General features: G+C 51.2%; 57 protein-coding genes and 1 tRNA gene (1 of these 58 running past the window's edge). 32 read left to right on the top strand and 26 right to left on the bottom strand.

Annotation, left to right across the window (positions count from 1 at the left end; genetic code table 11):
• A protein-coding gene (queG, locus tag HOM51_15755; protein ID MBT5035969.1) for a tRNA epoxyqueuosine(34) reductase QueG crosses the window boundary here: on the bottom strand, window positions 1-507 show its 5' portion. It extends 546 nt beyond the left edge of the window; 507 of the gene's 1,053 nt are visible here — the first part of the coding sequence; the start codon lies at window positions 505-507; its stop codon lies beyond the left edge, outside the window.
• Between the two features lie 87 nt (window positions 508-594).
• On the opposite strand from queG, the gene queC reads away from it, so the two are divergent.
• The 4 genes from queC (at window position 595) to HOM51_15735 (ending at window position 4,513) form a co-directional block, all read left to right on the top strand.
• Window positions 595-1,284: a 7-cyano-7-deazaguanine synthase QueC gene (queC, locus tag HOM51_15750; protein MBT5035968.1), complete on the top strand. Its 690-nt coding sequence runs from the start codon at window positions 595-597 to the stop codon at window positions 1,282-1,284.
• Window positions 1,281-1,913 (top strand): 7-carboxy-7-deazaguanine synthase, encoded by a 633-nt coding sequence (queE, locus tag HOM51_15745; protein ID MBT5035967.1) that lies wholly within the window; start codon window positions 1,281-1,283, stop codon window positions 1,911-1,913. The genes queC and queE overlap by 4 nt, the downstream gene beginning before the upstream one ends.
• Window positions 1,914-1,943: 30 nt before the next feature.
• Complete coding sequence (queD, locus tag HOM51_15740) at window positions 1,944-2,303, top strand: 6-carboxytetrahydropterin synthase QueD (GenBank protein MBT5035966.1); 360 nt, start codon at window positions 1,944-1,946, stop codon at window positions 2,301-2,303.
• A 374-nt stretch (window positions 2,304-2,677) separates the two neighbouring features.
• On the top strand, window positions 2,678-4,513 hold the full coding sequence (locus tag HOM51_15735) for a PAS domain S-box protein (protein ID MBT5035965.1): 1,836 nt from the start codon (window positions 2,678-2,680) through the stop codon (window positions 4,511-4,513).
• A gap of 101 nt (window positions 4,514-4,614) precedes the next feature.
• Here HOM51_15735 and queF read toward each other — a convergent pair whose 3' ends face one another.
• The 4 genes from queF to HOM51_15715 form a co-directional block, all read right to left on the bottom strand.
• Window positions 4,615-5,076, bottom strand: coding sequence for an NADPH-dependent 7-cyano-7-deazaguanine reductase QueF (queF, locus tag HOM51_15730; protein ID MBT5035964.1), 462 nt, complete (start codon window positions 5,074-5,076; stop codon window positions 4,615-4,617).
• A complete protein-coding gene (gene tgt / locus HOM51_15725) occupies window positions 5,076-6,203 on the bottom strand; it encodes a tRNA guanosine(34) transglycosylase Tgt (protein MBT5035963.1) in 1,128 nt (375 codons plus the stop codon). Before tgt ends, queF begins: the two co-directional genes overlap by 1 nt.
• Window positions 6,200-7,228, bottom strand: a complete 1,029-nt coding sequence (gene queA / locus HOM51_15720; GenBank protein MBT5035962.1) for a tRNA preQ1(34) S-adenosylmethionine ribosyltransferase-isomerase QueA — start codon at window positions 7,226-7,228, stop codon at window positions 6,200-6,202. Before queA ends, tgt begins: the two co-directional genes overlap by 4 nt.
• Before the next feature lie 73 nt (window positions 7,229-7,301).
• Window positions 7,302-8,762 (bottom strand): sulfatase-like hydrolase/transferase, encoded by a 1,461-nt coding sequence (locus HOM51_15715; protein ID MBT5035961.1) that lies wholly within the window; start codon window positions 8,760-8,762, stop codon window positions 7,302-7,304.
• Window positions 8,763-8,874: 112 nt separating this feature from the next.
• On the opposite strand from HOM51_15715, the gene HOM51_15710 reads away from it, so the two are divergent.
• The 4 genes from HOM51_15710 to HOM51_15695 are packed head-to-tail and all read left to right on the top strand — an operon-like array spanning window position 8,875 to window position 12,624.
• Complete coding sequence (locus HOM51_15710) at window positions 8,875-9,768, top strand: oxaloacetate decarboxylase (GenBank protein ID MBT5035960.1); 894 nt, start codon at window positions 8,875-8,877, stop codon at window positions 9,766-9,768.
• Between the two features lie 5 nt (window positions 9,769-9,773).
• Window positions 9,774-11,183, top strand: a complete 1,410-nt coding sequence (leuC, locus tag HOM51_15705) for a 3-isopropylmalate dehydratase large subunit (GenBank protein ID MBT5035959.1) — start codon at window positions 9,774-9,776, stop codon at window positions 11,181-11,183.
• A gap of 3 nt (window positions 11,184-11,186) precedes the next feature.
• Window positions 11,187-11,810 carry a 3-isopropylmalate dehydratase small subunit gene (gene leuD, locus HOM51_15700; protein MBT5035958.1) on the top strand — a complete coding sequence of 208 codons (624 nt, stop codon included), beginning with the start codon at window positions 11,187-11,189 and terminating at the stop codon, window positions 11,808-11,810.
• 25 nt (window positions 11,811-11,835) lie between these two features.
• A complete protein-coding gene (locus HOM51_15695; protein MBT5035957.1) occupies window positions 11,836-12,624 on the top strand; it encodes an SDR family oxidoreductase in 789 nt (262 codons plus the stop codon).
• Here the strand turns inward: HOM51_15695 and HOM51_15690 are convergent.
• Window positions 12,621-12,938, bottom strand: coding sequence for a hypothetical protein (locus tag HOM51_15690; protein MBT5035956.1), 318 nt, complete (start codon window positions 12,936-12,938; stop codon window positions 12,621-12,623). The genes HOM51_15695 and HOM51_15690 overlap by 4 nt on opposite strands.
• 158 nt (window positions 12,939-13,096) lie before the next feature.
• Between HOM51_15690 and HOM51_15685 the strand changes: the two genes are divergently transcribed.
• The 4 genes from HOM51_15685 to HOM51_15670 all read left to right on the top strand — a co-directional run bounded on the left by HOM51_15685 (window position 13,097) and on the right by HOM51_15670 (window position 18,992).
• Window positions 13,097-14,770 carry an adenylate/guanylate cyclase domain-containing protein gene (locus tag HOM51_15685; protein ID MBT5035955.1) on the top strand — a complete coding sequence of 558 codons (1,674 nt, stop codon included), beginning with the start codon at window positions 13,097-13,099 and terminating at the stop codon, window positions 14,768-14,770.
• Window positions 14,771-14,841: 71 nt separating this feature from the next.
• On the top strand, window positions 14,842-15,726 hold the full coding sequence (locus tag HOM51_15680; GenBank protein ID MBT5035954.1) for a TauD/TfdA family dioxygenase: 885 nt from the start codon (window positions 14,842-14,844) through the stop codon (window positions 15,724-15,726).
• On the top strand, window positions 15,726-16,652 hold the full coding sequence (locus HOM51_15675) for an MBL fold metallo-hydrolase (protein ID MBT5035953.1): 927 nt from the start codon (window positions 15,726-15,728) through the stop codon (window positions 16,650-16,652). The genes HOM51_15680 and HOM51_15675 overlap by 1 nt, the downstream gene beginning before the upstream one ends.
• A 342-nt stretch (window positions 16,653-16,994) precedes the next feature.
• Complete coding sequence (locus HOM51_15670) at window positions 16,995-18,992, top strand: hypothetical protein (protein MBT5035952.1); 1,998 nt, start codon at window positions 16,995-16,997, stop codon at window positions 18,990-18,992.
• 8 nt (window positions 18,993-19,000) lie between these two features.
• Here the strand turns inward: HOM51_15670 and HOM51_15665 are convergent, their stop codons facing one another.
• Genes HOM51_15665 through HOM51_15640 form a run of 6 tightly spaced genes read right to left on the bottom strand, consistent with a single transcriptional unit; the run spans window position 19,001 to window position 25,640 of the window.
• The gene (locus HOM51_15665; protein ID MBT5035951.1) at window positions 19,001-20,032 is read right to left on the bottom strand and encodes a M23 family metallopeptidase; all 1,032 of its coding nucleotides are present in this window, start codon (window positions 20,030-20,032) and stop codon (window positions 19,001-19,003) included.
• Window positions 20,033-20,078: 46 nt separating this feature from the next.
• Complete coding sequence (locus tag HOM51_15660) at window positions 20,079-20,906, bottom strand: ATP-binding cassette domain-containing protein (protein ID MBT5035950.1); 828 nt, start codon at window positions 20,904-20,906, stop codon at window positions 20,079-20,081.
• Window positions 20,866-21,654 (bottom strand): hypothetical protein, encoded by a 789-nt coding sequence (locus HOM51_15655; protein ID MBT5035949.1) that lies wholly within the window; start codon window positions 21,652-21,654, stop codon window positions 20,866-20,868. Before HOM51_15655 ends, HOM51_15660 begins: the two co-directional genes overlap by 41 nt.
• Window positions 21,651-22,724, bottom strand: coding sequence for an ornithine cyclodeaminase family protein (locus HOM51_15650; protein MBT5035948.1), 1,074 nt, complete (start codon window positions 22,722-22,724; stop codon window positions 21,651-21,653). Before HOM51_15650 ends, HOM51_15655 begins: the two co-directional genes overlap by 4 nt.
• Entirely contained in the window at window positions 22,721-24,220 is a 1,500-nt protein-coding gene (tcuA, locus tag HOM51_15645) for an FAD-dependent tricarballylate dehydrogenase TcuA (protein MBT5035947.1), read from the bottom strand. The genes HOM51_15650 and tcuA overlap by 4 nt, the downstream gene beginning before the upstream one ends.
• Window positions 24,221-24,242: 22 nt before the next feature.
• Entirely contained in the window at window positions 24,243-25,640 is a 1,398-nt protein-coding gene (locus tag HOM51_15640) for an MmgE/PrpD family protein (protein MBT5035946.1), read from the bottom strand.
• Between the two features lie 95 nt (window positions 25,641-25,735).
• Here HOM51_15640 and HOM51_15635 point away from each other — a divergent pair, with 95 nt between their 5' ends.
• Window positions 25,736-27,139 (top strand): MmgE/PrpD family protein, encoded by a 1,404-nt coding sequence (locus HOM51_15635; protein MBT5035945.1) that lies wholly within the window; start codon window positions 25,736-25,738, stop codon window positions 27,137-27,139.
• Window positions 27,140-27,353: 214 nt separating this feature from the next.
• A complete protein-coding gene (locus tag HOM51_15630) occupies window positions 27,354-29,177 on the top strand; it encodes a phosphoenolpyruvate carboxykinase (GTP) (protein MBT5035944.1) in 1,824 nt (607 codons plus the stop codon).
• 208 nt (window positions 29,178-29,385) lie between these two features.
• Here HOM51_15630 and argE read toward each other — a convergent pair whose 3' ends face one another.
• The 5 genes from argE to HOM51_15605 form a co-directional block, all read right to left on the bottom strand.
• Entirely contained in the window at window positions 29,386-30,555 is a 1,170-nt protein-coding gene (gene argE / locus HOM51_15625; protein MBT5035943.1) for an acetylornithine deacetylase, read from the bottom strand.
• 4 nt (window positions 30,556-30,559) lie between these two features.
• Window positions 30,560-32,005 (bottom strand): TrkH family potassium uptake protein, encoded by a 1,446-nt coding sequence (locus tag HOM51_15620; protein MBT5035942.1) that lies wholly within the window; start codon window positions 32,003-32,005, stop codon window positions 30,560-30,562.
• A gap of 124 nt (window positions 32,006-32,129) precedes the next feature.
• Window positions 32,130-32,768, bottom strand: a complete 639-nt coding sequence (gene folE / locus HOM51_15615) for a GTP cyclohydrolase I FolE (protein ID MBT5035941.1) — start codon at window positions 32,766-32,768, stop codon at window positions 32,130-32,132.
• Window positions 32,769-32,780: 12 nt separating this feature from the next.
• Window positions 32,781-33,203: a Co2+/Mg2+ efflux protein ApaG gene (apaG, locus tag HOM51_15610; GenBank protein MBT5035940.1), complete on the bottom strand. Its 423-nt coding sequence runs from the start codon at window positions 33,201-33,203 to the stop codon at window positions 32,781-32,783.
• 91 nt (window positions 33,204-33,294) lie between these two features.
• Window positions 33,295-34,254, bottom strand: coding sequence for a radical SAM protein (locus tag HOM51_15605; protein MBT5035939.1), 960 nt, complete (start codon window positions 34,252-34,254; stop codon window positions 33,295-33,297).
• 472 nt (window positions 34,255-34,726) lie between these two features.
• Between HOM51_15605 and HOM51_15600 the strand changes: the two genes are divergently transcribed.
• From HOM51_15600 to HOM51_15590, 3 genes are all read left to right on the top strand, one after another.
• Entirely contained in the window at window positions 34,727-35,062 is a 336-nt protein-coding gene (locus tag HOM51_15600) for a hypothetical protein (protein MBT5035938.1), read from the top strand.
• Window positions 35,063-35,097: 35 nt separating this feature from the next.
• A complete protein-coding gene (locus HOM51_15595) occupies window positions 35,098-36,072 on the top strand; it encodes a hypothetical protein (protein ID MBT5035937.1) in 975 nt (324 codons plus the stop codon).
• 34 nt (window positions 36,073-36,106) lie between these two features.
• Window positions 36,107-36,180, top strand: a tRNA-Gly gene (locus HOM51_15590).
• Window positions 36,181-36,205: 25 nt separating this feature from the next.
• Here HOM51_15590 and HOM51_15585 read toward each other — a convergent pair.
• Complete coding sequence (locus HOM51_15585; protein MBT5035936.1) at window positions 36,206-39,520, bottom strand: PAS domain S-box protein; 3,315 nt, start codon at window positions 39,518-39,520, stop codon at window positions 36,206-36,208.
• A gap of 124 nt (window positions 39,521-39,644) precedes the next feature.
• Between HOM51_15585 and HOM51_15580 the strand changes: the two genes are divergently transcribed.
• A complete protein-coding gene (locus HOM51_15580) occupies window positions 39,645-40,109 on the top strand; it encodes a VOC family protein (GenBank protein ID MBT5035935.1) in 465 nt (154 codons plus the stop codon).
• A gap of 27 nt (window positions 40,110-40,136) precedes the next feature.
• Here the strand turns inward: HOM51_15580 and arfB are convergent, their stop codons facing one another.
• Together arfB and HOM51_15570 are read right to left on the bottom strand one after the other, a co-directional pair.
• Window positions 40,137-40,559, bottom strand: coding sequence for an aminoacyl-tRNA hydrolase (arfB, locus tag HOM51_15575; GenBank protein MBT5035934.1), 423 nt, complete (start codon window positions 40,557-40,559; stop codon window positions 40,137-40,139).
• A 7-nt stretch (window positions 40,560-40,566) separates the two neighbouring features.
• Window positions 40,567-41,673 carry an S-(hydroxymethyl)glutathione dehydrogenase/class III alcohol dehydrogenase gene (locus HOM51_15570; GenBank protein MBT5035933.1) on the bottom strand — a complete coding sequence of 369 codons (1,107 nt, stop codon included), beginning with the start codon at window positions 41,671-41,673 and terminating at the stop codon, window positions 40,567-40,569.
• 123 nt (window positions 41,674-41,796) lie between these two features.
• Between HOM51_15570 and HOM51_15565 the strand changes: the two genes are divergently transcribed.
• The gene (locus HOM51_15565; GenBank protein ID MBT5035932.1) at window positions 41,797-43,029 is read left to right on the top strand and encodes a CoA transferase; all 1,233 of its coding nucleotides are present in this window, start codon (window positions 41,797-41,799) and stop codon (window positions 43,027-43,029) included.
• Window positions 43,030-43,038: 9 nt separating this feature from the next.
• A complete protein-coding gene (locus HOM51_15560; protein MBT5035931.1) occupies window positions 43,039-43,905 on the top strand; it encodes an NAD(P)-dependent oxidoreductase in 867 nt (288 codons plus the stop codon).
• Window positions 43,906-43,911: 6 nt separating this feature from the next.
• Here HOM51_15560 and HOM51_15555 read toward each other — a convergent pair whose 3' ends face one another.
• Window positions 43,912-44,703, bottom strand: coding sequence for an N-acyl homoserine lactonase family protein (locus HOM51_15555; GenBank protein MBT5035930.1), 792 nt, complete (start codon window positions 44,701-44,703; stop codon window positions 43,912-43,914).
• A 6-nt stretch (window positions 44,704-44,709) separates the two neighbouring features.
• The gene (locus HOM51_15550) at window positions 44,710-45,537 is read right to left on the bottom strand and encodes an aldo/keto reductase (protein ID MBT5035929.1); all 828 of its coding nucleotides are present in this window, start codon (window positions 45,535-45,537) and stop codon (window positions 44,710-44,712) included.
• Between the two features lie 628 nt (window positions 45,538-46,165).
• Between HOM51_15550 and HOM51_15545 the strand changes: the two genes are divergently transcribed.
• On the top strand, window positions 46,166-46,429 hold the full coding sequence (locus tag HOM51_15545) for a hypothetical protein (protein MBT5035928.1): 264 nt from the start codon (window positions 46,166-46,168) through the stop codon (window positions 46,427-46,429).
• Window positions 46,430-46,521: 92 nt separating this feature from the next.
• A complete protein-coding gene (locus HOM51_15540) occupies window positions 46,522-47,145 on the top strand; it encodes a flavin reductase family protein (GenBank protein MBT5035927.1) in 624 nt (207 codons plus the stop codon).
• Window positions 47,146-47,147: 2 nt separating this feature from the next.
• Here HOM51_15540 and HOM51_15535 read toward each other — a convergent pair whose 3' ends face one another.
• The gene (locus HOM51_15535; protein MBT5035926.1) at window positions 47,148-47,618 is read right to left on the bottom strand and encodes a hypothetical protein; all 471 of its coding nucleotides are present in this window, start codon (window positions 47,616-47,618) and stop codon (window positions 47,148-47,150) included.
• Window positions 47,619-47,873: 255 nt separating this feature from the next.
• Here HOM51_15535 and HOM51_15530 point away from each other — a divergent pair, with 255 nt between their 5' ends.
• The 5 genes from HOM51_15530 to HOM51_15510 all read left to right on the top strand — a co-directional run bounded on the left by HOM51_15530 (window position 47,874) and on the right by HOM51_15510 (window position 51,354).
• Window positions 47,874-48,434 carry a thioredoxin fold domain-containing protein gene (locus HOM51_15530; GenBank protein MBT5035925.1) on the top strand — a complete coding sequence of 187 codons (561 nt, stop codon included), beginning with the start codon at window positions 47,874-47,876 and terminating at the stop codon, window positions 48,432-48,434.
• A 39-nt stretch (window positions 48,435-48,473) separates the two neighbouring features.
• Complete coding sequence (locus tag HOM51_15525; protein MBT5035924.1) at window positions 48,474-49,046, top strand: hypothetical protein; 573 nt, start codon at window positions 48,474-48,476, stop codon at window positions 49,044-49,046.
• Window positions 49,047-49,150: 104 nt separating this feature from the next.
• Entirely contained in the window at window positions 49,151-49,654 is a 504-nt protein-coding gene (locus HOM51_15520) for a flavin reductase family protein (GenBank protein MBT5035923.1), read from the top strand.
• Window positions 49,655-49,666: 12 nt separating this feature from the next.
• Window positions 49,667-50,911, top strand: a complete 1,245-nt coding sequence (locus HOM51_15515) for a DUF521 domain-containing protein (GenBank protein ID MBT5035922.1) — start codon at window positions 49,667-49,669, stop codon at window positions 50,909-50,911.
• Window positions 50,911-51,354, top strand: a complete 444-nt coding sequence (locus HOM51_15510) for a DUF126 domain-containing protein (protein ID MBT5035921.1) — start codon at window positions 50,911-50,913, stop codon at window positions 51,352-51,354. The genes HOM51_15515 and HOM51_15510 overlap by 1 nt, the downstream gene beginning before the upstream one ends.
• 64 nt (window positions 51,355-51,418) lie before the next feature.
• On the opposite strand, the gene HOM51_15505 is transcribed toward HOM51_15510, so the two are convergent.
• The gene (locus HOM51_15505) at window positions 51,419-51,793 is read right to left on the bottom strand and encodes a hypothetical protein (GenBank protein MBT5035920.1); all 375 of its coding nucleotides are present in this window, start codon (window positions 51,791-51,793) and stop codon (window positions 51,419-51,421) included.
• 73 nt (window positions 51,794-51,866) lie between these two features.
• On the opposite strand from HOM51_15505, the gene HOM51_15500 reads away from it, so the two are divergent.
• The 4 genes from HOM51_15500 to HOM51_15485 all read left to right on the top strand — a co-directional run bounded on the left by HOM51_15500 (window position 51,867) and on the right by HOM51_15485 (window position 55,096).
• Window positions 51,867-52,274, top strand: coding sequence for a redoxin domain-containing protein (locus HOM51_15500; protein ID MBT5035919.1), 408 nt, complete (start codon window positions 51,867-51,869; stop codon window positions 52,272-52,274).
• Between the two features lie 493 nt (window positions 52,275-52,767).
• A complete protein-coding gene (locus tag HOM51_15495; GenBank protein MBT5035918.1) occupies window positions 52,768-53,256 on the top strand; it encodes a hypothetical protein in 489 nt (162 codons plus the stop codon).
• Window positions 53,249-53,977, top strand: coding sequence for a hypothetical protein (locus HOM51_15490; GenBank protein ID MBT5035917.1), 729 nt, complete (start codon window positions 53,249-53,251; stop codon window positions 53,975-53,977). Before HOM51_15495 ends, HOM51_15490 begins: the two co-directional genes overlap by 8 nt.
• A gap of 159 nt (window positions 53,978-54,136) precedes the next feature.
• Window positions 54,137-55,096: an RNA-directed DNA polymerase gene (locus tag HOM51_15485; protein ID MBT5035916.1), complete on the top strand. Its 960-nt coding sequence runs from the start codon at window positions 54,137-54,139 to the stop codon at window positions 55,094-55,096.
• A 191-nt stretch (window positions 55,097-55,287) separates the two neighbouring features.
• Here the strand turns inward: HOM51_15485 and HOM51_15480 are convergent, their stop codons facing one another.
• Both HOM51_15480 and HOM51_15475 read right to left on the bottom strand, forming a co-directional pair.
• On the bottom strand, window positions 55,288-56,307 hold the full coding sequence (locus HOM51_15480; GenBank protein ID MBT5035915.1) for a hypothetical protein: 1,020 nt from the start codon (window positions 56,305-56,307) through the stop codon (window positions 55,288-55,290).
• Window positions 56,297-56,560 carry a hypothetical protein gene (locus HOM51_15475; protein ID MBT5035914.1) on the bottom strand — a complete coding sequence of 88 codons (264 nt, stop codon included), beginning with the start codon at window positions 56,558-56,560 and terminating at the stop codon, window positions 56,297-56,299. The genes HOM51_15480 and HOM51_15475 overlap by 11 nt, the downstream gene beginning before the upstream one ends.
• 286 nt (window positions 56,561-56,846) lie before the next feature.
• Between HOM51_15475 and HOM51_15470 the strand changes: the two genes are divergently transcribed.
• Window positions 56,847-57,170 (top strand): helix-turn-helix transcriptional regulator, encoded by a 324-nt coding sequence (locus HOM51_15470; GenBank protein MBT5035913.1) that lies wholly within the window; start codon window positions 56,847-56,849, stop codon window positions 57,168-57,170.
• The last annotated feature ends 66 nt before the right edge of the window (window positions 57,171-57,236 follow it).

Below are 57,236 nucleotides of genomic sequence, written 5' to 3'. Positions count from 1 at the left end.
CGTAAACATCTCTCCTAAAAACAGCCAAGAGCCAAATTCACGGGAAACCAGATTGGTATGCTTGCCCTGCCAGCCGACTCCCGCACGCCCGGCAATGGGCTTTTCCATCACAGGTGCCGTATCGACAAAGACTTTAATGCCACAGTCCCAGCGTTCGCCCGCCCAGCGACCCAGCCGCTTGAGACGTTTTTTGAGGATGTCGTGATAATCCTTACCTCGGGCATAGACGCTGATATTGCCTCTATCAGACGGCAGGGGGGCGAGGTTTCTGGGACCATAATTCATGCCGACCACGATAATGGTTTTGACATCATCCATCAGGGCGGCGGGGTCGGAGCGTCGTTCCGCCGTATCGGCCATCCAGCCCATGTCGCCGTGCAGGCCTTCCGCAACATAATGATCAAGCGCGCGCTTTTCTTCCGGCACCGACACAGCGGGGGCGAACCCGACCACGTCGAAGCCTAAATTTAGGGCGTATTCGCGAATTTCCTGTTTTATAGTTTCCACTGATTTTCCAGCCTCTTCTCGCCAGCACCGATCATATATGTTATTTAGCCGCGCAAAATTGAAATATGTGATTTTGGAAATATAGAAATGCCAAAGGCAGTAGTTCTTCTAAGCGGCGGATTGGATTCATCAACGGTTCTGGCCCTCGTGCAACAACAAGGTTATGAGGTATATGCGCTTTCGTTTAGCTATGGTCAGCGCCACAATGTTGAGATTGAGGCGGCAAAGCACATTGCGACATCAGCCAACGTTGCCGAACATGCGATTGTTGATATTGATCTTCGGGGATTTGGCGGGTCCGCGCTGACCGACGATATCGACGTTCCAAAAGATCGTTCGGATGACGAAATGAATGAGGGAATTCCGATCACCTACGTTCCTGCCCGCAACACTATTTTTCTTTCATTCGCTTTGGCCAAGGCTGAAGTTTTGGGCTCATTCGATATCTTCGTCGGAGTTAATGCATTGGATTATAGTGGGTACCCTGATTGTAGACCTGAGTACGTGGCTGCGTTTGAGGCGATGGCGAACCTCGCCACCAAGGCCAGTGTCGAAGGCGAAGGAACAGTTAAAATTCACGCGCCGTTGATTGATCAGACGAAGGCACAGATCATCACCAAGGGTTTGGAACTGGGCGTCAATTATGGCCTCACGATAAGTTGTTACGATCCCGATACAACTGGCGCTGCCTGCGGTGGATGTGATTCGTGCCAACTCAGAAAGAAGGGATTTTTGGAGGCGGGGGTGCCTGATCCAACCCGCTATCAATTTTCATGACCTATGCGGTAAAAGAAATTTTTTATACGTTGCAAGGTGAAGGCATCAACGCCGGCCGCCCCGCCGTCTTTTGCCGATTTGCCGGTTGTAACTTGTGGTCGGGCTTGGAAAAAGACCGAGCCGACGCCGAATGTACCTTCTGCGATACGGACTTTGTCGGTACGGATGGCGATGGCGGTGGAAAGTTTGAAACGGCGACAGCGCTGGCGGATGCGGTCACGGCGCAATGGCCAGAGGGGGTAGCGCACCCATTTATCGTCTGCACCGGCGGTGAGCCGATGCTACAAATAGACGAGGACTTAATCGGAGCACTTCACACCAAAGGATTTGAGATCGCCGTTGAAACCAATGGCACCATCAATCCGCCGGACGGCCTCGATTGGATCTGTGTCAGTCCCAAAGCGGGAACATCCCTGGCGCTCACCTCAGGCCATGAATTAAAGCTGGTCTATCCCCAATCCGGCACTGACCCAGCAGACTTTGAAGATCTAAAATTCCAGCATTTTCTCTTGCAGCCGATGGATGGACCCGATAGAGAGCGCAACACAGGCCTCGCCTTGGAGTATTGTCTCGCGCATCCCCCGTGGCGATTGAGCCTGCAAACCCATAAATTCCTAGGAATTCGATGAGGGATTCGTTGAGGGGATTGGTTGAGCAGTATGGAAATTTTTAAAGAATTTACGTTCGAGGCGGCCCACCGTTTGCCGAACCTGCCTGCTGAGCATAAATGCTCGCGCCTGCACGGCCATTCGTTCCGAATTGTTATTCATGTGTCCGGGGATTTGGATGTCGACAAAGGCTGGGTCATGGATTTCGCCGATGTCAAAGCCGCGTTTGCGCCGATCCTCGATCAACTCGACCACCATTACTTAAATGACATCGACGGCCTGGATAATCCAACCAGCGAAGTCATCGCAAAATGGGTCTGGGAACGGCTTCACCCTTACCTGCCACAACTCAGCAAGATCGAATTGCACGAGACATGTACGGCAGGGTGTATTTATCGCGGTGAGGATTAACGACTAGAGCGAACCGTGCCCATCCGGTGAATGCAAATACTCCCTACATTTAGGATTCACGCACACATGCATTTTACGGCAGAAATTAGCCGCTAGCGAACATTTGTCATATCCATCTCAGCATCTTTTTTTCCATTGCCTGAGTCTCACCAACCAATACATCAATATCGTGCCGGGTGTACCAATCGAGTGGCGTGATTGACCACATTTTCCTCCAAAACTTGCTGTTTATCCGTATTTACGAAAATTTTATTGCATATATGTGGATGATCCATACATGACACCTAAGGGAATTACCCAATTCATCCGAAGATATTTTGTCGCGGAAGTTTGATGACAAAGTAATTCTGTCTCTTGGGAAGAGTGATAGGTCTATGTCGGATATCTTGCTCGAATCTGTGCGTGCGGTCGTCTTGTTAGGAATTGTGGTATTCCTGTGGAATGCCGCGCGAAACCGGTTTGCACAGTTCCGGGAGGGCTGGAACTACATCGTCTTTGGGTTTGTACTTTTATTGTTCGGAAGTGTTCTTGATATCAGCGATAATTTCGAGAGTCTCAACCGGTTTATCATTGTTGGCGACACCGAAACCGAAGCGATTTTAGAAAAGTTTGTTGGTTTTTTGGGAGGGTTTATCTTTCTTGCCGTTGGTTTGTTTAAATGGGTGCCGGGAGTTCAAGGATTGTCTGACCTTGTGGATATCCGCACCGCTCGCCTTGAAGAAGAAATTGAACAGCGAGAACAAGCCGAATTAGCCCGTTTGGAAAGTGAGGAAAAAGTTAAGCAGGAACGAAATTGGCTTAATGACGTCGTAAACAGCTTTAAAGATGGCTTCGCCCTTTTTGATGCCGATGACAAGTTGATAATCTTCAATGATCAGTATCAATCGGCAATTGACCAACAAAGCGACGGTCTAAAGATAGGCATGTCTTTTGAGGACGTCGCTAGAACCCGTGCAATCCATTTTGAGTCGAATGAGAAATCTGAAGCCTATGAGGAATGGGTTAAAACTCGCGTTGAGCGTCATTTTAATCCCACAGGTCCGTTTGAGCTAAACTTCGACAACGGACAATTTTTTCAAATTCACGAGTTCAGAACTAAGCATGGCGGCATTGCAATTCTTCGTATTGATATTACGGACCAGAAAAAATCCGAACAAAAATTGCTCCGAAGCGAGAAACGCTTTCACAGGCTCATCGATACGTTAAATTATGGCGTTCTCGTCCATCGCAAGCGTGTACCACTTTATGCCAATTCTACTCTGGCGAATATGTATGGATATAATTCGGCGGATGAAATTTTAGCATTGCCATCAACCAAGCTTCTAACCCATCCGGATTTTGAAGAAAATACTCATGACATTCGTTTAGGCAACACACAACAGATTGCAGATAAGGAAACCATGGGCGTGAAAATGAATGGTGCCGTCTTCTGGGAGGATAGGCGCTCGTTCGTAATAAATTGGGATGGTGAAGATGCAATTTGTTCAATTCGTTCCGACATTAGCGAACGCAAGAAAGTAGATAGTATGAAAAGCGAATTCATCTCGACAGTTAGCCATGAACTTCGCACCCCCCTGACATCGATCAAAGGATCGCTGGGACTTATAACCGATGGCATTCTTGGAGCAATGCCGGATACGGCAACTAGCATGATAGAAATCGCCTATAGAAATACCGACCGTCTCATCAATCTGGTCAACGATATTTTAGATATGGAAAAAATTGAATCTGGCAGCATGGAGTTCGAGTTTAAAAAGCTTAGCCTCACGGAACTTGTGGCGGATGCGGTCGAGACCAATAAGGGATATGCAGACGAACATGGTGTGACGTTTGTCCTTGCAGACCGTGGTCCCAAGATAACCGTAGAGGGCGATGCCAACCGACTGGTTCAGGTAATTGCAAATCTGCTGTCCAACGCAGCTAAGTTCTCCCCTAAGGGGGAAAATGTTGAAATATCCGTTACCCGTCAGGAGCAAGTCGCGAGAGTATCTGTCTCAGATCATGGACCAGGAATACCGGAACAATATAGAGAACAAATTTTCGGAAGATTTACTCAGGTAGATTCCTCGGACAGCCGAGAGAAAGGTGGTACGGGATTGGGATTAAATATCTCCAAATCGATCATCGAGAAACATGAAGGCGCAATAAATTTCGAATCTAATACTGATGTCGGGAGCACCTTTTTCTTCACACTACCCATTTCTGAGTGATTGCTTTGGATCAACAGCAGCCGATTGAGCGGCGTCGGCATACCGTGTCGTTTACAATTATGTAGTGGGTGACTGTCTTAACCGGAGAGGCAAGGCGCTAACTACCCTCGGCCCTTATAGGGTTCCACCCCCTGATCCGGAATCCAAACACCCTCTGGTGCGTTGCCGGTTTGATAAAACACATCGATGGGAATACCGCCGCGCGGGTACCAGTAGCCGCCGATGCGGAGCCATTTGGGCTTTGCCGCCGCGATGATCTTTTGGCCAATGGAGACTGTGCAGTCCTCGTGAAATCCGCCATGGTTTCTAAATGATCCCAGATAGAGTTTTAGCGACTTGCTTTCGATGAGTGAGTCGCTCGGCACATAATCAATCAACAGATGCGCGAAGTCTGGCTGGCCGGTGACCGGGCACAAAGAAGTAAATTCCGGACAGGTAAAGCGCACCATGTAATCGGTGCTGGCTTGCGAGTTTGGAACTGTTTCTAGGATCGCTGCGTCCGGGTCGGTTGGGAGGTCCGCCTTGTTGCCCAACTGGCTTAGGTCATTTTTATCATTCGCCATCAAATTTCCTCAATATCGCCTTGGGCCTGGTCTGCGGTAAATTTTTCCTGAAAAGCTTGGAAAGCGCCACCTTCGATGGCTTGGCGCATGTCCCGCATCAGGTCCTGATAATAGTGCAGGTTGTGCCAAGTCAAAAGCTGCGATCCCAAAATTTCTTTGGCTTGAACCAGATGATTAAGATAGGCGCGGCCGTATCCGGTGCACGTGGGACAGGTACAATCTTGATCCAAGGGACGAGAGTCATCCTTGTGACGCGCGTTGCGAATATTAATTGTTCCCCGGCGCGTAAACGCTTGGCCGGTGCGACCGGACCGGGTCGGCAGCACGCAATCAAACATATCAACGCCCCGGGCCACGGCCCCCACCAAATCATCCGGTTTGCCCACCCCCATAAGATAGCGCGGCTTGTCGGTGGGTAATAAAGGCGCGGTAGAGTCCAATATTCGGAACATTAATTCCTGCCCTTCACCGACCGCTAGCCCGCCAATCGCGTAGCCATCAAAGCCGATGTCCAGCAGCGCTGAAGCCGAGGTTTGGCGGAGGTCTTCGTAGACACCGCCCTGCACAATACCAAATAACCCAAATCCATTACGTTGTTGAAACGACTCTTTGGAGCGCTTGGCCCAACGCATCGACAACTCCATAGACTCCAAGGTTTCTTGCTCTGTCGCCGGATACGGCGTGCATTCATCAAACGCCATGGTGATGTCCGCGCCTAGCATCCGCTGGATATCCATGGATGATTCTGGCGTCAGTTCATGGCGTGACCCATCTATGTGAGACTGGAACTCAACGCCGTGTTCGCTGATCTTCCGCAATTGAGAGAGCGACATGACCTGAAAGCCGCCGGAATCTGTCAAAATGGGTCCCGCCCAGTTCATGAATTTGTGTAACCCGCCGAGCCGTTCAATTCGTTCCGCACCCGGACGCAACATTAAATGATAGGTGTTGCCGAGGATGATTTGTGCGCCTGTCTCCGCCACCGCCTCAGGTGTCATGGCTTTGACCGTAGCTGCCGTTCCGACCGGCATGAAGGCCGGGGTTTCGATGGCGCCTCGCCCAGTGGTCAAGGTTCCGCGCCGGGCTTTGCCATCGCTTGCCTTTAGATCGAAGCCGAAGTCACTCATGACCGATCCAATAGGCAACAATCGCCATACGAATAAAACCGATATCCGCTTGTCATGGCATGGTCATAAGCACGTTTCATTTGGTCCATTCCCGCAAAGGCTGCGACCAACATAAACAATGTTGATCTGGGCAGGTGAAAATTGGTCAGCATCATATCAGGTACTTTAAACCGATACCCCGGCGTGATGAAAATATCTGTATCGCCGGTGAAGGGCTGCACGACTCCGCGATCATCCGCCGCCGTTTCCAGCAATCGTAGCGCCGTCGAGCCAACCGCAATTATCCTTCCACCGGTGTTCCGAACCGCGTTGATTTTTTCAGCGGCCACTTGCGTAATCTCGCCCCATTCAGCGTGCATCTTATGATCCCGGGTATCGTCCACCTTCACCGGCAGGAATGTTCCGGCGCCCACGTGCAGGGTCAGCAGAACCTGATCCACGCCGCATTCTTTTAAAGAACCCATTAACTCAGGCGTGAAATGCAGGCTCGCGGTAGGTGCTGCAACCGCACCCGGCTTTTCCGCGAACAGGGTTTGATAATCGGACCGGTCCTTCGTATCGGCCAAATCATCACGCTTGATATAAGGTGGCAACGGCATCGCGCCATTTTGGTCGAGCAACTTCATTAGCGCCTCACCCGCGTGATCAAATTTCAGAGTGATTTCACCGCCCTCGCCTTTTTCCAAGACCGTCGCTGCGAATCCCCCATCAAAAAATAGACGGTCGCCCGGTTTTATCTTTCGTCCCGGACGCGCGAACGCCTTCCATGTATCTGGTGAAATATTTTTATGCAGGGTCGCCTCGACCTTGCCATTACCCCGTTTGCCCTTGATGCGGGCGGGAATGACCTTGGTGTTATTAAAAACCAAAAGATCACCGGGCTGGAGAAACAGCGGCAAATCCCGAACGATGTGATCGCTTAAGCCATCGGCTACGCGCAGCAATTTGGCGCTGTCCCGAGGGGTAACAGGGCGCTGAGCAATAACAGAAGTCGGCAGGTCGAAATCAAATTCGTCGACGTTCATGGATGGGGCCCACACGGTTGAATTTGGCGGACCCTACACAAATCCCCGCCACGGTACAATTAAGAGGGGACAATCAGTTAAAGACAGCCTTATGTCCGGGTGCGGGGGAAGCGCCAAACCCACCCTTGGCAACGACAGAGTCCCGTCCGCCGTGGCGTTCGACGAGGGCGGCCTGATCCGCCTTTGCGCGACGGTCAATTTCTTCCGGGTCGACGATTTTCCGGAGTTCCCGTTCCAAGTCTTTCAGCGTTTCAGCATGCGCCGGGTCAGAAGCCAAATTCGTGAGCTCTTCCGGGTCTGAGTCCAGGTCAAACAATTCAGGTTCAAAGCCAATGTAATAATTCAGCTTGAATTGCCCCTTGCGCAACATGAACCCACCGCTTGGTGAGCCCCCGGCGTGGTATTCACTGAGGACAGGCCTTGTTGCATCGTCACCGTTCGCGGCCAAGTCATACAAGGATTGGCCCGGTAGGTCGGTATCGCCCCCAGAATTGACCGCTTGTTCGCCAACGCATTCCATAATCGTTTGATAAAAATCAAGATGCGTCACCGGGGTGCTCCGAACCACGCCCGCGTCCACGTCGGGACCCGCCATGATCAAGGGGACCCCTGCAGCCTCTTCATACAAATTGGATTTCCCCCACAGTTCCCGTGCTCCCAAGTTATCACCGTGGTCGCTGGTGTAGATGACGCGGGTATCGTTTGCCAAACCGCTATCCTCAAGCGCGGCCAAGACCTTGCCGACGTTGTCGTCCATGAAGCTACAAAGACCATAATAGGAAGCGATGGCAATTTTCCATTTATCGGCATCGTCACAATCGCCAAAGTTCTGGCAGATTTTTGAGGCGTCGACCCAGGGATGGCGCGTGAAGCCTTCGTCATTGATCCCTTTCGGCAGAGGGATCGTCGCTGGATCATACATATCAAAAAATTCCTGCGGCGCGATCAGCGGATAATGCGGGCAAACCATGGAAACGAAGACCACCCAGGGTTTGTCGTCTTTTTCTTTTGCGCGATCTTGCAGCCACCGAACAGAAGCCTCTGTAATATTCCGATCATAATCCAGATAGGTCGACTCACCGGGGCCGATGTTTTCCAACAATGTCACGCCCTTCCGCCGGATTGGCAGTTCGTCCCGAACCGCGCCCAAGATATCACCGGTCCCATTGACGACGTGCAGCGGTATAATTTGTTCGTCGAAGCCTGTGGGATCGGCCTCATTCCGGTAATGTAGCTTACCAATGGAAACGACCCGATGGCCGGTATCTTGCAGTCGATGCCCCCATCCCTTGGTCTCGCCGGTGTAGGGATGCGCATTACACCAGGACCCGGTTTGATGGGCATAGCGTCCCGTCGCAAAGGCCGTCCGCGCTGGCACACAAATCGGCGACGCTGTGTAGGCCGCATTAAATCGCGTGCCCCTTGCTGCTAATTTATCCAGGTTCGGTGTTTTGACGGTGTCGTGACCCGCGCATCCAAGCACTCGAGTATTGTGTTCATCGGACATGATAATCAGAAGGTTCTTCGGCTGCATTGGGGGCCTTTCTTTGAGGTGGGTCGATACGCGGGCTTGACGTATGGTCAAAGATTAGAAACTTTTGTTTCTCCGGTAAACACCCATCGATGACATTGTTAAGGAATATCCCATGGCAGAACGGCCCACATCTCGATTAAGAAACTTGCTCAAAGGCCCAGACCTCATTTCTGCGCCCGGCGTCGCCGATGCCTTGAATGCTCGACTGGTGGCTCAGGCCGGATTTAAAGCGATCTACATGACGGGAGCTGGAACCTCAGCGGTTCGTCTGGGCGTGCCGGACATCGGGCTTTTGACCATGCATGAAATGGTCGACAACGCTGGTCGCATCGCAGAAGCCTCCGGCTTGCCGCTAATTGCCGATGCTGACACGGGCTACGGCGGTCCCATCAATGTGCGCCGCACCATCCAAGCCTATGAGCGCGCCGGTGTCGCAGGTGTCCATATTGAAGACCAGCAATGGCCGAAGCGCTGTGGGCACTTGGCCGGAAAAACCCTCATCCCGACCGAAGAAATGTCAGCCAAGATCAAGGCCGCTGTGGATGCCCGCATGGACGATGATTTTGTTGTCATTGCGCGATCTGACGCGCTGGCGGTGGAAGGATTTGATGCGGTGATGGCGCGGGGAAAAGCTTACGAAGAAGCGGGCGCGGACATCATTTTCATTGAAGCCCCCCGGGACATGGATCAACTGCGACAAATCCCTGAAGCCTTCGATGTGCCGACGCTTTATAATCTGGCTTCCAGTGGCAAGACACCGCTGTTGCCGGCGAATGAAATTCAGGACCTTGGGTATAAGATTGTGATCTATCCCAACTTGGCGATCCTTGCGGCCATTCCGGCGATCACCGACATGCTGGCGGAACTGAAAGAAACGGGCGAAGTCACCGGTATTCTCGACCGGGTGGCGACATTCCGCCAATTCTTCGATCTTTTAGGGATGGAAGAAATTCAGGAAATGGAAGAACGTTATGCGGTCTCAGAAGACGCTAAGGTCGGGTACTAAAAATCATGGCACAACCTAAAAACCTGTTCGAAAAAATTTGGGATGCGCATGTAATTCTGACAAATGACGAAGGCCAAAGCCTGCTCTTCGTTGATCGGCATTATTGTCATGACGGCTCGTTCCATGCTTTCGATATGCTGAGTGAAAGTGGGCGAAAAGTTTTGAGACCGGACCTGACGTTTGGCACGCCGGATCACTACGTTGGTACGGGTTCTGAAGACCGCGCCGACTTCGCCGACGATGAACGCGGGGACTTGGTCAGAACCCTAGAAAAAAATGCTGATGAATTTGGCATTAATCATTTTGGCTTGAGCGATTCACGCCAAGGCGTTGCCCACGTCGTCGGCCCTGAGCAAGGACTGTCGTTGCCAGGATTGCTGATCGTTTGCGGTGATTCTCATACTTCGTCGCATGGGGCCATGGGGGCGTTCGCGTTTGGAATTGGGGCGTCCGAAGTTGCGCATGTCTTGGCGACGCAATCCTTATGGCAGCTCAAACCCAAGTCTATGCGGATTACAATCACCGGCGAACGCGGGTTCGGCGTGACCGCGAAGGATGTCATCTTGGGCGTTATCGCGCGCATCAGTGCCGCCGGTGCTGTGGGTCATGCCATCGAATACGCAGGGCCTGTAATCGAAGCGATGTCGGTCGAAGAAAGGCTGACGGTGTGCAACATGTCGATTGAGGCGGGAGCAAGGGCTGGCATGGTCGCCCCCGATCAAACGACCATAGATTATATAAAAGGAAAACCCTTTGCCCCGACGGGCAAGCACTGGGATGCCGCCGTTGCCTATTGGCAGATGTTGCCAAGCGATGCAGGCGCCACCTTCGACAAGGAAGTTGAAATTGATATTGGAAGCTTGGCACCGACCCTGACTTGGGGGACCAGTCCGGAAGATGCTATTGGCATAGCCGATCTTATTCCAGACCCGGCACAAGAAACCGACCCTCAACGCCAGGACGCCAAGCAGCGCTCGCTCGATTACATGGGATTGTCTGCGGGCACGCCGCTTGTCGGTGTGCCGGTTGATCGAGTCTTCATAGGATCATGCACCAATGGCCGGATTGAAGACCTTCGTGCCGCCGCTGTCGTGGCGCGGGGTCGCAAGGCCAAAGTCCCGACCTTGGTGGTGCCGGGCTCGGGCATGGTCAAAGCCGAAGCCGAAGCCGAAGGTCTGGATAAGATATTTATCGACGCCGGTTTTGAATGGCGCTATGCCGGATGTTCCATGTGCGTCGGTATCAATGGTGACGATGTAGCGCCGAAAGAACGTTCCATTTCAACGTCTAATCGTAATTTCGAAGGACGTCAGGGCCCCGGCGCTCGGACCCATTTGGCGGGACCAGAGATGGCGGCTGCGGCGGCGGTCACCGGGTACATAACCGATGTCCGCGACTTAATAGAGGGGAACTAAATCATGCAGCCTTTTACAAAACTTTCAGCGGTTGCCATGCCCCTCGACCGGATCAACGTTGACACGGATCAGATCATCCCGGCGCGGTATCTGCGGAAGTCGCGGCGTCATCCGGACTATGCGACTTATCTGTTCCACGATCTCCGGTTTGACAACGACGATAATGAAAAGCCTGAATTCATTCTCAATCAAGAACCCTACCGGAAGGCACAAATCATCGTTGCCGATGTTAATTTTGGTTGTGGCTCATCCCGAGAAGGGGCGGTATTTGCTCTCGCCGCCTATGGGTTTCGGTCCGTGATCGCTGCCAGCTTCGGTGACATTCATTACAACAATTGTTTCAAGAACGGCGTTTTGCCGATCAGGTTGGATGAGAAAACCCTGGCAGGATTAAGGGCGCAACTTTTCGATCAACCCGGCGCATCGATTGAGATTGATCTCGAAGCTCAGACTGTGACCGGACCGGATGGCAGCCAACATGCCTTCGACATCGATCCGTTTCGCAAGCGCTGCCTGTTGGAAGGGCTGGACGATATAGGGCTTACCATGGAACACGAAGAAAAGATGGCTACGTTCGCAGAAAACTATCAGGGTAACTTCGGTTGGGCAGCGCCTGAGCCAGCTTAAGATTGATGCACAGGAGGAAGCGGCAATGGAATTAAACCTTACAGGTAAACGGGCTCTGGTGACGGGATCAACCTTGGGCATCGGTCGAGCGATTGCGGAGAGCTTGATCAGTGAAGGGGCCGAGGTGGTGATTAACAGCCGGGACCCAGATCGGGTAAAATCTGCAGTTCAGGAGTTGGAGGGTCTGGGTTCAGTTACAGGAATCGTAGCAGATTTATCATCTGCTGAAGGCGTAGACGCGTTGATCAGCGAAACTCCCAATATAGATATCTTAGTCAACAACGCGGGATTTTTTGAAGTAAAACCATTTTTCGAAATTGAAGACGCGGAATGGTTCGACATGTTCGAACTCAACGTGATGAGCGGCGTCCGCCTGTCCCGCGCTTTTATGCAAGGCATGTTGGATCGGGACTGGGGCCGGATTGTTTTTATAGGCTCAGACCAAAGCTCAAAACCCAACCCGGCGATGGCGCACTACGCGATGACCAAAACGGCGCAGGTTTCCATCGCCAGAAGCCTCGCGGAATTGACCAAAGGCACCAGCGTGACGGTAAATACCGTGCAGGTTGCACCAACGTGGACAGATGGCGTCGAAGCGTTTCTGGGTCAGCTGGCTGAAATCGACGGCACCACGGTCGACGAAATGAGCCGCGCCTATTTCGAAGAAGGCGAAGGCCAAACGTCTTTGTTGCAGCGTTGGGCAAAGCCTGAAGAAATCGCCAACGTCGTCGCCTTCCTGTGTTCGCCAAAGGCATCCGCTATTAACGGCGCAGCACCCAGGGCAGATGGGGGTATGGTGCGGAGTTTATTCTAACTCTCGCGCCAGCCGTCCATCCAGGCGATGAAAGCTGTAAGGTCTGTTTCGTTGTCAAAGCGCACACGGCAACTAACAGGGCTGCCAGACGGCTCGCTCTCATTGGGACCAATTTGCCAAGCGTCTTTGGTGGACGCGTTTAGCCACTCGCACATTTCGAACAGAAATATTTCGCTGTCATGATCGATATTGATGTAATTCCCACGTCTGTCGGAATCCGATCGTCGTCCATCAGAACGCTGATCTTCTTTGATATCGGCGGACACAGACACCCGTCGGCTTTCTGTTTGTCGGCGCTCTTGAGTAGCTAGCATAGATTGTCTCCCCTCAGATTATTTCTCGGTCGTGTTAAGTTAAGTAAAATTTATCAAAGCCTCGGAATGTCGCGAGTGGCCGTATTCAAAGGCATCATATATCGCTAAGCTGTCAGCAACTTGAACACTTTGCAGAATTGATACCCAAGAATTATTGGGTGAATAGAGACGAAATGATCCGAAAGCGCGTACGGCTGTTTACTGGTTTGGTCATGGCAACGTTCGTTGTCTTGCACTTGATCAATGCGTCTCTTGGCATTGCATCGATCCCTGCCATGGAAGCCATGCGACGGGTGCTGGTGACAGTATGGGGCAGCCCCCCCGGCATGATTCTGTTGATGGGGTCGTTCGTTACTCACATTACCCTTGCGCTTAATTCTCTGTATAACCGGTCGCATTTGAATTTGCCGACCTGGGAGTGGATTAGGATCCTTCTTGGGTTCAGCATCCCGGCCTTAGCGGCGGGCCACATCGTTGGCACTCGGATCGCCATGGCGGTGCTGGATATCGAGGTCAATTATCCCGGCACAATTGCTTTTCTTTATGGCAAGGGCTGGGCGTTTGTCTTGCGTCAATCCACCTTGATATTCGTGGCCTGGGGACACATGGCCATCGGTATTCATTTTTGGCTCCGCATCAGGCCATGGTATCCAAAGGCGGTGGTGATCCTTTATCCGCTGGCTGTGCTCATTCCAATTATGGCATTGGCGGGCTATCTGCGCGGTACGTCGGATATGGCGGCGCGCCTGGCGGCTGACCCAGGATTACCCAGCGTTCTTTTTGCAGGGTACAGGGCGTCCCCCGTTGAATTAAGAGCGGCTTTATCGGGCCTGGATTTCAAGCTGATGGGGCTTGTTTTTGGCTTGTTGGCCTTGGTCCTGGTGGCCCGGATCGTGCGCCATGCCTACCGGTCCAGGCGCGGTACTTTTTCTGTCACCTATCCTTCTGGGGTGACGGCCATTATGCCCCTTGGACATTGCATATTAGATGTCAGCCGGATTAAGGGCATCCCACACGCCTCAGTCTGTGGCGGGCGCGGACGGTGCTCCACATGCCGGGTGCGGATTATGGACGGACTGGACGACTTGCCGCCTCCAGACAAGGACGAATTAGCCGTGCTTGAACGCATCGGCGCGTCGCCTGATACGCGGCTTGCATGTCAGACGAGGCCCCGGCGTGATGTGCGGATTATACCGCTTCTGCCACCAACCACAGGGCCGAGGGAAGCGATGCGACCGGGTGGCGTCACCGGCAAGGAGATAAAGGTCGTCATGCTGTTCGCCGATCTGCGGGGGTCGACCAAACTTGGTGAGCGCAATCTGCCCTATGATGTCGTGTTTATTCTCAACGAATTTTTTGCCGAAATGGCGGCGGCTTTGTCAGACACCAATGGCCGTTACACCCAATTTAATGGCGACGGTCTGATGGCGCTCTATGGATTGGAGGGAAGTTTTGAAGATGGCTGCCGTAACGCAGTTGCGGGGGCTGTTGAAATGTTCCGCCGGATAGAAGATTTGAACAGACGGTTCGCCGGTGAACTGGAGGAACCGCTGGCCATGGGTATTGGCATTCACGGCGGCGATGCCATCGTTGGCACCATGGGACCCCCAGCGACCCCCATATTGTCAGCCATTGGCGATAACGTGAACATCGCCGCTCGGCTGGAAGCCGAAACCAAAAAACTGGGAATGCCCCTGGTGATGTCAGACGTGATCGTGCAGGCGGCTGGGTTGGACGAGCAGGGACTGACAAAAACAGCGGCTTCATTAAAGGGACGAGACGAGACAGTTTCAATCTTTGCGACCGCTGAACCGTTTAAAATTAATCTCTAAATGTACCTTCTTGTCGATTATCCCAGTTGGTCCTAAAGTCGCCTATCGGGATCAGTAGAAAGGCAACAAAAATGGCCATTTCAATTCGCCAACTGGGATCTTGTATTGGCGGTGAAGTCGATGGCGTTGATATTCGCCAGCCGCTTTCCGATGATCATGCCGCAGCGATCCACGCTGGTATGGACGAATACGCGGTATTGGTCTTTCGCGAACAACCGATGACCCAAGATCAACAGCTTGATTTTACCCTCGCCCTTGGTCCGCTCGAAAAAACCTTTAGCACAGGACTGCGGAAAGAAGGCCAATACCGCCTGCCGCCGACCTTCGCCGATGTCTCTAACCTGGATGTCGATGACAAACCCATGGCACGTGACGACCGTCGGCGGATGTTCGCGACAGGCACCCGCCTGTGGCATTCCGATAGTTCGTTCAAACCGGTCCCGGCGAAGTATTCGCTCCTGCACGGCATTACCCTGCCATCGAAAGGTGGTAATACAGAATTCGCCCATATGGGGGCGGCGTATGAAGCGCTAGATGATGACCTAAAGGACCAATGCGAGGATTTGGTGTGCGAGCATTCGCAGATGTATTCGCGCCAACAGATCGGCTTCTTCGATTTCTCTGAGGACGAACAAAAGACATTCGCGCCGGTTCGCCAAAGGCTTATCCGTACCCTTCCGGCAACTGGCCGGAAGTCGCTTTATCTGGCATCCCACGCGGGCAGTATTGTCGGCTGGCCTGTGCCGGAAGCCCGGATGTTCCTGCGCGATTTGATAGAACACGCGACCCAGCGGCAATTTGTCTATGCCCACGAATGGCGGGTCGGCGATTTGGTGATGTGGGACAACCGCCAAACAATGCACCGTGCCCGTCTGGCCCCGACGGATGAGCCCCGCGACATGCGCCGCACGACGTTGGCAGGCGATGGCCCGACCATGGAACAGGCCGCCGAATAATGACCACTGAAGTCAAACTTCTCGATTGGGCAGACTTTCCCGATAGCTTTGTGAAGTGGAAAATTAATCCGCTTGGGGCACAACTCGAAACCAAGGAAATATCGCCAGGAGTCTACATCCTGCTGTCGTCCATCACCGGCGTGAACAACACCGGCTTCGTGGTTGGGGAGAACGGCGTTCTGGTCATTGATGCACATTTCACCCTCCCCATGGCGGGTCAAATTCTTGAGCGCATTCGGGAGGTTACGGACAAGCCGATCCTGTATCTGGTCAATTTGAACTATCACGGCGACCACACCTTCGGAAACTGCGCCTTTCCGGATGAGACCCGCATCATTCAACAGCACCAAACCGCAGCACGGACCGTCTATTTTGAAGAAGAAATGGCCTTCATGTTGCCTTGCGTGGGCAATGATAAAACCAATTTCGAAGGCGTAACTTATCGCGGGCCAGACATCGTATTTGGGGATTATCTAATGATTGATCTCGGCGACCGGGTCGTGGAATGCCATTATTTCGGCCCCGCCAATACGCCGGGTGACACTATCGTTTATGTGCCGGAAGCCAAGGCCGCTTGGATGGGAAACTTAACTGGCGGAAATTTCGGTTTGGCGCTTGAGACCGACGCCCAAGTATTCCGCGATACCGTGACCAAAATTATCGAGCACCTAGATATCGACTTGATTGTATCTGCGCATCGCTCCTTGGCAGGTCCTGAATTGCTGGACGCATACCTCGAATATTTCAGCGACGTCACCGACGGCGTACAGCGTGCACTAGTTGCCGGACGATCATTAGAGCAAACCTTGGACCAAGTTACCTTAAGCAAACAATTCACCTTACCGCCCGACGACCCCCTAGCCGTCCCAAACATCGGACGGCATCACTATAACATCCAGCGGACGTATCGGGCGCTGTCGTCTTAATGCGCTCTATCCGTGGACCCGTGTTCGACAAAATTGCTCAGCAAGGGTCACGCCGACGAACCGCTTCAAACTGACTAACAATTCAAGCAAAAATTCGGCGCGTAATTGGTGGGCGTTTTGTTGGTCATTGTTGTGGGTCATGATCTTTCTCCTGTTTTAATGTTTGGGTCGATGAGGAGACTATGACCGGGGACCGTGAAATCGGCGTTCGCAATTTTTAGCTCCATCGTGAAAAAAGTGTGAAAAATTGCGAACAGAGGCGATTTCGGCGTTTTTCCTCTGTAATGTATCGCTATGACAATCTTAAAGCTTCAATTGCTGGGCGTACCCCGGATTTCAACAATGGACAGTTCGGAATTGCGATTGCCAACAAAAAAGTCCCAGGCGCTGTTGGTTTACTTAGCGAGCCCGCCTGGTGTCGCGCGGTCCCGGGATCAATTGGCGGAGCTTCTGTGGAGTCGAAGTGCTGAAGAGCAAGCACGCACAAGCCTGCGTCAAAATTTGGCACGACTGCGGAAATCCCTTGGTTCCGCCAAAGATATAATATCTGCTGATACAAGTCAGATTACGCTTGTCCCTGATCGCGTCGATACCGATACAGCGATGCTTGAGGGTCTGCTGTCCCAACCCGATATTGACTCATTAAAGGCCGCTGCAAATTTACTGAGAGGTGAATTTGCAGCGGGGCTCAATATTAATGAAGACCTTTTCGAAGAATGGATCACCACCGAACGACGCAGGATATCTGACCTTGCCGTATCCGCACTGGAACGCCTGCTTCACCATTATGAAGAATTGGAAGACTCTGACGAAGCAATCGTGGTCGCTCGGAAATTGCTTGCCATAGATCCTTTGCATGAACAGGTGCATCAATCTCTTATGCGGGCTTTGGCGCAACAGCAGCGATTTGAATCTGCACTTCAACAATTCAAAGCCTGCGAAGATTTATTGCGGAAGGAACTGGATATCGCCCCCAGTGATGAGACAGTTTCTCTGTGCGATGAAATTGCGCGTCAGCGAGAGGCCGTGCGTCATGCCCCGAACGCGCCTGCTGTCGAAACCAATGGCCTCATTCGCGCCGTGAGCAATAAACCACCGAAAGAGGCTTTGTCCGACACCAATTTCCCACCCCAGTTACAAGGCCTCGACCTAAGCGTGCCGGAACGCCCGTCGATGGTCATCTTGCCATTTTCAAATCTGACAGGTGATACAGAAAATGATCACTTGGCTGAGGGGATCCGAATTGACATTCAAGCGGCTTTGGTGAAGGTCACCGGTATCTTCCTCATAGCAGCGGGTGCCGCGAACGCCATGCGCGGGCAAGACACCACAAGCGCTGGCAAGGCACTAGGAGTCCGCTATGTTTTGCAGGGCAGCGTACGCCGCGCTGCGTCGAACTTACGCATTTCAGCGGAACTTATTGACGTTCTGGCGGGGAATGCGATTTGGACGGAAACCTATGATCGTAAACTCGACGACGGTTTTGAGGTTCAAGACGAGGTCATTCAGGAAATTATATCCGCATTGGACGTAAAGCTTCTTAGGGGCGAGCAGGCGGCGGTCTGGCACAGGACTCTCAGAGACCGAGAATCCTTGGAAATATTTTACAAAGGGCTGCAAGAATTTTTCAAACTCCAGAAAGACTCTGTGCACCGTGCCCGTAAACTTTTTGAAATCGTCGATAAAAAGCAGCCGCAAGTATCTACCGGCGCTACGTGGACCGCGATGTGTCATTGGTTCGACGCTTTTAAAGCCTGGGGCGATGAGCCGGCCAAGTCACTTAAACTCGCTGGTGAGTGGTCGGAAAAAGCTGTCGTTATGGAAGATGCTGACGGGCAGGCGCACATGGTTTTAAGCCACGTCCACCTGATGAACCGTCGATTTGATGATGCGCTTATTGTTGGTCGTGATGCGGTGGCGCTGCGTCCAAACTGCACTAACGCGAACGGCTTCTTTGCCAACGTGTTGCATTATTGCGGCCAGCAAAGCGATGCAATCGAGCACGTCACATGGGCCATTCGGTATTCGCCTGTCTTCCCGCCGTTCTTTACCGATGTTCTCTCGTTGGCACTACTGTTCAGTGAAAATTTTGCGGCAGCCACTGCAGTTGCTGATGATTCCTTGCGGTTAAATTCAGTGGGATTAACGCCTTGCCTTGTAAAAATTGCGGCCTATTCATCGCAGGATAATTTTAGCGAGGCGCGTCGCGGCTTGAAAAATGTAATGGCAGCAGACCCAACCTTTTCACTCAAACGATTTGGCAAGCAGCAACCGTACAGAAACCCACAAGACTTGGAGACGTTTTTATCAAAGCTGGGTTCTGTGGGGCTCCCTCTATAGTCGTCAACTCACTCACACGGATACGGCCAGATGCGTTTGGTTTGTGGTGGTACGAGGGAGCCATCGGGTTTCATGTAGGGTGTTGGAACATTCTTTTGATCGTCGGGCAGTTTGGCCAGGGATTGTGAATCGTAAGGCGGGCTTGCTCTATAGAACGCGTTGGGGTCCATCCAATAACTCGCTTTTGGAATTATGACCTTTCCATTGTTGGACCATTCAGGGCGGACGCTGTACACAATCGAAAAATGCAGCGCGTCGCGACGGATGCGCCGTCCCATCTTTCCGGTATTGCTGGTCTTACCAATTTCCTGACCAACCGTCACTTTCGCGCCAAGTGGTAGGGGTGACATTTCACGTAAGTGGGTATATTGGGAATATATCCAAAAGGGCAGGCCGGTTTCTGCTGGCGTGTGACGGAGCATGATTTCGATGCCCTTGCGATTACCTTGATTTTCAAATTTTCCAATGACTGTTCCCTCAGCCACAGCTCGGATTGGGGTTCCGCGCGGTTGCGGGATGTCCACGCCCTTATGCAAGGCAGGCCATGGCCGCTTATATGAATAATCGATTGCCCACTGCTCGCTATCAATTTCTGGACAATCCGCACCGCCGATAAATTTGGCTTTAAGCCCGGTCTCGATCGCGCCTCTTTTTTTCTGAATTTCGACCGCTTTGTCTCTTTCGCCGCGACGGCTCTTACCCACCATCGTGCGAATTTCCGAAGATATCTCGCCGGGCGGAACAAAGCCCTCAAGTTTTTCAAAATTCTGCGCGGGGGTCGTGTCTTTTTTTACGGTGTCCTTCGATCGTTTCTTTAGCAGGTCTTCAATGAAGGCACGTCGATCTCGTCGGCTCATTGAGCGGAATTCCCGGCGCGCCTCCCCGCTCATGTTATCAATGATTGCGCGGCCTTCCGAACTAATCCCGCTGCGCTGCCCAAGAGATTCGGTCGCGCCCAGCACTGAAAAAGCAAGTGAAACCCCGAATGCCCAGATAATCCAATGACGTCTTCTTAAACGAACTAAGGTGGATCTAAACATTTGGAACCTCCTTCTTGTGCAATTAATAAAGAATTTGGCTGCTCTCCTACGCCCGTCCCTGCAGCACCGGCATCAGATCAAAGTACGGTCGGATGATGGCTTCTTTTGATGCTTCGAAATCTATGAACAGGCCGTCAAAAAATACCTTGCCGTTGTGCAGCATGACGATGCGCGGTTGCAGGCGTTTTAGCAGGTCTTTGTCGTGGGTGATAATGACGGTGGTGCGTTGTTTACCATCGGGCAAAGGAATTTCGTGGGTCTTGAGGATTAGGTCGTGAATTTGCGTGGCGCTGGTGGGGTCGAGGCCAGTTGTTGGTTCGTCGAAAAACATGACGACCGGTTCCATAGAGAGCGCACGCGCAACGGCCAGGCGTTTAGACATGCCGCCCGAAAGGCTGACAATATCAGTTTCCATAAAATCTGCTGTATTGGGAAGAAGAACCGCCTTCAAAACCCGACGTGCAATCGGCAGGATTTCCGACGTATTGAGGTTTCGAACCTCCCGCAACCATAGCGCAATATTATCGAAAACAGTCCCTGAAAACAGCGCGTTGCGTTGGAAGACGACGCCCCATTGGGTGTGGATGCGATCAAGTTCATTGCTGTCCAGCGCAGAAAGATCGATGAGCTCCGGTGCCTCTGCCATATGGTCGGTGACTTGAATGTGACCCTTGTCCGGGTTCAATTGGCCCAAAATATGGTTGATCAAAACCGTCTTGCCGCAGCCCGACCCGCCGACGATGGCGATCACATCACCTTGGTGAATTTCTAGGCTGACCCCGCGCAAGACCGTATGGCCGTCAAACGCCTTGTGCAGGCCCTCGACCGTAATTTCAATTTCGCTCGGTTGCTTCGGTTTTGCGCGTTTTGCCATGGCGATATACCTCGCCGAGTATTGTCAACATTTGGAGGGCTCTTGGGAAGCCTGCATAGGGGGCCGTCTGCATCACGGCCTCGATAATTTCCGGCACCTCAAGACCGACGTTGGCGGCGGAAGCAGCAAACTTCCTAAAAGTGCCTTCCAATCCAAGCACAGAAAAGGATGCTAAAGAACACAGCATTCGCTGGCGCATATCCAATCCGGGACGTCGCCAGATAACGCCATATCCAAATTGTACGGCTAGTCGATACAGGTCGCCGGTAAACGCGTTATCGGGATCGGCGTATCCGACCGCAGCTTGGGTGCCGTGTAGTTCCTCCATCAGGGCTTGGCCGAGAATTTCCAATTCTTCCAGCGGGGTATCGTCGCTGGGTTCGTCTTCTATGATAATTCGACGTTCGGCAAAGACTTCGTGCAGTGTCCGTAGCGCCGTTTCGGCAACAGGATAACCACCGTAGAGCCCGCATTGGACCATGACCTCAGCAATGGAGTGGGGTGTCATCTCCATATCCAACGCTGTGCAGATATACCGGCGGAGTTGGGGCAGGCGTTGCAAAAGCGTAAGTGCCGCTAGGGTGCAGATCATCCGATCAGCCAAGGCCAATCCGGGTCGGGCCCAAATTCCTCCGTAAACCGTGTCAGTCACTAAGTCCTCAAAGCCAAGGGCTAAGTCAACAGGCGGTAGGATATTCAGTTGTGCCCGTACATCGTCTCCCTTTTTGCGGTGATCTTTCCGGCTCACGGATGCTCCTTTTCTGTAAACCAGTCGGTTGGGACCTCATTCCCGACACCTCGTTCGCGGGCTTTTTCCACCAGCAACGCACCGATGGCTGCGAACTGATAGCCCAATCCGACATTATTGAGAAAGCAAGTGGTCTCGGTTTCTGATGTTCTTCCCTGGGCACGTCCTGCCAACAAATCAAATGCCGTGGGGCAGGTGCTCAGATCAAAAGATTGGCCTACTCCGTCGCCTTCACCCTGGGTGACTTCGACAACTTCAAGCCCTTCTGTCGTAAGCCGTGTAGAGGAAGGCGCATCCAAGTGAATAACGACCTTGTTCATGGCAGAAAGAGCCGCTGGCGCAATTTCCGCCAACTTGATGGAACTGATGAATTGCCCGGGCTGCACATCGTCTTGGGACAGGATATGATTGATGCTACTGGTGGCGCAGACAACGGCGTCGGCGTTTTGTATCGCATCTTTGGCGCGGGCAACCGGCACAAATTCTATTTCAAGGTTTTCCGACATTTCCCGGCAGAAGGCTTTGCGGCGGTCTTGATTGGGGCTAAAGCAAAGAACCTTTTTAACGTCCCGAACCGCGGCGATGGCCATGACCTGACTGCCCGCCTGCCAGCCTGATCCCAACAAGCCGACCGTGTGGGTATTTTCGCGAGCCAAGTACTTTGCGCCAATTCCATTCGCTGCGGCAACTCGCAGGCGCTGGACCACACCGTCCGGGAATATGGCCAAGGGTTCACCAGTTATGCTGCTGAATAATAGCACCAATCCAACGTAGCGCTCACCTGGGGCAGCAGGTACTTTGACCCGGCGGCGTTTGCCTTCGACCTCCGGCCAAGTCACGACATCGGAATTAATACGGACGGCGCTGACCCCTAATTTAGGAATAACCCCATCCATGGTCTTCAGACTATAGACAGCGTCACTATCACCGATTGGAGCCAGACTATCAGTGCGCTGGCGATTGATACCGCGTCCAGCGTCTAATTCTTGATATGCATCCTCTAACACCGAGATGCATTCTCCCATTTCCAGGAGGCCCTCAATCTCAGCGTTGTTGAGAATCAGGGTCACGGAGCGGATGCACCCACACGTTTCGCCGCTTCACGCCCGGCAATACGACCGAACGATGCACCGGACATCAGGCCCGTACCACTGGCATAGTTGTGATAAAACAACCCGCCGACCATTTCACCGCAGGCATAAAGTCCGGGTATTGAATGTTCCGCCGTGTCTTGAACTTCGGTCTCCGTATTCACTTTGACGCCGCCGAAGGTGAAGGTGACACCGGTGGTGACGTGGAAAGCCTCAAACGGTCCTTCGTCGAGCGGGTTGGCCCAGTTGGTTTTATCGATGGCCAAGCCTTCAGTGCAGCGCCCATCCAGTACATTGGGATTGAACGGAATATCCGTGCGACACGCGGCGTTGAATTCCTTGATGGTTTTTACACAGCGCGCAGCATCCACGCCGTCCATTTTTTCCGCCAGTTCCTCAATGGTGTCGGCAACGACCTTGGTGCAGCGACGAATACGATATTCAGATCTAAGCAGGTGGAGGGTCTTCTGATCAAAAATCTGCCAGGCAAACAGGCCCGGTTGCTTAAGGATTTCACCACCGTACTTGGCATAGGTGTGGCTGTGAAAGTTTGCCCCCTCATCAACGTAGCGTTCCCCCCGCGCATTCACGATCATGCCGTAGGGGTAATTGTGCTTCTGGAATTGATCACCAATGGTCAGGTCACCGAACGCAGGCGCATTCACGTCCCAGGCAACCGAATGGGCACCAGAGAAATGCCCATATGGCATGGCCCCGGCTTTCAGCGCCATCTCAATGCCTTTGCCTGTGTTGAACTTGGTGCCGCGGACTTTGGCCAAATCCCATCCCGGCCCTAAGTACCGCGCGCGCATTTCGGCGTTGGATTCAAAACTACCACACGCCAGGATCACGGCGCTTGCATGGTACTCAACCGTCTTGCCTTCAGGCCGGGCGATAACGCCTTTGATGCCATCGTCGTCGATGATTAAATCGATGGCAGGTGTTTGATAGTGGATTTTGACGCCGTGTTCCTCAGCCTTGGCATAAAGGGCTGCCATCATTTCCGGCCCGCCGCCGGTTATGTGCAAGGCCAACCCGCCCCAGAATTTAAATTTGCCATCGACTTTGTAAGCTTGGCGTCCCAAGCCCGGCAGCATTCGCACCCCTTGGCTATGGACCCATTGGGCGGTTTCGAAACTGTTATTCACCAAAAGCTCCACCAGATCAGGATCTGTTCGATACTCGGTCAGGTTAAACATATCGTCGAAGTATTGTTCTTTGGTGTAGGTGCCAAAGTCGATATTTTCGCGTTCCTCTTCGGAAATGTCAGGGAAGATTTTTAGAATATCCTCCATGCCGTTGTGGGCGAAACGGAAGGCGCCGCCAGTAAAGAATGAATTTCCGCCGCGTTCTTCTTTGGGCGCGGATTCCAGCATCAGGACTTTGGCTCCATTTTCAGAAGCAGAGATGGCGGCGCAAAGGGCTGCATTGCCCGCGCCAATAACAAGGACATCGGCTTTGGTTGTTTCGCTCATAGTCTTTTCGTCTTTCGGAATTTTAAGCTACGCGTTGATGAGGTGTGTCTATTCGGTTTTTCTCAATAAGGGCTGTCATGGTGTTGATATCGTCGGCGGTCTCCAGGCCTTCGATGCAGGCATGCAATTGCTCAACACCAACCGCCGTTAGGACACGTTCGGCGCAGCCTTCAAATTTTGCCTTCAAAGCGCCATCGGGCAGAGGATATTTCGGTCCCCGTCCTTGCGGCTGTTGAATCCACTGAGTAAAGGTCTCGCCGCTTTTCGTGGTGACTGAGACTTCGGCAAAGAAATGTTCATCAGGTTCCGTGTGGGGGCGGGAGTTCGCCGTGATCCGGGTCATGACGTCGCGAATGTGTTTGTCGTTGATAGCATCGCCTTCAAAATTATCAACAATCACCCGGCCATCCACGAGCGCACGGGCCATGGTGTATTGGACACTGAACTTGGCGTCCAAGGATGTTTGAGGATTAGGCCTGTTGGTATGTTTCAAGCGACGGGGATGGGTGTGCGAGATTATTTCCGTTACATTGTCGCCGTTGAGGCCATGCTTTTCCCGGAGCGCCAACATCGCATCAATCGCGGAATGAGTGCTGCCACAGCAGGGGTATTTCTTAATCGCAAGGCCTGGACTAACAATGTCGAACGGATCGGCCCAGCCTTCCAGCAGGCGCGACGTATCGTAATTTCCCTCGCCGTTGAACAGTTCCAGAAACCCTTGGGAATGCTCGAACGCACCAGGGTTGGCGGTAAATCCTTGTTCGGCCAGCAACGCCGCCGCCAGTCCATTGCGGGTGGTTTCGCCAACATGCAAAGGTTTGGTCATGGTGCCGAAGTTGGCTTTAACGCCAGCCGCCAGCGAAACCGCGAGCCCCAGCGCGACCGCTGTTTTTTCCTCATCCAACCCCATCAAATGGCAGGCCGCCGCTGCCGCACCGAAGGTGCCGAGGGTTGCTGTCGGATGCCAGCCTTTTTCGTAATGATGAAAATGAACGACCCGGGCGATGGCGGTTTCGGTCTCAAACCCGATCAAGTAAGCCGCGATGACGTCTTTTCCAGACGCCTTGCGGGCTTCGGCAAGGGCGATCAGACCCGGCAAAATCGGGGCGGAGGGATGACCGCCCAGGGTGTTGTTGCAATCGTCAAAATCCAGCGCGTGAGACGCAACGCCGTTGATCTCCGCCGCGTTAAGGACAGACGCCCGCTTTCCGCTGCCAAAAAGCAAGGCCGGACCGCCCTCAGGCGTCCCATCCGCCGCGTGCATCTGTTCAATAATCTGAGTACAGCCTTCACTAAATCCGGCGAGGGTAACGCCGACCGTATCGAGAATACCCCACTTCGCCCACTGGAGCGCATCATCATCAATATCGCTGAATTTAAATGAAACAATTCGGCTGGCGAGTTCTTTGGCGATTCCCATAACGGTCTCCCACTGGATATGCCCTTTTCAGGAGCGGCGATGGCAGAGTATACAAAAGTCTCTGATAGACGAAAAGAACATGCAAGGAGCTTTCTATGAGCGGTCACACCGATCAAGGTAATCCCTACACCCGAGGCCTCGCAGAATTTGTTGCAAGTCTTGGTTACGACGATATTCCGGCTGAGGTCAAAGACCGTATAAAGCTGCTGATTTTAGATTCGCTCGGCTGTGCCCTGTATGGCGCGAAGGTGCAGTGGACGGAAATTTTGCTGGAAACTTTGACAGAGATCGATGCGTCCAAGGACGTTGGCATTTGGGGAACTGACATTCGGTTGTCGGCACCTCATGCGGCACTGGTGAATGGGACCGAGGTTCAGGGCTTTGAATTGGACGATGTTCACCGCCAAGGCGTGCTTCATGTCGGTGCCGTTGTGTTGCCGGCGTTGATTGCGGTTACCGAACTTCGGCCCGGCATGACGGGGAAGGAATTTCTGACGGCGGCTGTCGCGGGCTATGAAATAGGCCCCCGGGTCGGCATCTGCATGGGACAAGAACACATTGGTCAGGGGTGGCATTCAGGCGCGACGCTGGGGGTATTCTCTGCGTCTGCAGGCGCGGCGCGAGGGTTAGGTCTGGACGCAGATAAAACTGTTCATGCTTTAGGCATCGGCGGTACCCAGGCCGCAGGCTTGATGGCGGCGCAGTATGGTGCCATGGTCAAACGCATGCATGCTGGGCGGTCGTCTCAAAGCGGGCTTTACGGCGCATTGCTGGCCGAAAAAGGCTTTACCGGCATTGAAAACGTTTTGGAATCTGAATACGGCGGGTTCTGCACCACGTTTTCGCGTTCCACGGATCGATTCAATCTCGATGAACTCACCCGCGAATTAGGCGAGCGATTTGAGACCATGGGCGTCGCACTAAAATTTTATTCCTGTGTTGGTTCAAACCATACGACGTTAGACGCCATCCGCTTGATGCAGGACCGCCATCCGTTTGGCGCTGACGATGTTGAAAAGTTTGTCATTCATGGATCGCAAGTCACCATGGACCACGTGGGCTGGAAGTATAAGCCCCAAGGACTAACCTCGGCACAATTGAACCTACCGTTCTGTATTGCAACTTTCATGCTTGAAGGCGATTGCTTCGTTGAGCAGTTCCCTGAAGATTGTGTCGCCGACCCGGCTCGAATCGCCTACGCCGATAAGGTCGAAGTCCACCACGATGCTGAAATTACCGCAAAAGGGTCGAAATTTCGCCATACCGTGCGTGCCCAAGTCCACTTGAAGGACGGAACTGTGCTGGAAGAAACTGTCGAATCGGCGCGTGGCAGCGAAAAGAGATTTGCCACCACGGAACAAGTCGTTGAAAAATTTGAAAAACTGGCCCAGCACGCGATTCCAGATGCACAAGCGCATCAGTTACGCGATGCTATTTTGGGTCTGGATGATCTAAAAGATGCTGGAGAAATAGCCAGACTTTTGGTTGTTCAAAAATAGGGCATTTGGTTGTTCAAAAATAATTTGCTGGGGAACGACGGCTTGTGTTGACAAGCCCGAATTCCTAGATGAATACTTTCCATGTGATTTATTGTTGGGTGGGCTTTGGAAGGCACCTACTAACACGACCTTCATGAACCGAAGAATTATTGCGTGCGCTGCGACCGGGCGGCGTCGGCATCTATTTTTAGAATTTTAATTGGGATTATCGGAAATGACCTCTGGAACGGATCGAACTAAAAACGAAAAACTTTTGGCTTGGGTTGATGAAATCGCAACCATGTGCCGCCCCGCCAATATCCAATGGTGCGATGGCTCACAAGAAGAATATGACCGGATGTGCCAAGAGTTGGTGGACAAAGGCGTGTTTGTCCGGCTAAACGCGGAAAAGCGCACCAACTGTTATCTCGCCCGTTCCAATCCCCGTGATGTCGCTCGGGTCGAACACCGCACCTATATCTGTGCCGAAAAAGAAGAAGATGCTGGGCCTACCAACAATTGGGTCGCACCTGATGAAATGCGTGCGACCCTAGAGGGTCTATATGACGGCTGCATGCAGGGCAGGACAATGTACGTGGTGCCGTTTAGCATGGGGCCTCTGGGCTCTCCCATCGCGCACATTGGCGTACAGATCACCGATTCAGCCTATGCGGTTGTGAACATGCGGATCATGGCGCGCATGGGGCAGGCAGTGCTTGATGTTCTGGGCGACAACGCATTCGTTCCGTGTCTGCATTCGGTTGGCGCGCCCTTGGCCGATGGTCAGGAAGACGAAGTCTGGCCGTGCAATCCTGATAACATCTACATCGTGCAGTTTCCGAAAGAGCGTATGATTTGGTCGTATGGCAGTGGCTACGGCGGCAATGCGCTATTGGGTAAAAAATGCTTCGCGCTTCGGATCGCCTCCATCATGGCCCGGGAAGAAGGTTGGTTGGCGGAGCACATGCTGATCTTGGGCATTGAATCGCCCGAGGGTGAAAAGACCTACGTCGCGGCGGCATTCCCAAGTGCTTGTGGCAAAACAAATCTCGCCATGGTCATTCCGCCCGCTGGCTTCGATGGTTGGAAAGCCTGGACTGTTGGTGATGATATCGCGTGGGTGAAGCCGGATGAAAACGGCCAGTTGCGGGCGATTAATCCTGAAGCGGGTTACTTCGGCGTGGCACCTGGCACATCCATTCACACCAATCCTAATGCGATGGAGATGCTGAACGCAGATACCATCTTTACCAATGTCGCGTTAACCGACGATGGCGACGTTTGGTGGGAAGGCATGACAGAAGAAGAGCCAGCCCATCTGATTGATTGGCAAGGCAATGACTGGGCACCTGGATGTGGTCGCCCAGCGGCCCACCCTAATTCCCGTTTTACCGCACCGGCGGCAAACTGCCCGACGTTGGACTCGGCTGCAGAAGATCCTGCGGGCGTACCGATCAGCGCCTTTATCTTTGGCGGTCGTCTTTCCAAGACCTTCCCGTTGGTGTTCGAATCATTTGATTGGAACCATGGGGTTTATTTGGCGGCGACCATGGGATCTGAAGCAACGGCGGCTGCCGAAGGTCAGGCGGCCATTCGCCGGGACCCAATGGCGATGCTGCCGTTCTGTGGCTATAACATGGGCGATTATTGGAGCCACTGGCTCGCAATGGGCAAGAAAATTTCCGACGCACCCGGTATCTTTCGGGTGAATTGGTTCCGCAAGGACGAAGACGGCAAATTCATGTGGCCGGGATTTGGTGAAAACACTCGGGTGCTCCAGTGGATCGTCGAACGAGTTCGCGGTCGGGCGGGGGCGGTCGAAAGCCCATTTGGTCTGATGCCTGAGCTGGATGACATCAATTGGCAAGGTATGGATTTTGATGCTGAGCAATTCTACAAGCTGATGGAAGTCGATCGCGCCGCGGCTCAGACCGAAGCTGAAGATCAGAAAAATCTGTTCGACACTTTCGGTGACCGCCTCCCTGCTGACATGGAAAGTCAACGCCAAGCGCTAATCGCTAGACTGGATGACGCGCCGGAAGTTTGGCAGGTTAAGTAGCAAGGAGTTATTGCGATCTCGTCTGTGAGAGTGTGCCGCTGAGCGTCCTTCGAGACGCGCTCAAGCGAGCGCTCCTCAGGATGAGGTTGTTTTATTATTATAAATATTTTCAACTACTTACTTAACACCCTCATCCTGAGGAGACTGCAAAGCAGTCGTCTCGAAGGACGTTCAGCGGCACACTCTCGCCACGTTATTACGGATGATGTTAACTGGTCGGCTGCTCGGCCCAACCGGCTAGCTTCTTCAAAAATTCCATACACGCATCAACTTCTGAGCGTTCAATAAACTCGTCTGGCTGATGCGCTTGGGCGGCGCTGCCCGGGCCGCAGATGACGGCGGGGATGCCGACGTCTTGGAACATTCCCGCTTCGGTCGCGAAGGGGGTAGAGGTGCAGCGGTTTTGACCGGTGAGTGCCAATACAATACTTTCTGCGGGAGACCCCGGGATCGGCACCAGGGGCATTACCGCGTGATCGAGTTCGGTCTCAATGCTGACACCCTCGCCGGCAGGTTCTGCCTGCATGCGGGGTAGAAGGTCGGTTTTCACAAATGCATTTAATCGGGTAATTGCTTCTTGTGAGTCAGCGCCTGGAATGACGCGGCAATCCCAAGCCAAACTGCATTGACCGGCGATGATGTTGGTCGCCGTGCCGCCGTCAATTCGTCCGAGATTAATTGTCGTGAACGGCGGGTCAAAATCTTCTGCACCCGGCGGTGGCGGACGGTCGCGAAATTCAGCCGCAAGGTCGGTGAGAAACCCCGCGCATTCCATTGCATAGTTAATCGCATTCACACCGAATTTCGGTGTCGACGAATGTCCGGGCTTGCCTTTTACGGTGGTTAAGTACGTGGCAATGCCGCGGTGCGCGTTGGCGACTTTCATCTCTGAAGGCTCGCCGACGATGCACATCAGGGGGCGCGGTAGGTCTTTGACAAACCGATCCAATAGCGGGCGAGCGCCCAAACAGCCGACTTCTTCATCATAGGAAAAGGCAAAATGAACAGGCACCGCCAGCTTACGCTGCACAAGACCCGGCACCATGGCCAGACAACAGGCGATAAAGCTTTTCATGTCGGACGTGCCCCGACCTTGCAGCCGCCCGTCTTTCTCCACCATTTCAAAGGGATCGCTGGTCCAAGCTTGACCCGTTACAGGTACGACATCTGTGTGGCCTGATAACACCACGCCGCCTTCAAGTTCGGGGCCAATGGTCGCGATCAAGTTGGCTTTGGTTTTTTCTTCGTTGAAAACTCGGATGGAGCTGATGCCGTGGCCATCCAGGTAGTCTGCGACAAAGTCGATGAGTTCAAGGTTGGAAAGCGCCGACGTGGTATCAAATGAAATCAGTTTGGCGATAAGGTCCTGGGTATTCATTTCTCTACCCCCGCCAGAAAGATCGGGTAAAGAGAACGATCACGGTGAACAGTTCCAACCGTCCCAACAACATGCCGCCGGCCAAAAGCCACTTGGCGGCATCTGGCAAGGATTGGAAGTTGCCAGCGGGCCCGACGACGGGACCAAGCGCTGGGCCAACGTTGGCGATGGCCGTGGCAGCGCTGGAAATTGCCGTTAGGAAATCCAGTCCCAGCATTCCCAACCCAACCGCAAGCAGCGAAAAACATAGTCCAAATACGAAGAAGAAACTCAGTACGGAAACAATAACCTCGTCAGAGATCGGTCGGCGATTGTAGTAGGGAATAAAAATGCCGTGCGGTTGCAACAGATGGCGAACCTGGGCATAGGCGGAGGCATACAATACCTGAAAGCGGAAAATTTTGATGCCGCAGGTGGTTGATCCCGCACAGCCACCGATGAACATGATGAAGAAAAATACCGGCACGGCGAAGCTGCCCCAAAGACTGTAATCGGTCGTTGCGTAGCCCGTGCCCGTCATGATTGAAATGATATTAAAGGACGCATAGCGCAGCGATTGCAAAGGGTCTAAGCCATTGTCCAGCCACAGCCAGCCAGCTGTTGCAATTACCGTCACGGCGACGAACGAAATAAACCACTGCACCTGGGTATCGCGAAATAAAGAAGCGCCATCACCGCGTACAGTCTTGAGATAAAGAATGAATGGTAGGGACCCGATGATCATACCACCGACCGCGATAATATCGATCAAGGCACTGTCATAATGCCCCAAGGATGCATCAGATGTGGAAAACCCACCGGTCGCGATGGTTGTCATGGAATGGGCGACGGCGTCGAATCCGTTCATCCCCGCGCCGAAATAGGCGAGCGCCCAAATGATGGTTAGTGCCAAATAGATCAGGCCGATGGCACCGGCGATCTGTGCTGCGCGGGGCAGAACCTTTTCCGATGGATCGGAGGATTCCATGCGGAATAACTGCATGCCGCCGACGCCAAGCAATGGGAAAATCGCGATTGCCATGACGATAATACCGATACCGCCCAACCATTGGAGCAAGGCGCGCCACATCAAAATCCCTGGTGGCGCATAATCTAAGTTAGTGATGACCGTCGATCCAGTGGTGGTGATACCAGACATGGCTTCAAAGAAGGCGTCGGTAAAACTCATGTCCAGGGAGGAGAAGGCAAACGGCAAAGACGCGAATACGGTCAGCGCGACCCAGCTTAGGGTTACCATCAGGAAGGCTTGGCGCACGGACAGACGGCCGGTGGTGGTGCGGCTGGTCAATGCCATGGAAACCCCAACGAACAGGGTCACCCCAGCGGAGACAATAAACACCTGCCAGCCAGCATTGCCCGCCACCGCGTCCACGATGGCCGGAACGACCATGCCAGCAGCTAACATGCTGAGCAAAATGCCAACAACAAGAAATACGGGCCTATAATCCATGGTATCCGCTTATTAATCGTCCATTTTGTGCGTTTGGGGTGCCACTCAAGCGTTTTGGCCCGCCTGGGTCAAGAGAAAGGGCGGGTCAAGAGAAAGGGCGGCGAGATAAAGAGAAACTCAAGCTTTAGACGTTTTCCATCGACCTTGAAGACGGATTGCCGATCATCGCCAGAAATTCCCGGCGTGTCGCGGGGTTGTCTCGAAAAGCCCCGAGCATCCTGCTGGTGACCATCAGCGAGCCATGTTTGTGAATGCCCCGGGTGGTCATGCACTGGTGGGACGCTTCGATGACGACCGCAACGCCAGACGGCTGCAAGACGTCGCGAATGGCATTGGCGATTTGAGCTGTCATTTTCTCCTGAATTTGCAAGCGCTTAGCATAGGCTTCCACGAGTCTGGCTAATTTGCTGATCCCCACCACCCGGCGCCCTGGCAGGTAGCCAACATGTGCCTTGCCGATAATCGGTGCCATGTGGTGCTCGCAATGGGATTCGAAACGAATGTCACGCAACAGCACCATCTCATCGTAGCCGTCGGTTTCTTCGAATGTTCGTTGGAGAATTTCGACTGGATCCGCCTCATATCCTTTGAAGAATTCCTCGTAAGAACGAACCACACGCGCAGGTGTGTCCTGGAGCCCTTCGCGATCAGGATCGTCCCCAGCCCAGCGCAGCAACGTCCGAACAGCATCTTCTGCCTGGTCTCTGCTTGGTCGTTCCGTTGAAGAAGATTTAACAACGCTCAAGGGCTTATCCGTACTCATAAAATCTACCTGCTAATGGATTTGTGTTGGCTGAAACGGGCTGTCTAAGGAAAACGCGGGAACATTCGCATCAAACCGGTCACCGCTCTCGGAAACCATTTGGTACGTGCCTTCCATAAATCCTGACGGTGTCGGTAAGGGGGTGCCACTGGTGTATTCGAACGACTGACCTGCTTTTAGGACCGGTTGTTCGCCAACCACCCCATCGCCGCGAATTTCCTGCACGTTGCCTGCAGCGTCCGTAATACGCCAATGGCGGGTCTTTAATTGCACCAATTCATCGCCATTATTTTCAATGCGCACGTGATAGGCCCAGACGTAGAGGCTTTCTTCCGGTGCCGATTGATCCTCTAGATAAAAAGATTCCACAGAGACTGTAATCGCCCCGGTCGTGCGAACAAAGGCGTTGGCTTCTTGTTGGTTTGGTAAGTCCACGAACGTTTCCAATTCTGCGCAAAGATTTAACTATCTCGATAAAGGTAGGGTTCTTTTTGGAATTGTCCAGTTGCAAGCGCAGATTTAATACTTAGGCGATGGTACAGGAACTGCCGCCCAATACACAGAATGTCGCGCAATGAGGATGGTTCAGCTTAACCGACTTTGCCGCATTCAAGAGGTCATGACCCAATTCGAATTGCGCGTCATAAGGCAATAGGGTGCACGGCACGACAGCCGTCTGCGTGGCCTCTTTTCGTTTAATGACCATGCGTGATGTCGCACACATAATCGTTTCCGGCGCGACGCCTAAGATATCCCAACAATGAACGGTAATTTCTGGCACATCCCGACCAGGGTCCATTTCCGGAAATAACACCAGTGCTGCTTGGTCGGTGGCATTGATCTTTATGTCTTCATGGGCGAATAGAGCGGCATAACCAGCCCTTGCTTCTTCGTCGCTTTCGTCCCAACAGGTTCGACCCGCGACTGCTAAATTAAAGTCCTTTTCCGCCAACCATTTTAACCCTTCGAGCATGGGGTGCCACGTTCCGGCTCCCCGGACATGTTCATGCTTTTCGGAGGTAAAGTGGTCGATAGAAACCCGAACTGCTAATTTGTCACCGTGCCGATCCTTGAGCGCCAACAGTTCTGTACGTTTATGATGCAAAGGCTTCATTGCATTGGTTAGCACCAGAACCCGATAGCCACGCTGTAATGCTTGGTCCATCATTTGTGGCAGATCCGGGTTCATAAAGGGCTCACCACCGGTAAAGGCGATTTCCTCTACGTCCATATCCTCACGCGCCATCTCATCAAGATAATCAACCATTTCGGCGAGTGTTAGATACGTCAATTTGTCGTTGGTTGGGGTCGACTCCATATAACAGTTTCGACACGCGATATTACAAAGGCTGCCTGTGTTGAACCATAAAGTTCGGAGGTGCGTAAGTGCCACCACTGCCCGTTGTTCCCCCTTTGCGGTAAAATCAGGGTCCCTGAATTTGAGCGGGTCTATTTCTTGGTATTCGGCTTGATTCATATCCGGCATAAGATTCTCTAGGTAGTACTCTTTATTTTCCGACTACGGACATTGTTGCACGTGCTAGCGCGATCACTTATACAAAACTTACGCTGGTACTCAAGACACAGGTTCGTTATGAGCGCCTAACATGCGCGGGTGTGGTTCAACGGTAGAACGAAAGCTTCCCAAGAATATTTCGGGATAAATCCACCCTGTAAAATCAAATTAATACGATTTTTCAAGAACAATTCTGCTGTCGCGTTTAGCAAATTCGATAATGGCCCGAAACAAGAACCAACATCAATCCTTTGCCATGAGGAGGGAAAAATTTGATATCGGTGGAAAAAACTAACAAGGATGTCAGCAATGTATGGTTTACGATTCCACAACGTACGACACAGGGCGATAAGGTTGGTCCTTTGTAAAAAGAGTTACATCTGACGCAGATAACCGGTAAATTAGATTCATTAAAATTAAATGGCCGTAAGGGGTTGGCAAGATGGGTTTGAAAGTCAGGCTAATTGGCGGATTTTTGGTAGCATTTGGGGCCGCGCTGATAAGTGCTCCACCGCCCGCGTATGCAGCCTGTGGGGATGGAGATTCTGTCACTGTTGGGACATTAACGGGCGGTAATTCCGGAACGGCAGCGTCAACCAATGCATCACAGGGCAGTGTAGACGGCGAAGGGGATGGATTAGGCCCGGTCGCGTCGCCCGTCATTCGCCGAATCATGGCGATCTCCTACACCGTGGCAGCGTTCGGAAAATTCGAAGATGCCAATGATGTTAAATCGGCAAGTAACTTAATTGCTGCGCTGACCACAGCGTCTAAATAAGTAAACTTTCTTAGACATCAACAGGGATGCTTTTGATGAAACAGTTTGAGAGTGTGAGAAACGTTGTGGGGGCAACGTTACGACGTCTTGCGATATCGGGTGTAATTTTGATCGCATGTGTCGTCGTTTTCTCAACAAGTGATCCGTCATTTGCGGGCACGCAGACAAAAAAAATGGCGATGGAGAAGGCGGCATCGGTCTTTGATACGGCTGGGTCCTATAAGCCTACGAACGCAGATGAAACCGTCATCGTTGGTATCATACGGAATAATCTGAAAAATGGATTTGAGCGGCGAGATCTCGGATTGATCAAGGCGATTCTCTCTGCAGATTTCAAATATCGGCTTTTGACCGGTAAAAATAAAACCTGGGTCGACACTCGCGAAACATACTTGGGCGCCCGCACCGATTGGGTCAAATCGAGCGCCCCAGTGCGCAACCTCAAGTATGTCATTCAGTCAGTTTCAAAAAGTTCATTGGCGAACGAACTTCGAGTCATGGCGTTGTCATCACGGTCCTCAAAACATTTTTCGCCAAAGTTTATTGAGACATTGGTGTTCAGTAAAACGAGTGGGAAGTGGCTTCTCAAGAACCAATCCCAGGTGCCCTTGCATCATCAGAACCCGGCGATGAACACGGCCCAGATTTTTGTGACCGAACGATTTCAAGGCCATTATTTCATGGCGGCATTTTTAAAGAGGCTGAGAACAGTTGGGCCGTCCGCTGCGGTTGAAACGCTCCTCAAGGGGGCCAAGTATGATAACGAAGTAGAGCAGAGCGTTATCGTTGTCTTTAGAGAGCCACCGCCGCCGGGATCAACAGTTCATTTGAAAATAAAATATGGTGTCTATGATTATCCGGTGGATTATAAAATAGAGACAGTCGATCCGTATCTTGTAATTGAAACGTCAGCAGGCGAGGTTCATTACGCGAGATTTATGACGGTAAAAGTCTTCGTAGACGGCCAAGAAGTAGCGAACCGGACGATAACTGTGGCAGATAATAAATAGATTGGTTTTTTGATATCCGGATAATGTTTCCTGAGCGGGTGTGGTTCAACGGTAGAACGAAAGCTTCCCAAGCTTTAGACGGGGGTTCGACTCCCCTCACCCGCTCCAAATCTCCAAATTTTGATCTACTAACTTAAGGGCTATGTGTCCAAAGTGGTGTCGACATAACCAATTTCATAAGCTCTGCCTGTCGGTGGGTTTCGGTTTTTTGAAAGATGGATTTTAAATGATGACGCGCGGTATCAGGCGCGTTGTTCATTTCCTCGGCGGCTTCCTTGATGCTAAGCCCACCGACAAGGTGTTTCAATAATCTCGCCTCCGACGGTGTTAGGGAAAATAATCGTTCCAACATTTCAGAAGAAAAATTTTGTGGTCGATCTGGGTCAGTAACGAATATGGCCGCCAACGGGTTCCGGTCTATTCCCACATCCGGTTTCAGCCCATCTTCGGCGATCGTGCCGATCGTCATGGGATAGGATGTCGCACCAGAAGAACGTGTGAGGGTCATCGCGTATCCGTCCGAAGCAAAATTATTGCGGCCATCGGAAATTACTTGGCGAATTATCGTATGCAGTTTTGCGCGTTCGTCGGCATTGTCTGCGGATAATATGTCCCCATGAGTGAACAACCCGTCTTCGCGTTGCGCAATTTGGCGGGCCAGCCGATTGATATGTTTAATCGACGCATTTTCGTCGACCAGAATGATGCCAACAGGCAAGTGGTCTAGCGCCAGTTCTGTCCTTTTTTCTTCCGTGATGTCATAACGGGTCACACAGGCAGCGATCTCCCCATTCCAATCAATTGGAAAAATATGGCCGGCGATCCATATCATAGAGCCGTCTTTGCGAAGTCCCTGTCTTTCCACATGCTCAATTGAAATCTGACGCTCTAGAACTTGGCGGTGTCGTTCGATCGATTCGCGGTGAAACGAGGGCACAATGAGGTCCAAAATAGTGTCCAGCGCTAAGATTTCGTTGGTCGATGCAAATCCATGAATGTGCGCAAAGGCCTGATTGACGAATAGTGGTTTGTGGTTCCGATGGACCAAAATTCCTTGTACCGAACCCTCTGCCAACGCCCTAAACCGAGCTTCACTGTTCTTGAGATCCGTCGTCGCTTGTTTAAGTTTCGAAATATCAGTTCGAATAATTGCGGTACCGCCGTTGCTCGTTTTGAACTCCGTGCTTAGCAATGCTGTTCCATCCGGCAGGATCGATTCAAAAAAATGTCCACCCGCTTTGTGATGTTCAAGACGTTTTTCCAATGACATCCTTTGACTCGTAAATTTGGTGCGAATGCCAAGCTCTTCCCTCCGTCTGGCTTGTTCTTCAAATGTTACGCCGAGTTTCAGCACGTCCTTGAGCTCGGGCCTTTTCTTCAAATAATTTTCGTTGAATAGGACTAACTTATCGTCTGAATCGTAAAGCGCATAGCCATCAGGCATGCTTTCCATCGCGTCCTTTAGAAGGCCTTCCGTACGTTTTTGCTCGGTCAGATCAAAGCGGGTGACGCAGACGGCAGGCTCGCCATCCCATTCGATATTGAAATAGCGGGTACTTGTCCAAAAACTGCTCCCGTCACGACGCAGGCCTTTCATCTCCACGTCATGTCCTCCGGGATCGCTATTTTGAAGTTTGGCGAGTAAGAAAGGAACTTGATCACGCATTTCAGGATCAATGAGAACGGTTAGGTCTGGCAAAGCCGTGATTTCTTCAGGGGAACCATACCCATGCATTTTAGCAACGGCTGGGTTCGCATACAGCGGCTTCAAATTTCGGTGCACGAGGATCCCTTGAATGGAGCTTTCCGCCAGTGCACGGAACCGCGTTTCGCTTTTCAAGAGTTCCTGCTCAGCCAGCTTTCGTTCGGTAATATCGTGTCGGATTGAACAAATCGTCGGCAGGCCGTCCCAATCCAGGACGAAAGATCGAATGCTTAACCAAAAGATGGAGCCGTCTTTTCTTCGGCCCCGGATGACTTCGTCGAGTGCCCCTATTTCCCCATTTAGTCTTTTTATATGTGCGCGTCTGGATTTTTCTCGATAATCCTCCGGCATCAATATACTGGTCGATTCCAACGACATGATCTCGCCCGTTCCGTCATAACCATACATATCGGCCAAGGCCTTATTCACATAAAGCGCTTTAAAGTTCCGGTGGATGAGAATGCCCTGAAGTGACCGATCAAAGAGGTGGTGGAATCTTTGTTCCGCTGCTAGGGCACTTTCGATCGCTGCGTTTCGGTCTGTAATATCGAAACGAATGGAACAAACAGCTGGTTCCCCATCCCAATCGATGGGAAAGGCGCGGTTCTCAATCCAAAATCGAGTGCCATCCTTTTTGATGTGAATCTGTTCCGTGTCGACCCCATTGTCTTTATCTTGGAGTAGGTTCTGGTGGCGATTATTCGCTTCTGTGTGGCGGTTTGGGGGAACAAGATCGAGACTAGAATCAAGCCCAAAAATTTCCTCCGTGGATTCATAGTCATACATGCTGGCCAAAGCCTGGTTGGCGTATAGGGTCTTGTGGTTTCTATGGACCATGATGCCCTGCCTTGATCCGTCGCATAGGGCACGGAACCGTTCCTCACTAGCACGCATGGCCTCTTCCGCCATTTTGCGTCGGGTGATATCAGATCGGATGATGGCGATGCCGCCTTCGGCTGTTCTAAATTCCCTAATTTCCACATATTCGCCAACTCGGGACTTGCGTTCAATTGGACCAGAGGGGTTCCGATGTTGGTGTAAGCGTTTTAAAATCCATGTTTCGTCACGGTACTCAGATGGATCATGGGATTCTCGTTCGACCCTGGCGCGCAAAATTTCCTCAAATGTAACACCGGGTGTTAAAAGGTCACTCAAGTCGGATTGGGATGCGAGATAATGTTCATTGCACATAACGAACTTATCTTCGGCATCGAACAAAGCAAACCCATCTTCAAAACTTTCAATAGCGCTCAGCAGACGATTATGTTCTAGAGCCGCAGTTTCTTCCGTAGCACGTAGAGCAAATTCATTTTGTTTGGATTCAGTAATGTCGCTGACGGTGATAACAATGCCGCCATCGTCCATGATACTTCGACGAACCAATTGCCACGTGCCATCGATTAGCTCGAAGATATCCGGTGATTTTCCGTCGCGAAAACGTTGCATCCAGGCTGCGACATAGTCTTCTTCATGACCAGTCGCGTCTTCTGCGCGACCGACAACGTCTTCTCGCCGCCCCTGATAGGCATGAAACCGCACCAAATCTTCATAGGGCATGCCGGGTTGTAGTAAATTCCCTGCCGCCTTATGAACCGCCTGATATTTTTTATTAAAAACGACCAGCCGTTCATCAGGCCCATAAAGGGCAAACCCGTCTGGTAGATACTCTATGGCATCGTACAGGCGGTCCTTTGTTTGATTTTGACTTGAATTTACCGTTTCGTCCAAGAGCCCTTCCCCCATTTAGGTTATCCCCTAAACGGGGTATAGATTGTGCCGAGTTGAATTCGAAATCAATACCAATTACGTGCCTGTGATGATAAATTTATGGAATTATTGCGCTTAAAACGAAGTAAAGGGAGAAGTAATGTCATCGGATAAAATAGCCGCGAAACCAAAAGCGCGGGCCCTGGGCATCAATCATGTCGTCTTGGAGGTTGGCGATTTAGATGAAGCCTTAGCGTTTTATGGAAATATCTTTGATTTCGAACTCCGAAAAAGAAATGAGACCCAGGCTTTCATTGATATGGGTGATCAATTCTTGCAGTTATCGCTTCAACCGGATCATCAGCCCGACGTAAAACGCCATTTCGGTTTCGTTGTCGATGATCGAAGTGCTATCCGGGAGACCTTGGCCGATATGGGTGTTGAGCTTATTGGTGAGCGGTTGAATTTTCGCGACCCTTGGGGCAATCGGATAGAAGTCGTGCCCTATGACAATATTCAATTTACCAAGTCCGATCATATCTTAAAGGGTATGGGCTTGGATCCTCTGGAAAAGACGGCGGAAGCAAAAGAGGAGTTAGCCAAGAAAGGCATGGTGGCGAAATAGTCCTCGCTATTTCGTGGTCATCAGCCCCTAATCATTATCGGTAACCTTTCCCCTTTGGGTTTTCCGAATACTGCGTTTACGTTTGGAATCAAGACGGCGCAGCTTGGAGCCCTTTGTTGGCTTCGTTGGTCTCCGGTGTTTGGGGACGACCGCCGCTTGGCGGATCAATTCTGCAAGCCGATCGCGGGCATCCTGACGGTTACGATCCTGGGAACGGTATTTGCTCGCCATCAAAACCAAAACACCGTCATTGGTCATCCGCCGCCCAGCCGCAACACAAAGCCGCCGATACACGGCCTTTGGCAGATTGGGGGAATTCGCCGCATCAAACCGCAGTTGCACAGCGGTCGCGACCTTGTTGACGTTTTGCCCGCCGGGGCCGGTCGCGATGATAAACTTCTCCTGAAGTTCATCGTCCGCCAGCACAATTGACTCCGTGACCCTCAACATTGTGTCGTTAGAACGTTACGACGCTGCGAATGGATTTCCCCGCGTGCATCAGATCAAAGGCCTTGTTGATGTTCTTCAAGGGCAGTGTGTGGGTGATCAAGGTATCGATGTCGATCTTGCCGTCCATATACCAGTCAACGATCTTGGGAACGTCGGTGCGCCCCTTTGCCCCGCCGAATGCCGTCCCGCGCCAGACTCGGCCTGTGACCAGTTGAAAAGGGCGCGTTGAAATTTCCTGACCCGCGCCAGCGACGCCAATGATAATGCTTTCACCCCACCCCTTATGGCAGCATTCCAACGCTTGGCGCATGACGTCCGTATTGCCGATGCATTCAAAGCTGTAATCGACGCCGCCGTTGGTAAGATCAACAATGTTCTCCACCACATTCTTCACTTTGGACGCATTCACAAAATGGGTCATGCCGAATTTTTTCGCGAGGCGCTGCTTCTTCGGGTTCATATCGACGCCGATGATTTTATCGGCACCGACCATGCGCGCCCCTTGGATCACGTTGAGCCCGATGCCGCCGAGCCCAAAGACCGCGACGTTCGATCCAGGCTCAACTTTTGCCGTGTTCATGACGGCCCCTAACCCCGTTGTCACGCCGCAACCGATATAACAGACCTTGTCGAACGGCGCGTCTTTCCGAATTTTTGCCACGGCAATTTCCGGCAGCACCGTGTAGTTGGCAAAGGTCGACGTCCCCATGTAGTGGTAAATCGGCTTACCTTTGATCGAAAAGCGACTGGTGCCATCCGGCATCAAGCCTTGACCCTGGGTCACGCGGACCGCCTGACACAGGTTTGTTTTGCCCGACGTGCAGTATTCGCACTGCCGACATTCGGGTGTGTACAAGGGGATTACGTGATCGCCCTTTTTGACGGATGTCACGCCGGGTCCAGTTTCGACGATTACACCAGCACCTTCGTGCCCCAGGATTGTCGGAAAAATTCCTTCAGGGTCGGCACCTGACAGAGTGAATTCGTCGGTGTGACAAATTCCTGTCGCTTTAATCTCAACCATAACCTCGCCCTCTCTGGGGCCTTCCAGTTGCACGGTTTCAATGCTCAGTGGTTTTTTGGCGCGTCTGGCAACGGCGGCGATAACATCCATCGTGGTTCTCCTTGGTTGTCGACCCCGGGCTTGTGGACCTTGGTCTTTGAGGGGTATTGTCCCCCGGCTTTAATTTAATTTGTGACCATAACAATGGCAGACCCAAGGGTCTAAGGTAAAGAAATGACTGAACAGAAGACCAAACCAACCGGACCGTTGAGCGGCATCCGAATTCTTGATTTAACCCGCATCCTGGCGGGACCGACGTGCACGCAGTACTTGGGTGACCTTGGCGCAGATGTCATTAAAATAGAACGTCCAAGTGCGGGTGATGATACCCGGAAATGGGGCCCTCCTTACGCCAAGACACCTGAAGGCGAAGACACCGGCGAAAGCACCTATTATCTCGCGTCCAATCGCAACAAGCGATCCGTAACGGTTGATATCTCCAAACCGGAAGGCCAAGCACTGATCAAGCGGTTGCTGAAAAAGTGCGATATTCTGACGGAGAATTTCAAGGTTGGAAATCTGGCAAAGTACAATCTCAGCTACGACGACCTGAAAGACGAATTCCCAAGTTTGATCTATTGTTCAATCACTGGTTTTGGCCAAGATGGTCCCTATGCGCCCCGGCCCGGTTATGACGTCATGGCCCAAGGTATGGGCGGACTGATGAGCCTGACAGGTCCCGTCGACGGCATGCCGTATAAAGCTGGCATGGCGGTTGCCGATATCGTCACTGGGATGAACGCGACGATTTCCATATTGGCGGCGCTGCATCACAAACAAATGACCGGCGAAGGCCAGCGCTGCGATCTGGCGCTGTTGGATTCTCAAGTGGCGTTCCTAACCTATGAAGCGGTTAATTATCTCGGTTCAGGAAACTCTCCGGTCCGGCGCGGCAACGCACATTCCAACGTTGCCCCTTATCAGGTGGTACCGTCCAAGGATGGGTATTTCATTATTGCTGCTGGTAATGATGGCCAATATCAGCGGTTCTGTGAATTGGGTGGAAAGCCGGAAATGGGGACTGACCCCCGGTTCCTAACCAATTCAGACCGAATTGTGAACCGGGATGAACTGACCCCGTTGGTTGAAGAAATGACCAAGACGCAGACCAGCGACTGGTGGATGGAAGGGCTAGAAAAGGCGAACGTCCCTGCGGGTCCGATCAATACCCTCGATAAGGTCTTCGCAAATCCCCAAATTCAGCACCGGGACATGCACATAAAACTTCCTCATGTCTCAGCTGGCGAAGTCGATCTTTTGGGCAGTCCCCTCAAACTATCGGGAACCCCGGTCAATTATCGCCACGCACCGCCTGTTATGGGGCAGCACACTGACGAGGTGCTGGAGGAATTATTAGATATGGATGACGCGGAACGCACGAAGCTGCGGGATGATGGATTTATTTAGGAAAAACTCATGAAACCAGAACAATTCGGATTTGTCGGTCTCGGCCAAATGGGCGGGCCGATGGCGACTAATATTATAAACGCGGGATTTCCCCTGACGGTTTATGACAAGGCCGGCACCCAAGGTCTTGCCCCCGAAGGCGCACAACTTGGCGCAAGCGTCGCAGATGTGGCGAAAGCCACCGATACGATATTCTTATCGGTACCCGATGGGCCGATCTCTTTATCTGTTATCGATGAAGTTATCGCCACCTCTGATCGACGTGCGGGGGTCATTATTGATCTCTCCACCATTGGCCCGGAAGCGGCCCGTGAAGCCGCGAAGCGTTGTGCCGACGCTGGGTTTGTTTACATCGATTCCCCTGTTAGTGGGGGGCAGGCAGGTGCTCGCGCTGCAACAATCGCCGTTATGTTGGCGGGGCCCAAAGATGTTGTTGATGCGCACATGGATGTCTTGAAGGGATTCGCAAAAAACCCGTTCCACGTTGGGGAACTGGCGGGCCAAGGGCAAGCCGTAAAAATTCTCAACAATTTTCTTTCGGGTACGGCGCTGGCAGCCAGCGTTGAAGCTGTCCTCTATGGCCTCTCCGCCGGTGTCGATATGAAAACGATCGTCGATGTGGTCAGTGTTTCCAGTGGTTATAATTCAGCGATCAGAGAAAAATTCCCTGCGCGGATTATGACCGAGACGTTCGATGCCGGCTTTGCGACAGCGCTTCAATCCAAAGACATAAATCTCTATTTGGAAAATGCAAAATCTGCGGGAACACCAAGTCGGATCGGTCAGCTCGTATGTGACATGTGGGACGAGCACAATGAGGCGCGTCCCGGATCAGATATCACCCATATGTATGAATTTATCCGCGACGGGGAATAAGCCAACTCATTCATCCAACCGAATGACGATCCCCTCCAATTCTGGCGACGGGGCAGGGTAGCGTTCCATAACCAAGGGGTCGTGGCCAGGGACGATGTGGTCGGGGCTGTCGGCGAGGCGTTTTAAAGTCTCATAGCCTTCCAACATTTCATCGAGGTGATAGATGACGGGGAACGGATTAACCTTTTCCATGTTGGCGTACAGGTGGCAGGCGTCCGATGCGACGACGACCCAGCCGCGCTTGGTGAAGACCCGGATAAACTGAAGCCCTGCTGTATGGCCGCCGACAAGATGGACTGTGAGCCCCGGTGCCATCTCAAAGTCACCGTCGTGAAAATCAACACGGTCCGCATAAATCTGGCGCACCATACCGACGACATCTTCGATGTTCATTGAATTTCGGAATGGCCTATGGCGCATGTTGCGGCCTGTGGCGAAGGCCATCTCTTTGTCCTGAATGTGCAGCCGTGCGTTGGGAAATAGATCAAAATTACCAACGTGATCGTAATGCATGTGGGTGAGGATGACGTCTTCAACCTCTGATGCATTTACACCAAGCAATGCCAATCCCTCTGTCGGGCAACGCAGGAAGGTCCGACCCCTGGCTTCCGCCGTTTCCTTGGTGAAGCCTGTATCGACGACGATCGTGCGCTTGTCTGATCGCAGCAGCCAGACGAAATAATCAATCGGCATCGGGCCATCATGGATGTCGGGCGGATCCTTAAAATTCATATCCGCGTTGCGGTCATGGGTCGCGTATTTAACCGCAAAGACTTCAAAAATTTCAGGTTCTGTCATGGCGTTTTATCCTTCGACCCAATCGACCATTTTCCGGCGCACGATTTCATCTGGCAAGTCACCTCGTCCCGCATTCAGATTATCAATCATGTGACCGGGGTTTGACGTTGCGGGAATGATACAAGTCATGTCCGGGTGTGCAATTAGATACTTCATAAAAAATTGCGCCCAAGACGTAATCTGATAATCCGCCGCCCAGGGCGGTAGGTCTCGGCGTTTGCTTCCGCGCACCAAGGCCCCTTGCTCGATGGGGCGATTGGCCAGGGTTGCCACGCCATTGTCCCGACAAAATGGCAGCAAGCGATTTTCCGCCACGCGGTCTTCAAGTGAATAAGGAAATTGCACGAAATCGATATCCGGGTGAGTCTTTAAAATCTGCATCATTTCGTCAAACGAACCAGATGTGTAATGGGTGATGCCGATATAGCGAATTTTACCATCGTCCTTCCATTGCCGCAGCGTCCGATAATGGGTCTGCCAATCCACAAGGTTGTGAATTTGCATCAACTCCATGAGAGGACCCGCGTGCATCAAACGATATGACTCATCCATTTCCCCAATGCCTCTGCGTTCGCCTCTGGTCCAGACCTTGGTCGCCAACCACGCCTTGTCGCGTGCGTTCATCCCTCGCAACAATTCGCCAACCACGGCTTCTGCCTTGCCATACATGGGGGAACTGTCAATTACCGTACCCCCAGCCTGGAAAAATAATTCTAGCACTTGGGTTAAGTCCCGGCGGTTTTCTGAGGATAATCGGCAATCAAACGAATTATAGGTTCCAAGACCAATGACGGGAATTTTCTCACCCGTGGATGGAATGGTTCGCTTGATCAGATCTTTTTCCATAATAGGTTTGTTAAAAATCATGAAATTCCTTTTTTGGGCAGGGTAAAATTATATCGAACGTCGTTGTTAATTTGGATACAATGCCAATACGCGTGGTTTTATTTTTTTATGGTATTTATTCATGTCTTTCCAACTCAATCTTTCCAGTAAGGATATCAAGACACTTCGTCAAAATCCGAGAACATCCTTAGACTTAAGGTCTGAAGGATGTTCTTTCCGAGTCTCTGTCGCAATTCCTTATTATAAAAAAAATATTGAAGCGCATTACGGCAAGAGTAAGGATTTCCAATTTAATCGAATCTGCGAAAATGCAGATATACCCTTCGATTTTGAACACTTTGGGCTGGCGTGTGAATTTAAACAGCCGACCCAGATTCTTTTGTTTAATGAGCAGTACGTTCTAGAAGATGGTCCTAGAAAATTAGCGGAAACGTTTGGCCCTTTAATAATTCGGAATGCCTCTGCCGTTGTCGGAGAGCAGGATGCGAGCCAAAGAAATATTTTTCCCCATTTAAGTTTTCACGTTGACCGAGGCAGGGATCATGAAAATCAGTATACCTGTCTTTTCAGGGACCCCAAAGATTCGATACATCATAAGCCGAGAGGAACCTCAACCGTGGTGATTGCGAACATTGTCGCATATTTGCAATCGGTTAAAGAATCCCCTGCCGCGGTACGTGAAAAGGGCCGGAAGGCCTTATACGAAATTTTTGACTCAGAAAATCTTGAGAGCGCAATGGGCGATATCATGTTGCGTCAACCCTGGGACGCACCAGATGGCACAGGCGAATTTTGTATTGTCGATAATCGAACGACGTTGCACGCGAGCTACCATTCCCCCCGCAAAGATTACGCAATCGGCGCCAGATACCTCTATTAGCATTCTCTCCAGCCAAAACTAATAGCGGCTGTTGCATCTTGATATAACAGTGGGCAAACTTCGGGCGATCGAAAAGAAGGAGACCCCCGCAAATGTCCGAATATATCCAGATGGACCCGGCTGATATGGAACGCCGGGAAATTTACCGACTGCTAACCGGCTCAGTCGTTCCCCGACCCATCGGTTGGGCATCAACGATTAATGGCCAAGGCATCACTAATCTTGCACCGTTTAGTTTTTTCACCGTCGTTTGTGTTGCCCCTCCGATGATTTCCCTCACCATCGCCAGGAATCCAGACGGAACAGAAAAGCACACTTTGAAGAACATTAAAGAAGTCGGGGATTTTTGCTTTAACATCGTCACCACCCCCCAGTGGAAGGAGATGGTTGATTCAGCGAACGGGATACCAGAGGAAGAAAGCGAATTCGACGCGACCGGCCTCATCCCAATTCCCAGTGAGAAAGTCAAATCACCGCGAGTGAAAGACGCCCCGATCCATTTCGAGTGCAAGTTCCATCAGGTTATTGAATTGGGCCCGAATAAGCATCCGCTGGTGATTGGCGAGGTGGTTTATTTTCATATTGATCCGGCCTGCATGACGGGCGGTTACATCGACATGCAAAAGTTGGAACCCGTCGGAAGATTGAATGGATTTTCCTACTCGGCCTTAGGCGATATTTGGGAGCGGGAATTTACCGACGGCCAACCGCGCTAAATTTAATTCCTTACCGGCGTGACCTCACCTGTCATGATATCGAGATGGTCGCTTTTGGGACCCATGGTCTTCATGACTTCAAATCCATCTTCGAATCTGTCGCAGAACAGTTCGACCACCATGCCGTCCGGGTCTTTGAGATACACGCTGTTGGTTACGTTGTGCTGAATGGTGCGGAAGACATCCATGCCCATTTCCAGCAGTTCTTCGTAGGCCGCTTTTAATTCGTCATAGTCGTTTAATTTCCAGCCCATGTGGACCAGCCCCGGTTGAGAATCTTCAGGAGACGGGCCCGTTGCGCGTTCGAACAGGGCCAAATCGTGGTGTTCGTCGCCAAAGCTCAGGAAGGCCGAGCGGCGTTCTTCACTTCGTGCAGCCAGCGTGAGACCCAGAACCTTCTCATAGAATTCTATCGATGCATCCAAGTCTGAAACGTTTAGAACCACGTGGTGTAGCCGTTTGGCGCGTATCATCTATATCCCCTAGATCGAGAAATCGGAACCCATGCCCCATAATAGTATGAGAAGATGAGCAAATTCAACTTGAAGCCCCAATCGAAACTAGGGGCTAGATTTATTAGAAAATTGTAATATTTACCATTGATATTGTACTAATTATTTAAGTAAAATTGAGATCTGATCCACTCCGCCAAACAGAGAACAATTATGAAAAGAAACTTATCGAAATGCGTCTTAACGGCTTTTTTTGTCGCGTCAATTTTTACAATTATGCCTCTACCGACCGAAGCAAGTGAAATACCCCAACCGACTTTGGGCGAGGACGGGCTCTATCGACATTCTTGGTTTCTGGAGAGTTTTCTAGACATCAAAGAAGACATGCAGACAGCCAAGGATAACGGCAAGCGTCTGGTCGTCTTGATCGAACAGAAGGGATGTATCTATTGTAAAAAGGTACAAACTGAAATTTTGGTCGATCCAAGAATCAACGCCTACGTCCGCAAACATTTTGAAGTCCTGCAGATAGATTTATGGGGCTATAAAGAAGTCACCGACCTGGATGGAGAAGTTACGACAGAAAGAAAAGTTTCTCGGAAATGGCGCTCCATGTTCACACCAACCATCGTGTTCATGCCTGAATCCGTTGAAAAGGCGAAGGGCAAAAGTGGCGGTGATGCAGCGGTCGCGGTCATGCCGGGTGCCTTTGGCAAGGGAACCTTCCTGGCCCTCTTTGAATGGGTGCATAACAAAGGCTACGAAAAGGGCGAGCATTTCCAAAAATACGTTAATGATCGTTATTGGAAGAAAAGGGGTGGGCGACCGAAACAGTAGGTCGTATAAATTTATTCAACGAAATGTTGGATGAATACAATGCGTGTAAAATTTATTGGATTGATTTGGGCGATAATTATTACGGTCGTGGCTCCCGCCTTTCCTGTTGCAGCCCAAGCCCCTGACACCGGCAAAGGCATGGAAGTCTTCCTCAAAATCAAGGCCCCGCTGGATGAACCCCGCGGTCTGTGTGTCGACATTCCTGGCCACAAGGCGCGAGTCAATGTTAAGCGGTCCTTGGTCGTGCACACCTGCAAATGGACGATCTGGAATTTTGACGAACGCTTTGATCTGGCCGCGTTTGGCAAAGGCAACCTCCGTATGTCTCGGTACGATCTATGCCTTGGTGTTAACTCAAAAGACAAAATGTCAAAAATTGTCCTGGCGGCGTGCGACGGTGATCCCCTGCGGCAGTGGAAATATGTCGAGGGACGATTGCAATTGGCGGCCGCACCTGAGATGTGTCTGACAATTGGTCCTGAACCTTCAGAGCTTACGCCTGGTGGGCGCCGCCTGCCGTCCAAGAACGTTGCCCGGTCGCTTGCCTTGGACACTTGCAGCGATAAAGCACGAGATCGACAGGTCTGGCATCCGGCGGCACTTAGGCAATAAGCCACAGACCCAGCGGAGGTTGTGAGGTCCGCATAGATGGGCTACCAAATGTGTGAACGCTCCTCAGCCAGGGGAGTCACAAAAATTTAAGAGAGGACCCTGTTATGGATGCCGATGCAAAGAAGACCGCGTTAAGAATGATTCCTTATGGAATTTATGTGCTTACCGCCAAGAGTTCTGACGGGTCAATTGCTGCGGCAACCGTGAACTGGGTCACGCAAACATCCTTCGATCCACCGCTCATCGTCATTGGGCTTAAGTCTGATTCAGGTGCCTATGCGGCGGTTAAGGAGTCAGGCTCGTTCGCCATGAACATGCTGGGCAAGGGACAGCAGGGTCAAGCCTTCGCCTTTTTCAAGCCCGCCGAAGTCGATGGAAACACCATAAGCGGCGAACCCTTCCACGATGGCTCAACCGGCTCTCCCATTCTTGATAACGCGCCAGCCAATGTAGAATGTAAATTGGTTGAAATTGTTGAGCAGGGCGACCATCACATTGTCATTGGCGAAATCATCGACGCTAACGTGGCCCAACAACCAGACGGTCGGCCGGATGAAGCGATCCTGGAAATGAAGGAACTGGGCGACAACGTTTTTTACGGTGGTTAGAAAACCTAAACGATGAAGCTTTCCCCAGAAGAACAGGCGATGCTGGACGGCGAGCATGGAGAAGCGCGCCGCTGGGCGATGGAACACATGATCCGCGTCGGCACCTGTTTCGATGCGGAAGATTTTGTCGAGGTCACCCAGGCCCACATGATGGCCGATACGGAATCGCTTGGTGACGCGGGGGTTGAATTCGTCGAAAAGTTCGCGGCCTTGCCGGAAGACCAGCGTAAGGTCCGTATCCCGATGATCACCGATCCTCGCGGCATTGATTTCAGGCACTATAAAACCCTCAAACAAACTGACGAGATGGCGACGCTCGAGCAACGCGCCATTGACGCGTTTGAGGCCCTCGGAATCCTGATGACCGATACCTGCATCAACTACCAAACCATCATGCCGCCGATGCGGGGCGAGCACTTGGCTTATGGTGATACAGGGGTGGTGATTTATTGTAACAGCGTGCTCGGTGCCTATTCCAATTTCGAAGGTGGCCCTTCTGCGTTGGCCGCGGGACTGACAGGCCGCACGCCGCGCTATGGTTTGCACCTGGATGAAAACCGCCGCGCGACCTGCCGCTACCGCGTCAATTATCAACCACAAGGATTATCCGACTGGGGTGCACTTGGTGGGGTAATCGGCAAGCTCGCCGGGTCCTATTGGGAAGTCGCGGCCATCGAAGGAATTGATACGCCGCCAGGCTCTGACCAGATGAAACACATGGGAGCGGCGATGGCCAGCTTCGGCTCGATCCCGTTATATCACTTGGTCGGCCACACGCCGGAGGCCCCGACCATCGATGCGGTTTGTGATCCGACGGATTTGGACTGCGTGGAAATTAATGAACAGGACATCGTTAATTTCTACGGCAATTATGGCGGCAAGGGAGAGAAGGTCGACGTCGTTGTCTTCTCAGCGCCGCAGCTTTCCATCATCGAAATGAACCAAGTCGCCGACCTTCTTGAGGGTCAAAAAGTGCACAAGGATACGGCCCTGCTGGTGGCGACATCGCCAACGGTTGGCGCTGATGCGGAGCGACTGGGCATCTCTCAGAGGATCGAAGATGCCGGAGGGTTGGTTCTGCATGGCATGTGCTTCTATCAGAGCTATGCCCGAGAAATGGCGCTGGCAAATGGCTGGCGTCGGCTGATGACGAATTCGGCGAAGCTGGTAAACATCATCGGCGGTTACGGCTATCAGCCAAGTCTTGCCAGCATGGAAGACTGTGTCGCGTCTGCGGTTGCGGGGGAGGTTGTCTGATGCCGGAGATCAGAAAAGTTACAAGGGAACTTAAATGTCACGTCGGTGTCGGCGAAGAAGTCACCGGCGAAGCGCTTGTCACCGACGATAATTTCTCCGCACGTTATGATCTCGATCGGATTAAGGGCATCTTTTCGCGCCCCCAGCACAAACTTGCGGGGATAAGCTACGTCGATAAAATTCTCGTGGTCAACACGGCAAAGGGCGGCGTCGCGTCTGCGTGGATGCTCCACGAAATGGCGGCCCGCGGCATCGCCCCCAAAGCCATTTTATTTAATCGCTTCAACCCAATCCTTGCTCAAGGCGCTGCCCTCGCCAACATGGCCTGCTGCGACCGATTTGAAGACGGTGACGTAACAACCCTAATTAAAACCGGCGAACGCGTAACGGTCATTCCTCAGGAGGGACGGGTTGTTGTTGAGGAGGACGGGTTAGTGCGTTGAGGATTGGCTAGGGCAAGAGGATTCGGGCCTCCGCAACCTCTACTTTTTGCCTCTCCAAGTTGCTCTAGAATTCCAACCCGGCATTGTTAACTGCGTCGACAACCTTATTGGAAGCATTAAAGTAAATTGTAAATTTAGTTAGATCACGTGATCCAGGATCGACCGCGTAACTTTTTTTGTCCATATTGCTTTCCCTTGCAATGAGGTCAAAAAACTTAAATATCCATAAGACTTGGAAGACAGCAAAGGACCATTCGATGTCACTTGAAGAAAGACTCGTTGTTCGTCGCACCGAAAGTCGGCGTAAAGCATCTGCCGAGCGGATTACCGCGCTGGATAATTTGACGAAGTCCTTACGCGAAAACGTCATTCCTAACATCATCAAACCGGGCACTTCCTTACCGGCTTTTGCATTGTCCAATGCCAACGGTACAGCCATTAAATCTGACGATTTAATCGCAAAGGGTCCCCTCGTCGTACAATTTTTCAGAGGCCATTGGTGAGCGCACTGTATGATAGAGCTGGATGCTCTATGTAACATCGTCAAGCCTCTAGAAAATATCGGCGCTACTCTTGTGACAATCACGCCGCAACAAGGCGCGTTCAGCAAGCGACTGATTGAAGAGCGCAATCTCAATTTTGATATGTTGAGCGATACCGACAATGACTATGCTGAGAAATTGGGTCTCAAATTCGCCCTCCCTCCAAAAATCATTGAAATCTACAGCGCAAATGCCATCGATATACCTGGGGCCAATGGAAATGACAGTTGGACCCTGCCCGTACCTGGGCGGTTGGTCGTCGATCAACAAGGTATTGTTCGCTCAACTAGTTTCGACCCTGACTACACACACCGCCCGGAACCCGAAGCGACCGTTGAAGTAGTTGAGGGGCTTTTAAATAGACCGCTAACCGCTTAACGGTGAGAATGATACCCACCGGGGCGCCGATTGTAATGACAACCATACCGATTTAACCCAGCACCAATGACAGTGATTGAGACGATAAGAATGTGGACTCTAGAACCACAACGATTAGAGCTCATCCAACCTGAATGATCAAAACTGTAAGTGGTTTAGCTCATTTTTGAATGCATCCAATGTTCGTTTGAGGTTGCGCTCAGATTCGGACTGTTCCAAACCGTCAAAGCTGGGCAATATATGGACGGCATTTTATAAGAAGGCGTTGGAGCGGCAATTCATTTGCTGAAAAGCCGGATGAGTTGTTGATTTTGAATAAGGTGACGTTACACTTATAATTAGAAGACTGTCTTGGTTTTCAGGGCCGGAGAAGAACTTACATGATGTACACTTGTGAGCGTAAAAAGGGCAGTTAATAACGGCCTTAGAGGTATCTGACATACTCATTCACAACTGACAAAACCTACAATCGATTGGAAATCTTGAAAGTCCAATGCAAAAAGTTGGTCACCATCTCCAGATAGAAGCGATAAAGAAAACGGGAGCTGAGCGAGATATCTTCGCACGATCAGCCTATAATCGGTATTACTATGGGGCATTTCTTGACGTTCGAAAAATGCTCGCTGAATTTGATCCAAATTGGGCTCAGATGCCACACAAATCTATACCCGAATTTTTGAAGGGGTCGATCACTAAAATCTATAAAAGAAAAAAATCGCGAGCAAACAGAAACGGAGATTTTGAACTTATACCTAAACTAGATAACGGGATTCGCTCTGCCGCAGCACTAGCGAGCTTGATGGAAAAAGCCAATGCTACCCGTGTCATTGCCGATTACGAACCATCAGAAGCTGTCGTTTTTTCCTCTACGCAACGGTTTTCTCTCAGAAATATTGAAATAACGGAAGCGCATGGATGGGGCGCTGCTGTTCAAATTTGGACGATTAGCATCAAGGAAGCTTGGAGGCAGACTAATGTCTGATGAAACGAATATCTCAGATGAGTTGATAGCGTCTGGAATTAGTCTTGTCGGCGATCTCGTTCAAGATGCGAGTGAGGAAAAAAAATTCTATGTTTTTGTGCGGGTCACTCGCAATAAATTTGGTTTTCAGCGCCCCTCAAATTACAAGTTGCGCAAATTGTCGGAAAATTTTGAAAAAAGAAATCTCCAAGTTGCCTTCATCATTTCGGGGAATGAAGGTGAAGACATTCAATCCAGTGTAAAAACAACTCTATTTCGCTTCTTTCCCGAAATTGTTAGAAACGCTTTTGTTTCGCTTGATCATGAAAGTGCAACGGTGTGGGTAGAACCAAAAAAAGTGCTGACACGCGAGGAGGAAGAAGCAATTGGATCCAAAACGAAAGAGATCCTTCAGGTCCTAGGAATACGTCTTAATGCAGTGATGATTACATCCTCTGAAAATGTTCCGACGCGAACCGCTTGCCTCAGCTCTATCAGAGTGAAATCTCCATTGACGCAGGAAGAGCTTAAAACTGCACTGATAGAGCGAAATTTTCATGTTCCCCACAAAGATTGGCTATCGAATATGTTGGATAAACTAAGAAAATCGGGGCTTATATTGAGACGAGAAAACGGTCAATTTATGCTAACGCTTTCTGGACTAAGAGCGCTCGGTTCCGAGAAAAACAGGAGAAGTCCCGACATCTCTAGGGCACTTGATATTGCTCGGCGTGGCTTTTAACATGAAAAGCGTGGGAGTCTCAGGCGCGGGCGTGCATCACGCTCAACTGCCTAGACCAAGAACAGAAGGGCCCGGCTTGTCAGTCGGTGCTCCTTCGAATCACCGCCAGACAAGCCGGTGCTCTCGAAAGGTACTCTTACCGAAAGGAACCTTTGCTATATGAGGCTCCCACAACCTCAGTTGGAATCAATCGGCTTCCTATTTGAAGCGCCGTCCGAGCTAATTCAGGCAATGGGCAATGAATGTTCGCCTGACGAAGCTGATGAGATACGGCGTCTGTATGGACTCGGTTTGCCACCGGTTACGTCTCAGGAATCATTGTCTGTAATATTTGGCTACAATCCGGGATTTATATGGTCTCTGCTAAATCGCACACCCCGACACTATCGGCATTTTGAAATCCCCAAAGGAGCGGGGCATAGACAAATAGAAGCTCCACGGGTCGCGCTAAAAGCTATACAGAAATGGCTAAGCCATCATCTTCAAAGAGCGTGGACGCCGAACGAAAATGTATTTGGCTTCGTCCCTGGTAGATCGCACATAGATGCTGCAGCCAAACATCTTTCTTCGGAATGGGTTTTTTCTGTAGATTTAGAGAATTTTTTTCCCTCAGTTTCCATCCGACGCGTGAAAGAAGCATTGCGCACCGTGGGCTATCAAACTGACAAAAGCGTTGAAATCTTATCGACTCTTTGTTGCTTAGATAATCACTTGGTTCAAGGTTCACCGACCAGTCCGGTACTTTCAAATATAGTGCTCAAAAATGTTGATCAACAATTTGCATCAATAGCGGCTGAAAAAAAAATTGTATTCACCCGATATGCTGATGATATCGTTTTTTCAGGTAGCGGAGATATTCCCCATCAAACATTAACGCAGATTAAATCTGTGGTTTCGGATGATGGCTGGACCCTATCTGAGCGTAAAGAGCGTCTTTCTGAAACTCCGAATAGGCTTAAAGTACACGGACTACTAGTCCATGGGCGAAAATTACGATTAACCAAGGGATATCGTAATCGTATTAGAGCGTACCGACATCTCCTGAAAAATGAAAAGATAAAGGAAGAAGACTTAAGCAAGATTAAGGGGCATCTGAATTATGCTTCTCAGGTAGAGTAAGGTTTTTTTATTTGGTTGTTCTCATGTGTATTTCTGCGTTAACCGGGCCTATCAGTCCCTGTTACGGTAATATCTCATGATAGACTGTCGCTCAAAACTGGGTAGTTTAATTCATCAGCCCCCGACATGAAAGTTGGAGCATGCAGCACTTTCAATTCTAAGCAACATACAAGCGCACGGAACTTCGGATGCTACACAGTTAGCATGAACTTCGCGAACAACACTCTATGTCGCTCGTTCGCGATCCTATGTGTGTCCGGGCGACGATAATGCCTAAAACTCCTAGAGTTCCACCATTTATCGGCCAAATCATTCCTTGAGAACGAATAGAACGATGTTACGCTTTTACTGAACATAGGTAGAAGCAAAGGAAAGTTTATGTCCATTCTAAAATCTCTAAATATCGTTTCTGAAGAACAAGGTGGTGCCGATCCATTCGCCTCAGCGAAAGTTATCTGAACGCCATTAGTTGTGTTGTTAACGTACAGGGTGTCGTCAGAAGAAAATTTGGCTAAATCAACGATATTTTTCAGATGATCTCGTATGCTTTCTTGCTTAGTAAACGGCGACGCCACATTTTTGATAATACCTTCATCGGCATTACCAACCCAAACGCTGTAGCCATCATCCTCTTTTCGCAGCAAAACAGACGCAAACCCATCACAGAAAGCCTCTTCAGGTAAATCAAACTCCTCAACACTAACAAAATGACGGGAGTTAATTCTTGCAATTTCCGCTTTTGAAAATAAAGAGATCTTAGGTTTACCATTAACACTTTCAGCATCAGTATTAGAACGTGCAAGGACGACTAATCGTTCAATGCCTAAAGAATCTAATTCATCCGAAAGTGTCTGTTCATTCCATTCATTTCTCTCAGCATATTCGAGCACACGGGCGTATTTCGATATGACTGGGCTCGATTTTGATGCTTCCCAGACAGTCTCATTGCTGCCCTTTCCTTTGGGGACAAATGCGCCGTATACGCAACGCACGGCGACCGTCCAGGAAAAGTCTTCGCGGATGAGATTTCTATCTGTGCAAATTGTTTGAAAGTCAGTAGGAGCTTTCTTGGCCTGTTTTCCAAATTTGTAACATTCCACTAAGGCGGCACGAGCAACTTCACCATGCTGTAAATTTAGCAGACCCGTTTCCGCTCTAATTATCTGAGAAAATGCCTGGGCCGCGCTCTGTGCTAACTGATCAAGGGACATAAAATTCTCCATACTGGTCACCGACGTCATAACCCATGCCTAGCAATGTTGTGGATTTTTCCCTGTTATGGAACCGAGGAAAGCAGGCGGACATCTCTCGAACGCTATCATGTGTACGACTTACTGCATCACGGACGGCGATATACGGGGCGTGGAGATCGCCGGGCAAACTAAACTCAGCGCTATCAACACTTGATGGAATGAAGATTTCACCATCAGCGGCATGGGTTACTGTCAAATCCTTGTTAGTCATGCCGCCAATCCGCCTGTGTTTCTTACATCAAAAAGTGGCTAATTTTACTTTGTGGTCCTATGGGTGGCGGAACGTCTGTAATGAAAAATCTAGGAATGCACTTAAGATAGAAATATTTTGTCTAAAATCCCGCCGACTATATTTTACACAACTTAATGATGCCGAGTCTTTGTTTTTTATGCAACTAAAAAGTATGAAAATTTATAATGCGTCATAATATATTCATTGAAATGTGTAATATTAAAACATATTTTGAATACCATTATATGCAATAGGAGGAAATTTGATGGCCGAGAAGCTGAAAGTAACCGGAGAGAAATCAAAGAAACTGCGGAAAAAAGGTGGGACTTACCTAAAGAAACTCCGCGCAGCTTCGGGTCTGACACAGCGAGAATTAGCTGAGCAAACCGGTTTCAAATATTACACATTCATTAGTCAGATTGAGAATGGCGTAGGACGAATTCCACCGAACCTATACAAACCGTATGCCAAGGCAGTCGGTGTTGATCTAGCAGAGTTCGTTAAGGAGATGCTCAGGTGCTACGATCCGTATACATATAAGTGTCTGTTCGGCCCTGCATCGAAGAAAAAAAAGGCCACTAAACGCTGATCTTGTAGACAGGGGTGTAAATTCTAAGTTTTATGTTTTAGTCCGCTTATAGGGGGTAAAGCAGAC

The organism is Rhodospirillaceae bacterium (assembly GCA_018660465.1).
GTDB lineage: Bacteria > Pseudomonadota > Alphaproteobacteria > Rhodospirillales > JABJKH01 > JABJKH01.
Note: the sequence above shows the minus strand (reverse complement) of the source record. Positions and strands in the feature narration are given on the sequence as shown.

Excerpts from the sequence above, each read along its gene's own strand:
- folE (MBT5035941.1), bottom strand. The coding sequence starts at position 32,768 with ATGAGTACGGATAAGCCCTTGAGCGTTGTTAAATCTTCTTCAACGGAA.
- HOM51_15660 (MBT5035950.1), bottom strand. The coding sequence starts at position 20,906 with ATGGCAAAACGCGCAAAACCGAAGCAACCGAGCGAAATTGAAATTACG.
- HOM51_15635 (MBT5035945.1), top strand. The coding sequence starts at position 25,736 with ATGAGCGGTCACACCGATCAAGGTAATCCCTACACCCGAGGCCTCGCA.
- HOM51_15500 (MBT5035919.1), top strand. The coding sequence starts at position 51,867 with ATGATAGAGCTGGATGCTCTATGTAACATCGTCAAGCCTCTAGAAAAT.
- tgt (MBT5035963.1), bottom strand. The coding sequence starts at position 6,203 with ATGAGTGACTTCGGCTTCGATCTAAAGGCAAGCGATGGCAAAGCCCGG.
- leuC (MBT5035959.1), top strand. The coding sequence starts at position 9,774 with ATGGCACAACCTAAAAACCTGTTCGAAAAAATTTGGGATGCGCATGTA.
- HOM51_15585 (MBT5035936.1), bottom strand. The coding sequence starts at position 39,520 with ATGGGGGAAGGGCTCTTGGACGAAACGGTAAATTCAAGTCAAAATCAA.
- HOM51_15505 (MBT5035920.1), bottom strand. The coding sequence starts at position 51,793 with ATGGCTGTACCGTTGGCATTGGACAATGCAAAAGCCGGTAAGGAAGTG.
- HOM51_15510 (MBT5035921.1), top strand. The coding sequence starts at position 50,911 with ATGCCGGAGATCAGAAAAGTTACAAGGGAACTTAAATGTCACGTCGGT.
- HOM51_15480 (MBT5035915.1), bottom strand. The coding sequence starts at position 56,307 with ATGTCCCTTGATCAGTTAGCACAGAGCGCGGCCCAGGCATTTTCTCAG.
- HOM51_15695 (MBT5035957.1), top strand. The coding sequence starts at position 11,836 with ATGGAATTAAACCTTACAGGTAAACGGGCTCTGGTGACGGGATCAACC.
- HOM51_15525 (MBT5035924.1), top strand. The coding sequence starts at position 48,474 with ATGCGTGTAAAATTTATTGGATTGATTTGGGCGATAATTATTACGGTC.
- leuD (MBT5035958.1), top strand. The coding sequence starts at position 11,187 with ATGCAGCCTTTTACAAAACTTTCAGCGGTTGCCATGCCCCTCGACCGG.
- HOM51_15620 (MBT5035942.1), bottom strand. The coding sequence starts at position 32,005 with ATGGATTATAGGCCCGTATTTCTTGTTGTTGGCATTTTGCTCAGCATG.
- HOM51_15475 (MBT5035914.1), bottom strand. The coding sequence starts at position 56,560 with ATGACTAACAAGGATTTGACAGTAACCCATGCCGCTGATGGTGAAATC.
- HOM51_15570 (MBT5035933.1), bottom strand. The coding sequence starts at position 41,673 with ATGGATGTTATCGCCGCCGTTGCCAGACGCGCCAAAAAACCACTGAGC.
- HOM51_15565 (MBT5035932.1), top strand. The coding sequence starts at position 41,797 with ATGACTGAACAGAAGACCAAACCAACCGGACCGTTGAGCGGCATCCGA.
- queE (MBT5035967.1), top strand. The coding sequence starts at position 1,281 with ATGACCTATGCGGTAAAAGAAATTTTTTATACGTTGCAAGGTGAAGGC.
- HOM51_15630 (MBT5035944.1), top strand. The coding sequence starts at position 27,354 with ATGACCTCTGGAACGGATCGAACTAAAAACGAAAAACTTTTGGCTTGG.
- queD (MBT5035966.1), top strand. The coding sequence starts at position 1,944 with ATGGAAATTTTTAAAGAATTTACGTTCGAGGCGGCCCACCGTTTGCCG.
- HOM51_15530 (MBT5035925.1), top strand. The coding sequence starts at position 47,874 with ATGCCTCTACCGACCGAAGCAAGTGAAATACCCCAACCGACTTTGGGC.
- HOM51_15595 (MBT5035937.1), top strand. The coding sequence starts at position 35,098 with ATGAAACAGTTTGAGAGTGTGAGAAACGTTGTGGGGGCAACGTTACGA.
- HOM51_15675 (MBT5035953.1), top strand. The coding sequence starts at position 15,726 with ATGACCACTGAAGTCAAACTTCTCGATTGGGCAGACTTTCCCGATAGC.
- HOM51_15640 (MBT5035946.1), bottom strand. The coding sequence starts at position 25,640 with ATGGGAATCGCCAAAGAACTCGCCAGCCGAATTGTTTCATTTAAATTC.
- arfB (MBT5035934.1), bottom strand. The coding sequence starts at position 40,559 with ATGTTGAGGGTCACGGAGTCAATTGTGCTGGCGGACGATGAACTTCAG.
- HOM51_15605 (MBT5035939.1), bottom strand. The coding sequence starts at position 34,254 with ATGCCGGATATGAATCAAGCCGAATACCAAGAAATAGACCCGCTCAAA.
- HOM51_15555 (MBT5035930.1), bottom strand. The coding sequence starts at position 44,703 with ATGACAGAACCTGAAATTTTTGAAGTCTTTGCGGTTAAATACGCGACC.
- HOM51_15520 (MBT5035923.1), top strand. The coding sequence starts at position 49,151 with ATGGATGCCGATGCAAAGAAGACCGCGTTAAGAATGATTCCTTATGGA.
- HOM51_15665 (MBT5035951.1), bottom strand. The coding sequence starts at position 20,032 with ATGTTTAGATCCACCTTAGTTCGTTTAAGAAGACGTCATTGGATTATC.
- tcuA (MBT5035947.1), bottom strand. The coding sequence starts at position 24,220 with ATGAGCGAAACAACCAAAGCCGATGTCCTTGTTATTGGCGCGGGCAAT.
- argE (MBT5035943.1), bottom strand. The coding sequence starts at position 30,555 with ATGAATACCCAGGACCTTATCGCCAAACTGATTTCATTTGATACCACG.
- HOM51_15690 (MBT5035956.1), bottom strand. The coding sequence starts at position 12,938 with ATGCTAGCTACTCAAGAGCGCCGACAAACAGAAAGCCGACGGGTGTCT.
- HOM51_15600 (MBT5035938.1), top strand. The coding sequence starts at position 34,727 with ATGGGTTTGAAAGTCAGGCTAATTGGCGGATTTTTGGTAGCATTTGGG.
- HOM51_15470 (MBT5035913.1), top strand. The coding sequence starts at position 56,847 with ATGGCCGAGAAGCTGAAAGTAACCGGAGAGAAATCAAAGAAACTGCGG.
- HOM51_15680 (MBT5035954.1), top strand. The coding sequence starts at position 14,842 with ATGGCCATTTCAATTCGCCAACTGGGATCTTGTATTGGCGGTGAAGTC.
- HOM51_15495 (MBT5035918.1), top strand. The coding sequence starts at position 52,768 with ATGCAAAAAGTTGGTCACCATCTCCAGATAGAAGCGATAAAGAAAACG.
- HOM51_15535 (MBT5035926.1), bottom strand. The coding sequence starts at position 47,618 with ATGATACGCGCCAAACGGCTACACCACGTGGTTCTAAACGTTTCAGAC.
- HOM51_15670 (MBT5035952.1), top strand. The coding sequence starts at position 16,995 with ATGGACAGTTCGGAATTGCGATTGCCAACAAAAAAGTCCCAGGCGCTG.
- HOM51_15710 (MBT5035960.1), top strand. The coding sequence starts at position 8,875 with ATGGCAGAACGGCCCACATCTCGATTAAGAAACTTGCTCAAAGGCCCA.
- HOM51_15485 (MBT5035916.1), top strand. The coding sequence starts at position 54,137 with ATGAGGCTCCCACAACCTCAGTTGGAATCAATCGGCTTCCTATTTGAA.
- queC (MBT5035968.1), top strand. The coding sequence starts at position 595 with ATGCCAAAGGCAGTAGTTCTTCTAAGCGGCGGATTGGATTCATCAACG.
- queA (MBT5035962.1), bottom strand. The coding sequence starts at position 7,228 with ATGAACGTCGACGAATTTGATTTCGACCTGCCGACTTCTGTTATTGCT.
- HOM51_15580 (MBT5035935.1), top strand. The coding sequence starts at position 39,645 with ATGTCATCGGATAAAATAGCCGCGAAACCAAAAGCGCGGGCCCTGGGC.
- queF (MBT5035964.1), bottom strand. The coding sequence starts at position 5,076 with ATGGCGAATGATAAAAATGACCTAAGCCAGTTGGGCAACAAGGCGGAC.
- HOM51_15735 (MBT5035965.1), top strand. The coding sequence starts at position 2,678 with ATGTCGGATATCTTGCTCGAATCTGTGCGTGCGGTCGTCTTGTTAGGA.
- HOM51_15490 (MBT5035917.1), top strand. The coding sequence starts at position 53,249 with ATGTCTGATGAAACGAATATCTCAGATGAGTTGATAGCGTCTGGAATT.
- HOM51_15560 (MBT5035931.1), top strand. The coding sequence starts at position 43,039 with ATGAAACCAGAACAATTCGGATTTGTCGGTCTCGGCCAAATGGGCGGG.
- HOM51_15515 (MBT5035922.1), top strand. The coding sequence starts at position 49,667 with ATGAAGCTTTCCCCAGAAGAACAGGCGATGCTGGACGGCGAGCATGGA.
- HOM51_15715 (MBT5035961.1), bottom strand. The coding sequence starts at position 8,762 with ATGCAGCCGAAGAACCTTCTGATTATCATGTCCGATGAACACAATACT.
- HOM51_15540 (MBT5035927.1), top strand. The coding sequence starts at position 46,522 with ATGTCCGAATATATCCAGATGGACCCGGCTGATATGGAACGCCGGGAA.